Source organism: Jiangella ureilytica, assembly GCF_004348545.1.
GTDB classification, from domain to species: domain Bacteria; phylum Actinomycetota; class Actinomycetes; order Jiangellales; family Jiangellaceae; genus Jiangella; species Jiangella ureilytica.
This window is the reverse complement of record NZ_SMKL01000033.1, coordinates 1-57,671: the sequence shown is the minus strand read 5'-3', so window position 1 is coordinate 57,671 and position 57,671 is coordinate 1. Positions and strand designations below refer to the sequence as shown.

At 73.1% G+C, this 57,671-nt stretch carries 54 protein-coding genes and 1 pseudogene (1 of these 55 running past the window's edge); 47 read left to right on the top strand and 8 right to left on the bottom strand.

What is annotated here, in order from left to right; all coding sequences use genetic code 11:
• The 12 genes from pdxS to E1212_RS15845 all read left to right on the top strand — a co-directional run.
• Positions 1–438, top strand: the end of a protein-coding gene (gene pdxS, locus E1212_RS15900) for a pyridoxal 5'-phosphate synthase lyase subunit PdxS (protein WP_131984141.1). It extends 462 nt beyond the left edge of the window; the window shows 438 of its 900 coding nt (coding positions 463–900); the start codon falls outside the window, past its left edge; it ends in the stop codon at positions 436–438.
• A gap of 10 nt (positions 439–448) precedes the next feature.
• Positions 449–994, top strand: coding sequence for an NUDIX hydrolase (locus tag E1212_RS15895; protein ID WP_131984139.1), 546 nt, complete (start codon positions 449–451; stop codon positions 992–994).
• Between the two features lie 116 nt (positions 995–1,110).
• Positions 1,111–1,683 carry a pyridoxal 5'-phosphate synthase glutaminase subunit PdxT gene (pdxT, locus tag E1212_RS15890; RefSeq protein WP_238992362.1) on the top strand — a complete coding sequence of 191 codons (573 nt, stop codon included), beginning with the start codon at positions 1,111–1,113 and terminating at the stop codon, positions 1,681–1,683.
• Positions 1,684–1,689: 6 nt separating this feature from the next.
• A complete protein-coding gene (locus E1212_RS15885) occupies positions 1,690–2,454 on the top strand; it encodes a YebC/PmpR family DNA-binding transcriptional regulator (protein WP_131984135.1) in 765 nt (254 codons plus the stop codon).
• Between the two features lie 94 nt (positions 2,455–2,548).
• Entirely contained in the window at positions 2,549–3,073 is a 525-nt protein-coding gene (ruvC, locus tag E1212_RS15880) for a crossover junction endodeoxyribonuclease RuvC (protein ID WP_131984133.1), read from the top strand.
• Positions 3,070–3,690: a Holliday junction branch migration protein RuvA gene (gene ruvA / locus E1212_RS15875; RefSeq protein WP_131984131.1), complete on the top strand. Its 621-nt coding sequence runs from the start codon at positions 3,070–3,072 to the stop codon at positions 3,688–3,690. Before ruvC ends, ruvA begins: the two co-directional genes overlap by 4 nt.
• Complete coding sequence (gene ruvB / locus E1212_RS15870; RefSeq protein WP_131984129.1) at positions 3,687–4,763, top strand: Holliday junction branch migration DNA helicase RuvB; 1,077 nt, start codon at positions 3,687–3,689, stop codon at positions 4,761–4,763. Before ruvA ends, ruvB begins: the two co-directional genes overlap by 4 nt.
• A 111-nt stretch (positions 4,764–4,874) precedes the next feature.
• Positions 4,875–5,231, top strand: a complete 357-nt coding sequence (gene yajC, locus E1212_RS15865) for a preprotein translocase subunit YajC (RefSeq protein WP_131984127.1) — start codon at positions 4,875–4,877, stop codon at positions 5,229–5,231.
• Between the two features lie 27 nt (positions 5,232–5,258).
• On the top strand, positions 5,259–5,804 hold the full coding sequence (locus E1212_RS15860) for an adenine phosphoribosyltransferase (RefSeq protein ID WP_203416899.1): 546 nt from the start codon (positions 5,259–5,261) through the stop codon (positions 5,802–5,804).
• A gap of 43 nt (positions 5,805–5,847) precedes the next feature.
• Positions 5,848–6,264, top strand: a complete 417-nt coding sequence (locus E1212_RS15855; protein ID WP_131984125.1) for an SRPBCC family protein — start codon at positions 5,848–5,850, stop codon at positions 6,262–6,264.
• A gap of 50 nt (positions 6,265–6,314) precedes the next feature.
• A complete protein-coding gene (locus tag E1212_RS15850; RefSeq protein WP_131984123.1) occupies positions 6,315–6,728 on the top strand; it encodes a MarR family winged helix-turn-helix transcriptional regulator in 414 nt (137 codons plus the stop codon).
• A gap of 22 nt (positions 6,729–6,750) precedes the next feature.
• Positions 6,751–9,165, top strand: coding sequence for a RelA/SpoT family protein (locus E1212_RS15845; RefSeq protein WP_131984121.1), 2,415 nt, complete (start codon positions 6,751–6,753; stop codon positions 9,163–9,165).
• Between the two features lie 63 nt (positions 9,166–9,228).
• Here the strand turns inward: E1212_RS15845 and E1212_RS30015 are convergent, their stop codons facing one another.
• Together E1212_RS30015 and E1212_RS15835 are read right to left on the bottom strand one after the other, a co-directional pair.
• On the bottom strand, positions 9,229–11,211 hold the full coding sequence (locus E1212_RS30015) for a DUF349 domain-containing protein (protein WP_203416898.1): 1,983 nt from the start codon (positions 11,209–11,211) through the stop codon (positions 9,229–9,231).
• Between the two features lie 16 nt (positions 11,212–11,227).
• Positions 11,228–12,040, bottom strand: a complete 813-nt coding sequence (locus tag E1212_RS15835; protein ID WP_131984119.1) for a peptidylprolyl isomerase — start codon at positions 12,038–12,040, stop codon at positions 11,228–11,230.
• 148 nt (positions 12,041–12,188) lie between these two features.
• On the opposite strand from E1212_RS15835, the gene E1212_RS15830 reads away from it, so the two are divergent.
• The 17 genes and pseudogenes from E1212_RS15830 to E1212_RS15755 all read left to right on the top strand — a co-directional run bounded on the left by E1212_RS15830 (position 12,189) and on the right by E1212_RS15755 (position 30,426).
• Positions 12,189–12,854 (top strand): MBL fold metallo-hydrolase, encoded by a 666-nt coding sequence (locus E1212_RS15830; RefSeq protein ID WP_131984117.1) that lies wholly within the window; start codon positions 12,189–12,191, stop codon positions 12,852–12,854.
• A gap of 67 nt (positions 12,855–12,921) precedes the next feature.
• Positions 12,922–14,120: pseudogene (gene hisS / locus E1212_RS15825) on the top strand (histidine--tRNA ligase); the annotation flags it as partial.
• A gap of 178 nt (positions 14,121–14,298) precedes the next feature.
• Entirely contained in the window at positions 14,299–15,075 is a 777-nt protein-coding gene (locus E1212_RS15820; protein WP_162605499.1) for a maleylpyruvate isomerase family mycothiol-dependent enzyme, read from the top strand.
• A 96-nt stretch (positions 15,076–15,171) separates the two neighbouring features.
• Entirely contained in the window at positions 15,172–16,695 is a 1,524-nt protein-coding gene (locus tag E1212_RS30010) for an Rv2578c family radical SAM protein (RefSeq protein ID WP_203416897.1), read from the top strand.
• Positions 16,696–16,899: 204 nt separating this feature from the next.
• A complete protein-coding gene (aspS, locus tag E1212_RS15810) occupies positions 16,900–18,663 on the top strand; it encodes an aspartate--tRNA ligase (protein WP_131984111.1) in 1,764 nt (587 codons plus the stop codon).
• A 138-nt stretch (positions 18,664–18,801) separates the two neighbouring features.
• The gene (locus E1212_RS15805; protein WP_131984109.1) at positions 18,802–20,442 is read left to right on the top strand and encodes an ABC-F family ATP-binding cassette domain-containing protein; all 1,641 of its coding nucleotides are present in this window, start codon (positions 18,802–18,804) and stop codon (positions 20,440–20,442) included.
• Between the two features lie 130 nt (positions 20,443–20,572).
• Positions 20,573–21,082 (top strand): Uma2 family endonuclease, encoded by a 510-nt coding sequence (locus E1212_RS15800; RefSeq protein ID WP_203416896.1) that lies wholly within the window; start codon positions 20,573–20,575, stop codon positions 21,080–21,082.
• A 241-nt stretch (positions 21,083–21,323) separates the two neighbouring features.
• Positions 21,324–22,175, top strand: coding sequence for a ribosomal RNA small subunit methyltransferase A (locus E1212_RS15795; RefSeq protein ID WP_131984105.1), 852 nt, complete (start codon positions 21,324–21,326; stop codon positions 22,173–22,175).
• A 71-nt stretch (positions 22,176–22,246) separates the two neighbouring features.
• Positions 22,247–23,497, top strand: a complete 1,251-nt coding sequence (locus E1212_RS15790; RefSeq protein WP_203416895.1) for an ABC transporter substrate-binding protein — start codon at positions 22,247–22,249, stop codon at positions 23,495–23,497.
• Between the two features lie 42 nt (positions 23,498–23,539).
• The gene (locus E1212_RS15785) at positions 23,540–24,445 is read left to right on the top strand and encodes a carbohydrate ABC transporter permease (protein WP_131984103.1); all 906 of its coding nucleotides are present in this window, start codon (positions 23,540–23,542) and stop codon (positions 24,443–24,445) included.
• Positions 24,442–25,320, top strand: coding sequence for a carbohydrate ABC transporter permease (locus E1212_RS15780; protein ID WP_203416894.1), 879 nt, complete (start codon positions 24,442–24,444; stop codon positions 25,318–25,320). Before E1212_RS15785 ends, E1212_RS15780 begins: the two co-directional genes overlap by 4 nt.
• Before the next feature lie 7 nt (positions 25,321–25,327).
• Positions 25,328–26,050: an amidohydrolase family protein gene (locus E1212_RS15775; RefSeq protein ID WP_131984101.1), complete on the top strand. Its 723-nt coding sequence runs from the start codon at positions 25,328–25,330 to the stop codon at positions 26,048–26,050.
• Positions 26,047–26,826, top strand: a complete 780-nt coding sequence (locus E1212_RS15770; RefSeq protein WP_131984099.1) for an amidohydrolase family protein — start codon at positions 26,047–26,049, stop codon at positions 26,824–26,826. The genes E1212_RS15775 and E1212_RS15770 overlap by 4 nt, the downstream gene beginning before the upstream one ends.
• Complete coding sequence (locus tag E1212_RS15765; RefSeq protein ID WP_131984097.1) at positions 26,823–28,001, top strand: DegT/DnrJ/EryC1/StrS family aminotransferase; 1,179 nt, start codon at positions 26,823–26,825, stop codon at positions 27,999–28,001. Before E1212_RS15770 ends, E1212_RS15765 begins: the two co-directional genes overlap by 4 nt.
• Before the next feature lie 127 nt (positions 28,002–28,128).
• On the top strand, positions 28,129–28,266 hold the full coding sequence (locus E1212_RS29480) for a hypothetical protein (protein WP_162605498.1): 138 nt from the start codon (positions 28,129–28,131) through the stop codon (positions 28,264–28,266).
• Positions 28,267–28,357: 91 nt separating this feature from the next.
• Positions 28,358–29,374, top strand: coding sequence for an NAD-dependent epimerase/dehydratase family protein (locus E1212_RS15760; protein WP_131984095.1), 1,017 nt, complete (start codon positions 28,358–28,360; stop codon positions 29,372–29,374).
• On the top strand, positions 29,374–30,426 hold the full coding sequence (locus E1212_RS15755) for a dihydrodipicolinate synthase family protein (protein ID WP_131984093.1): 1,053 nt from the start codon (positions 29,374–29,376) through the stop codon (positions 30,424–30,426). Before E1212_RS15760 ends, E1212_RS15755 begins: the two co-directional genes overlap by 1 nt.
• 2 nt (positions 30,427–30,428) lie before the next feature.
• Here E1212_RS15755 and E1212_RS15750 read toward each other — a convergent pair whose 3' ends face one another.
• The gene (locus E1212_RS15750; RefSeq protein WP_131984091.1) at positions 30,429–31,658 is read right to left on the bottom strand and encodes a hypothetical protein; all 1,230 of its coding nucleotides are present in this window, start codon (positions 31,656–31,658) and stop codon (positions 30,429–30,431) included.
• 80 nt (positions 31,659–31,738) lie between these two features.
• On the opposite strand from E1212_RS15750, the gene E1212_RS15745 reads away from it, so the two are divergent.
• Genes E1212_RS15745 through E1212_RS15735 form a run of 3 tightly spaced genes read left to right on the top strand, consistent with a single transcriptional unit; the run spans position 31,739 to position 34,400 of the window.
• Complete coding sequence (locus E1212_RS15745; RefSeq protein ID WP_203416893.1) at positions 31,739–32,968, top strand: DegT/DnrJ/EryC1/StrS family aminotransferase; 1,230 nt, start codon at positions 31,739–31,741, stop codon at positions 32,966–32,968.
• Positions 32,965–33,678, top strand: coding sequence for an amidohydrolase family protein (locus tag E1212_RS15740; protein WP_131984089.1), 714 nt, complete (start codon positions 32,965–32,967; stop codon positions 33,676–33,678). The genes E1212_RS15745 and E1212_RS15740 overlap by 4 nt, the downstream gene beginning before the upstream one ends.
• Positions 33,675–34,400: an amidohydrolase family protein gene (locus E1212_RS15735; RefSeq protein WP_131984087.1), complete on the top strand. Its 726-nt coding sequence runs from the start codon at positions 33,675–33,677 to the stop codon at positions 34,398–34,400. Before E1212_RS15740 ends, E1212_RS15735 begins: the two co-directional genes overlap by 4 nt.
• 106 nt (positions 34,401–34,506) lie before the next feature.
• On the opposite strand, the gene thyX is transcribed toward E1212_RS15735, so the two are convergent.
• Genes thyX through E1212_RS29475 form a run of 3 tightly spaced genes read right to left on the bottom strand, consistent with a single transcriptional unit; the run spans position 34,507 to position 38,457 of the window.
• A complete protein-coding gene (thyX, locus tag E1212_RS15730) occupies positions 34,507–35,292 on the bottom strand; it encodes an FAD-dependent thymidylate synthase (RefSeq protein ID WP_131984085.1) in 786 nt (261 codons plus the stop codon).
• A gap of 4 nt (positions 35,293–35,296) precedes the next feature.
• On the bottom strand, positions 35,297–36,049 hold the full coding sequence (locus E1212_RS15725; protein WP_131984083.1) for an NAD-dependent epimerase/dehydratase family protein: 753 nt from the start codon (positions 36,047–36,049) through the stop codon (positions 35,297–35,299).
• 29 nt (positions 36,050–36,078) lie between these two features.
• Positions 36,079–38,457: a ligand-binding sensor domain-containing protein gene (locus E1212_RS29475; RefSeq protein WP_162605497.1), complete on the bottom strand. Its 2,379-nt coding sequence runs from the start codon at positions 38,455–38,457 to the stop codon at positions 36,079–36,081.
• A gap of 171 nt (positions 38,458–38,628) precedes the next feature.
• Here E1212_RS29475 and E1212_RS15710 point away from each other — a divergent pair, with 171 nt between their 5' ends.
• From E1212_RS15710 to E1212_RS15700, 4 genes are read left to right on the top strand one after another with little or no spacing between them, the layout of a single operon-like run.
• A complete protein-coding gene (locus tag E1212_RS15710) occupies positions 38,629–41,031 on the top strand; it encodes a ligand-binding sensor domain-containing protein (RefSeq protein ID WP_131984081.1) in 2,403 nt (800 codons plus the stop codon).
• Entirely contained in the window at positions 41,028–43,730 is a 2,703-nt protein-coding gene (locus E1212_RS29470) for a PQQ-binding-like beta-propeller repeat protein (protein ID WP_162605496.1), read from the top strand. The genes E1212_RS15710 and E1212_RS29470 overlap by 4 nt, the downstream gene beginning before the upstream one ends.
• 20 nt (positions 43,731–43,750) lie before the next feature.
• Positions 43,751–44,701, top strand: coding sequence for a dihydrodipicolinate synthase family protein (locus E1212_RS15705; protein ID WP_162605495.1), 951 nt, complete (start codon positions 43,751–43,753; stop codon positions 44,699–44,701).
• 36 nt (positions 44,702–44,737) lie between these two features.
• Complete coding sequence (locus E1212_RS15700; RefSeq protein WP_131984077.1) at positions 44,738–46,093, top strand: replication-associated recombination protein A; 1,356 nt, start codon at positions 44,738–44,740, stop codon at positions 46,091–46,093.
• A 10-nt stretch (positions 46,094–46,103) separates the two neighbouring features.
• On the opposite strand, the gene E1212_RS15695 is transcribed toward E1212_RS15700, so the two are convergent.
• The gene (locus E1212_RS15695) at positions 46,104–46,955 is read right to left on the bottom strand and encodes a Gfo/Idh/MocA family protein (protein WP_162605494.1); all 852 of its coding nucleotides are present in this window, start codon (positions 46,953–46,955) and stop codon (positions 46,104–46,106) included.
• Positions 46,956–47,028: 73 nt separating this feature from the next.
• Between E1212_RS15695 and E1212_RS15690 the strand changes: the two genes are divergently transcribed.
• From E1212_RS15690 to E1212_RS15680, 3 genes are read left to right on the top strand one after another with little or no spacing between them, the layout of a single operon-like run.
• Entirely contained in the window at positions 47,029–48,648 is a 1,620-nt protein-coding gene (locus E1212_RS15690; protein ID WP_162605493.1) for a serine hydrolase domain-containing protein, read from the top strand.
• A gap of 2 nt (positions 48,649–48,650) precedes the next feature.
• Positions 48,651–49,322 carry a winged helix-turn-helix domain-containing protein gene (locus tag E1212_RS15685; protein WP_131984071.1) on the top strand — a complete coding sequence of 224 codons (672 nt, stop codon included), beginning with the start codon at positions 48,651–48,653 and terminating at the stop codon, positions 49,320–49,322.
• Positions 49,319–50,263, top strand: coding sequence for a sensor histidine kinase (locus tag E1212_RS15680; protein ID WP_131984069.1), 945 nt, complete (start codon positions 49,319–49,321; stop codon positions 50,261–50,263). The genes E1212_RS15685 and E1212_RS15680 overlap by 4 nt, the downstream gene beginning before the upstream one ends.
• A gap of 84 nt (positions 50,264–50,347) precedes the next feature.
• Here the strand turns inward: E1212_RS15680 and E1212_RS15675 are convergent, their stop codons facing one another.
• Positions 50,348–51,319 (bottom strand): helix-turn-helix transcriptional regulator, encoded by a 972-nt coding sequence (locus E1212_RS15675; RefSeq protein ID WP_131984067.1) that lies wholly within the window; start codon positions 51,317–51,319, stop codon positions 50,348–50,350.
• 88 nt (positions 51,320–51,407) lie between these two features.
• On the opposite strand from E1212_RS15675, the gene E1212_RS15670 reads away from it, so the two are divergent.
• The 8 genes from E1212_RS15670 to E1212_RS15635 all read left to right on the top strand — a co-directional run.
• Positions 51,408–51,845: a VOC family protein gene (locus tag E1212_RS15670; protein ID WP_131984065.1), complete on the top strand. Its 438-nt coding sequence runs from the start codon at positions 51,408–51,410 to the stop codon at positions 51,843–51,845.
• Entirely contained in the window at positions 51,842–52,219 is a 378-nt protein-coding gene (locus E1212_RS15665; RefSeq protein WP_131984063.1) for a YdeI/OmpD-associated family protein, read from the top strand. Before E1212_RS15670 ends, E1212_RS15665 begins: the two co-directional genes overlap by 4 nt.
• Before the next feature lie 31 nt (positions 52,220–52,250).
• The gene (locus E1212_RS15660; RefSeq protein ID WP_131984061.1) at positions 52,251–52,658 is read left to right on the top strand and encodes a DUF948 domain-containing protein; all 408 of its coding nucleotides are present in this window, start codon (positions 52,251–52,253) and stop codon (positions 52,656–52,658) included.
• A complete protein-coding gene (locus E1212_RS15655; protein ID WP_203416892.1) occupies positions 52,655–52,966 on the top strand; it encodes a DUF6167 family protein in 312 nt (103 codons plus the stop codon). The genes E1212_RS15660 and E1212_RS15655 overlap by 4 nt, the downstream gene beginning before the upstream one ends.
• A 2-nt stretch (positions 52,967–52,968) precedes the next feature.
• Positions 52,969–55,647, top strand: coding sequence for an alanine--tRNA ligase (gene alaS, locus E1212_RS15650; protein WP_131984059.1), 2,679 nt, complete (start codon positions 52,969–52,971; stop codon positions 55,645–55,647).
• A 58-nt stretch (positions 55,648–55,705) separates the two neighbouring features.
• A complete protein-coding gene (ruvX, locus tag E1212_RS15645; protein ID WP_238992360.1) occupies positions 55,706–56,167 on the top strand; it encodes a Holliday junction resolvase RuvX in 462 nt (153 codons plus the stop codon).
• Positions 56,160–57,317 (top strand): endolytic transglycosylase MltG, encoded by a 1,158-nt coding sequence (gene mltG, locus E1212_RS15640; RefSeq protein ID WP_131984055.1) that lies wholly within the window; start codon positions 56,160–56,162, stop codon positions 57,315–57,317. The genes ruvX and mltG overlap by 8 nt, the downstream gene beginning before the upstream one ends.
• Positions 57,314–57,671: shikimate dehydrogenase family protein (locus E1212_RS15635; protein WP_420814385.1), on the top strand; the 358-nt coding region annotated here is incomplete at its 3' end. The genes mltG and E1212_RS15635, both read left to right, overlap by 4 nt.

The following is a 57,671-nucleotide window of genomic DNA, read 5'->3' as shown; positions in this document are numbered from 1 at the left end:
GGCGAGGCCGGCACCGGCGACGTCTCCAACGCCACCACGCACATGCGCAAGCTGCGCGACCAGATCACCCGGCTCGCCTCGCTGCCCGAGGACGAGCTGTACGTGGCGGCCAAGGAGCTGCAGGCGCCGTACGACCTCGTCAAAGAGGTCGCGCAGGCCGGCAAGCTCCCCGTGGTCCTGTTCACCGCCGGCGGCATCGCCACCCCGGCCGACGCTGCCATGATGATGCAGCTGGGCGCCGAGGGCGTCTTCGTCGGCTCTGGCATCTTCAAGTCCGGCGACCCCGCCCGCCGCGCCGAGGCCATCGTCAAGGCCACCACGTTCTACAACGACCCCGACACGCTGGCCAAGGTGTCCCGCGGCCTCGGCGAGGCCATGGTGGGCATCAACGTGGCCGACCTGCCCGAGCCGCACCGCCTGGCCGAGCGCGGCTGGTGAGCCGGCGGCCGTGACGGCGGACGCCTCCGATCTGGGGGAGTGGCGCGACGACGACGGCGTCTGGTTCCGTCGCGCCGCCCGGGTCATCGCGGTCGACGCCGCCGGGCGCGTGCTGATGATGCGCGGGGTCGACCCCGCCGAGCCGGACCACGTCTGGTGGATCACGCCCGGCGGGGGCCTCGACCCCGGCGAGGGCGAGCGGGCCGGCGCCGTGCGCGAGCTGTTCGAGGAGAGCGGCATCCGGCTCGACCCCGCCGACCTCACCGGGCCGGTCGCCTCGCGCAGCGCGTTGTTCAGCTTCGACGGCCGCCCGTACCGCCAGGACGAGGTGTTGTTCTTCGCCCGGCTGAACGGCTCGGCCGAGAGCTCGGCCGAGATCGACCGGTCCGGCTGGACGGCCATCGAGCGGGCCTCGGTGACGGAGCTGCGCTGGTGCACCGCCGCCGAGCTCGACGCCGTCGCCGCCGAGGAGCCGGTGTACCCGCCGGCGTTGCCGGCCATCGTCCGCGGCCTCATCGAGTCCGGCTGGGACGGCGTCGCCCATGCGGTCGACTGACCGCCGGAACGGTAAAATCGAAGGTCGAGACCGAGACAGAGACGAAGAGGTTCACCGTGTCCCAGCCCACCGTCGGGGTGCTCGCCCTGCAGGGCGACGTCCGCGAGCACCAGCGCATGCTGGCCGCCGTCGGCGCGCAGAGCACGCCCGTGCGCACGCCGGCGGAGCTCGACGCCGTCGACGCCCTCGTGCTGCCCGGCGGCGAGTCCACCACCATGTGGCGGCTGGCGCGCACGTTCGGGCTGCTCGAGCCGCTGCGCCGGCGGGTCGCCGCGGGCATGCCGGCCTACGGGTCGTGCGCCGGCATGATCATGCTGGCCGACCGCATCGAGGGCGGCGTGACGGGGCAAGAGACCGTGGGCGGCATGGACATCACGGTGCGCCGCAACGCGTTCGGCCGCCAGGTCGACTCCTTCGAGGCCGACGTCGACTTCCCGGCCCTGCGCGAGCCCGAGCGGCCGCTGCACGCCGTCTTCATCCGGGCGCCCTGGGTCGAGAAGGTCGGCGACGGCGTCGAGGTCCTGGCCCGTGCCACGGGCAGTGATGTCGACGCCTCGGCGGAGAAGCGTGCCTCGGCTAGGATCGTCGCGGTCCGGCAGGGACGCCTCCTGGCCACGTCCTTCCACCCGGAACTGACAGCGGACGCGCGTGTGCACGCGCTCTTCCTCGACATCGTGAAGGAGGCTTGACCCTCTATGTCCGGCCACTCCAAGTGGGCGACCACCAAGCACAAGAAGGCCCTGGTCGACGCGAAGCGGGGCAAGCTCTTCGCCAAGCTGATCAAGAACGTCGAGGTGGCGGCCCGCACCGGCGGCGGCGACCCGGCGGGCAACCCGACGCTGTACGACGCCATCCAGAAGGCGAAGAAGTCGTCGGTCCCCAACGACAACATCGACCGCGCCGTCAAGCGCGGCTCCGGCGCCGAGGGCGGCGGGGCCGAGTACCAGACCATCATGTACGAGGGCTACGGCCCCAACGGCGTCGCCGTCCTCATCGAGTGCCTCACCGACAACCGCAACCGCGCGGCGTCCGAGGTCCGGGTCGCCATGACCCGCAACGGCGGCTCCATGGCCGACCCCGGCTCGGTGTCGTACATGTTCGACCGCAAGGGCGTCGTCGTCGTGCCCGCGGCCCAGGACGGCGGCCGCAAGGTCACCGAGGACGACCTGCTCGAGGTGGTGCTCGACGCCGGCGCCGAAGAGGTCGAGGACCTCGGCGAGGCGTTCGAGATCCGCAGCGAGGCGAGCGACCTCGTCGCCGTCCGCACCGCCATCCAGCAGGCCGGCATCGACTACGACTCCGCGGAGTCGTCGTTCATCCCGTCGGTCAGCGTCCCGCTCGACGAGGACGGCGCCCGGAAGATCTTCCGGCTCATCGACGCCCTCGAGGACAGCGACGACGTCCAGAACGTGTGGGCCAACTTCGACGTGTCCGACGACGTCATGGCGGCGGTCGGCTGACGCTGGGCGGCGAGTCTGCCCGCCTCGGCGGCGCCCCGCCGGTAGGGTCGGCACCGAACTGGTGTTCGGCCCGAGTCGTGTCGGAGGGTGCTGCATGCGGGTGTTGGGGGTCGACCCGGGCCTGACGCGCTGCGGGCTCGGCATCGTCGAGGGGTCGCCCGGGCGGGCGCTCCGCCTCGTCGCCGTCGACGTCGTCCGCACGCCCGCCGACGCCGAGCTGGGGCACCGGCTGCTGGCCATCGAGACGGCCATCGACCAGTGGCTGGCCACGTACCGGCCCGACACCGTCGCCGTCGAGCGCGTGTTCAGCCAGCACAACGTCCGCACGGTCATGGGCACCGCGCAGGCCAGCGGTGTCGCGACGCTCGCGGCAGCGCGCCGGGGCATCCCCGTCGTCACCCACACGCCCAGCGAGGTCAAGGCGGCCGTCAGTGGCAGCGGCCAGGCCGACAAGGCGCAGGTCGCGTTCATGGTGACCCGGCTGCTCCGGCTCGACGCCGCGCCCAAGCCCGCCGACGCCAGCGACGCGCTCGCACTCGCGATCTGCCAGATCTGGCGGGGCGCGGCACAGAACCGGCTGCAGGCCGCGGTCGCCGCGGCAGGGAGGGGTCGACGGTGATCGCTTACGTCCGTGGCCAGGTGACTGCGGTCCGCCCCACCGAGGCGGTGGTCGACGTCGGCGGCGTCGGGCTGGCGCTGCACTGCACGCCGTCGACGACGTCCTCGCTGCGGCTCGGCGAGGTGGCCCAGCTGGCCGCCAGCCTGGTCGTCCGCGAGGACTCCCTGACGCTCTACGGCTTCGCCGACGAGGACGAGAAGACGGTGTTCGAGCTGCTGCAGACGGCCAGCGGCGTCGGCCCGCGGCTGGCGCAGGCCATGCTGTCGGTCCACTCGCCCGACGACCTGCGCCGCGCCGTCGCCACCGAGGACCTCGTCGCGCTCACCAAGGTGCCGGGCGTCGGCAAGAAGGGCGCTCAGCGCATCGTCATCGAGCTCAAGGACAAGCTCGGCCTGCCCGGCGGCGGCCCGTCGCTCGCGGCGGTGCCGTCGGCTCCGGCGCCGGGGGCGGCCGGCTGGCAGGTGCAGGTGCACGAGGCGCTGCTGGGCCTGGGCTGGTCCGCCCGCGAGGCCGACCGCGCGGTCGAGAGCGTGGCGGCCGACGTCAACGGCGACGCCGGCGACCACGACGTCTCCGTGCTGCTGCGCAAGGCGTTGCGTAACCTGGCCAGGACATGAGCTTCCCCGACGACCACGTGCACCGGCTGGTGGGCGGCGACGCCGACCAGGAGGAGCGCACCGTCGAGGCGGCGCTGCGCCCCCGCACCCTGGCCGAGTTCGTCGGGCAGGAGCGGCTGCGCGAGCAGCTGTCGCTCGTGCTCGACGCCGCCCGGGCCCGGGGGAGGAGCGCCGACCACATCCTGCTCTCCGGCCCGCCCGGCCTCGGCAAGACGACGCTGGCCATGATCGTCGCGGCCGAGATGGGCGTGCCGCTGCGCATCACCAGCGGCCCGGCCATCCAGCACGCCGGCGACCTCGCGGCCATCCTGTCCTCGGTCAACGAGGGCGACGTGCTGTTCTTCGACGAGATCCACCGCATGGCCCGCCCGGCGGAAGAGATGCTCTACACGGCCATGGAGGACTTCCGGGTCGACGTCGTGGTCGGCAAGGGCCCGGGCGCGACGGCGATCCCGCTCGACCTGCCGCACTTCACCATGGTCGGGGCCACGACGCGCACCGGCCTGCTGCCGGGGCCGCTGCGCGACCGGTTCGGGTTCACCGGGCACCTCGAGCTGTACGAGCCGGGCGAGCTCGAACTGGTGCTGCGCCGGTCGGCGGGGCTGCTCGGCGTCGAGCTGAAGGGCGACGGCACGGGCGAGATCGCCGGCCGGTCCCGCGGCACGCCCCGCATCGCGAACCGGCTGCTGCGCCGGGTCCGCGACTTCGCCGAGGTCCGCGGCGACGGCATCATCAGCGGCGATGTCGCCCGGGCGGCGCTGAAGGTGTTCGCCGTCGACGAGCTCGGGCTCGACCGCCTCGACCGCGCGGTGCTGACGGCGCTGTGCAAGAGCTTCGGCGGGGGACCGGTGGGGCTCGGCACGCTCGCCGTCGCCGTCGGCGAGGAGCGCGAGACGGTCGAAGAGGTGGCCGAGCCGTTCCTCGTCCGCGCCGGGCTGCTGGCGCGGACGCCCCGCGGCCGGGTCGCGACCCCGGCCGCGTGGAGGCACCTCGGACTCGCCGTCCCCGCGCAGACGGCGTTCGGACGCGGGTTCGACGAGCCCGATCTGTTCTCGGCCGCCGACGGTGCGTAAGAGCCGCCGCCGGTGTGGGTAGACTCGTCCTTTCGGTGGCCGCCAGGGTCGCCGTCCGGTACACACGGCCCCGCCGTCGCGGGTGCTCTGGGAAGGATCTCGTAGATCACCATGGATGCTGCGTCGTTGCTGCTCCCGATCCTGCTGATCGCTGTCTTCTACTTCTTGCTCATCCGGCCGCAGCAGAAGCAGCGGAGGCAGATGATGGAGCTCCAGCAGTCGGTCCAGCCCGGGTCGAAGGTCATGACGAGCGCCGGCATGCTCGCCACCGTCGTCGAGATCGACACCGACAAGGACGAGATCGTCCTCGAGGTCGCGCCCGGCGTGCACAGCCGCTACGTCCGCCGGGCCATCGTCAACGTCCTCCCGTCCGGTGAGCCCACGTCGCCCGGCGCCGCCGACGACGCGCCGACGCACGAGCCCGTGGCGCAGGGCGAGGACCGCACGAACGGCGACGACATCCGCTGATCCGGGCCCGCGATAGCCTCTGACGTCGTGACGCACATTCCGGCCATCGCCGACTCCGACCGCGACCTCCTGCTGTCCCGCATCCGCGACGTGCCGGACTGGCCGGAGCCGGGCGTCGTGTTCAAGGACATCACGCCGTTGCTGCGCGACCCCGCCGCGTTCGACACCCTGGTCGAACTGCTCAGCGGGGTCGGCGGCGACGGCGTCGACGTCGTCGTGGGCATCGAGGCGCGCGGGTTCATCCTCGGTGCGCCGGTGGCGCACCGCCTCGGAGCCGGCTTCGTCCCCGTGCGCAAACAGGGCAAGCTGCCCTGGACCACCACGGCCGCCAGCTACGCCCTCGAGTACGGCGAGGCGACCATCGAGGTCCACACCGACGCCTTCAAGCCGGGCGAGCGCGTCCTCGTCGTCGACGACGTGCTCGCCACGGGCGGGACGGTGCGGGCCACCGTCGACCTCGTGCGCGGCGCCGGCGCCGACGTGGTGGGCGTCGGCATCCTCATGGAGCTCGGCTTCCTCAACGGCCGCGACAAGTTGGCCGACGTCAACGTCCGGTCGCTGCTCGTCATCTAGCCATGGTGTTGCGCGAGAAATAATATGCGCGCATACTAAATGCGTGATCGAGCTCGCTTGCGCGTCCCGCGCGTCCACCGCCGCGCCCTCGCTCTTCTTCGACAGGTGGGTCGACCACTCCAGCTGGTCCGAGTGGTCCCCCGACACGCAATGGGTGCGGGTCGAGGGGCCGGTGGCGGCCGGGGCACGCGGCGTGCTCAAGCCGAAGGGCGGCCCGAGGACGAGGTTCCTCGTGGCCGAGCACGAGCGCGACCGCGTCTACACCGACGTGAGCCGCGTCCCGGGGGCCACGCTCACCTTCCGGCACGCCGTGGCTCCCTCGCCGGCGGGGTCGGAGCTGACGGTGCGCGTGTGGCTGGACGGGCCGATGTCGTGGCTGTGGGCGCGCACGGCCTTCCGCGGCTTCCGCCACTCCGTCCCGAGCGACCTCGACCGCCTCATCGCGCTCGTGGAATCGTGACCGGCTCTCTTCCCAGCCGGTACGGGTCCGAACGGGCCAGCCCCGGATTCATGCTCTGGCGCATCACCAACCGCTGGCAGGCCGCCATTCGCGCCGCCCTGGCACCGTTCGAGCTCACGCATGTGCAGTTCGTGCTGCTCGCCGCCCTGACTCGGGCCGGCGACACGGACGGCACGACGCAGGTCGAGCTGGCCCAGCAGGTCCGCACCGACCCCATGATGGTGTCGCAGGTCCTCCGCGCGCTCGAGCGGAAGGGACACGTCGAACGTCTGCCGCACCCGGACGATCGCCGGGCCGTCCTGGTGCGGGTGAGCGCGGGCGGAGCCGACCTCGCCCGCCGGGCCAACGCCGCCGTCGAGGCCGCCGACGAGGAGTTCTTCGGACCCGGCACGGACCGCGAGCGGACCTTCCTCGACCACCTCGCCGACCTGGACGAGCGCAACCGCATCGCCCGCCCGTCGTGAGTCATCGTCCTTTTGTGCCGTTATGGCAGCGCACACGGTTGATGATCATGGGTCGCGGGCCGGTGCGTTACCCGTGGGGAACACGGCCCGTCTAAGCTGTGTTATCTCCTTCACACGGGACGAGAGGGGGCCTGTGGCCGAGCAGAGTGTTCCCAGCGGCGCGCTGACCCCGGTCAGGGTGCGGGCGAGGCTCGCCCGCCTGACCGCGCAACGCCAGCAGTCCGATCCAGCCCTGGAACCGCTGTTCCGGATCATCCGGGCCAACCACCCGAAGGCCGACCTCGAGATCATCGAGCGGGCCTACCGCACCGCCGCGCGCGCCCACAGCGGGCAGAAGCGCAAGAGCGGCGACCCGTACATCACGCACCCGCTCGCCGTCACCACCATCCTCGCCGAGCTGGGCATGACGCCGCCCACACTGGCGGCGGCGCTGCTGCACGACACCGTCGAGGACACCGACTACGCCCTCGAGCAGCTGCGCACCGACTTCGGCGAAGAGATCGCCATGCTGGTCGACGGCGTCACCAAGCTCGACAAGGTCAAGTACGGGCAGGCGGCCCAGGCCGAGACGGTCCGCAAGATGGTCATCGCCATGGCCAAGGACATCCGGGTGCTGGTGATCAAGCTCGCCGACCGGCTGCACAATGCGCGTACGTGGCGTTATGTTCCAAAAGAATCCGCCCGACGCAAGGCGCACGAGACGCTCGAGATCTACGCCCCGCTGGCGCACCGGCTGGGCATGAACACCATCAAGTGGGAGCTCGAGGACCTCTCGTTCGCCACCCTTCACCCCAAGGTCTACGACGAGATCGTGCGGCTGGTGGCCGAGCGGGCGCCGTCGCGCGACGACTACCTGGCCTCGGTCATCGACCAGGTGCAGGGCGACCTGCGGGTGTCGAAGATCAAGGCGAACGTTTACGGGCGGCCCAAGCACTACTACTCGATCTACCAGAAGATGATCGTCCGCGGCCGCGACTTCGCCGACATCTACGACCTCGTCGGCATCCGTGTGCTGGTCGAGTCGGTCCGCGACTGCTACGCCGTCCTGGGCATCGTGCACGCGCGCTGGAACCCGGTTCCCGGCCGGTTCAAGGACTTCATCGCCATGCCGAAGTTCAACATGTACCAGTCGCTGCACACGACGGTCATCGGGCCGGGCGGCAAGCCGGTCGAGCTGCAGATCCGCACCCACGCCATGCACCGCCGCGCCGAGTACGGCATCGCGGCGCACTGGAAGTACAAGGAAGACTCCAACGCCGGCCGCGAGACCGACAAGCACATCGGCAACGGCGACAACGCCGGCAACGACATGGCCTGGCTGCGCCAGTTGCTGGACTGGCAGAAGGAGACCGAGGACCCGGGAGAGTTCCTCGAGTCGCTGCGCTTCGAGATGGAGTCCAACGAGGTCTTCGTCTTCACGCCCAAGGGCGACGTCGTCGCGCTGCCGGCCGCGGCCACCCCGGTCGACTTCGCCTACGCCGTCCACACCGACATCGGCCACCGCACCATCGGCGCGCGGGTCAACGGCCGGCTGGTGCCGCTGGAGTCCAGCCTCGACAACGGCGACGTCGTCGAGGTGTTCACCTCCAAGGCGGCCGGCGCCGGGCCCAGCCGCGACTGGCTGACGTTCGTCACCAGCGCCCGCGCCCGCAACAAGATCAAGCAGTGGTTCTCCAAGGAGCGCCGCGAAGAGGCCATCGAGCACGGCAAGGACGCCATTGCGCGGGCCATGCGCAAGCAGGACCTCCCACTGCAGCGCATGATGAGCCAGGAGTCGCTCAAGGCCGTCGCCGACGAGCTGCGCTACCCCGACATCTCCGCGCTGTACGCGGCGGTCGGCGAGGGCAACGTCTCGGCACAGAGCATCGTGCAGAAGCTGGTGCAGATCCTCGGCGGCGAAGAGGGCACCACCGAGGACGTCGCCGAGGCGGCCACGCCGGACCGCCCGCGCCGGCGCACGGGCGGCGACCCCGGCGTCGTCGTCAAGGGCGTCTCCGACGTGTGGGTCAAGCTGGCCCGCTGCTGCACGCCGGTGCCGGGCGACACCATCGTCGGCTTCGTCACCCGCGGCTCCGGTGTGTCGGTGCACCGCGAGGACTGCGTCAACGTCGACTCCCTGCGCCGCCAGCACGGCCGCATGGTCGAGGTCGAGTGGGCGCCCACGGCCAACAGCATGTTCCTCGTGGCCATCCAGGTCGAGGCGCTCGACCGCGCCCGGCTGCTCTCCGACGTCACCCGGGTGCTGTCGGACCAGCACGTGAACATCCTGTCGGCGACGGTGTCGACCAACACCGACCGCATCGCCACCAGCCGGTTCACCTTCGAGATGGCCGACCCCAAGCACCTCGGCCACGTGCTGAAGGCGGTCCGCGGCGTCGAGGGCGTCTTCGACGCCTACCGGCTCACCAGCGGCATCCCGGCGCCGACCCTGCACTGACCAGCATCGGCGACGGCATCAGTCCTGCGGAACCCGCGGGCCGGCGCCGTCGTCGACTGTGGGTCAGCCGGTGAACTCCTCCAGCGCCTGCTGCGCCTGCTCGAGCCAGGACCGGCGGGCCGCTATGGCCTCTTCGGCCTCGCGGAGCTTGCGGTCGTTGCCGGCCTCGCGGGCCTTCGCCGCCTTCGACTCCAGGTCGGCGATGGATGCCTCGAGCTGGGTCACCGTCGCCTGGGCGCGGGCCCGGGCCTCGGGGTTGGACCGCTGCCACTCGTTCTGCTCGGCCTCGCGGATGGCGTCCTCGACCCGGCGCATGCGGCCCTCGATCGAACGCATGGAGTCGCGGGGGACGTGGCCGGCCTCTTCCCAGCGATCCTGCAGCACCCGCAGTTGCTGGCGGGCGGTCTTCCAGTCGGTGACCGGCAGCAGCGCCTCGGCGTCGGCGAGGATGGCCTCCTTGACCGTCAGGTTGGCCTGCTGCTCGTCGTCGCGCTGCGACTGGTGCGCGGTGCGGGCGCCGAAGAAGGTGTCCTGCGCGGCGCGGAACCTCTTCCACAGGCTGTCCTCGACGCCGCGCGGCGCCGGGCCTGCGGCCTTCCACTGCGCCATCAGCTCGCGGTAGCGCCGCGACGTCGGGCCCCAGTCGGTCGAGCCGCTGATCTCTTCGGCCTCGGCGAGGATGCGCTCCTTGATGACGCGCGCCTCGTCGCGGCGCTCGGCCAGCTCGGAGAAGTGCGCCTTGCGCCGGCGGGTGTAGTGCGTGCGGGCCGACGAGAAGCGGCGCCACAGCTCGTCGTCGGTGGAGCGGTCGAGCCGCGGCAGCGACTTCCACTCCTCGAGCAGTGCCCGCAGCGTGTCGGCGCCGTTGCGCCAGTCGTTGCCCTCGGCGATGCTCTCGGCCTGCTGCGCGATCTGCTCCTTGCGCCCGCGCGCCTCCTCTTGCGCCTTGGCGCGGGCGGCGCGGCGCTCGGCCCGCCGCTCGGCGATGCGGGCGTCGAGCGCGTCGAGCCGGCCGGACAGCAACGCGAGGTCGCCGATCGCGTGCGCATCGGTCAGCTGCGCCCGCACCTTGCCGACGCCCTGGGCGGTCTCGTCGGGCGCGGCGGCGCCGGACTCGAGCCGCGTCTCGAGCAGGTCGACCTGCACGGCGAGGTCGTCGTACTTGCGGACGAAGAAGGCCAGCGCCTCTTCGGGCTTGCCGACCTGCCACGAGCCGATGTGCCGCTCGCCTTCGGCGGTGCGCACGAACACCTCACCGCGCTCGTCGACCCGGCCCCACTCGTTGGACGCGACGGTGGGCGTGTCGGTGGCGGGCGGGATGTCCCCGGGCGGAGTCGGGCCGGGAGCCGGTGCGGCCGGCGTCGCCGGTGCCCGCTCGGCAGGCGTCGCCGCCGCGGGCGCGAGCGCGAGGTCGGCCGGGGTCGGCACGGCCACCGGCGAAGGCGTGGGCGTGGGCTCGGGCGTGACGGCCTCGGGTTCCGGCTCGGGCTCGGAGGCGACCGGCTCGGGTTCGGCGGCGTCCGGCTCGGCTTCGGCGGCCGCGGGCTCCGGCTCGGGCGTAGCCGGCTCGGGCTCGGAGGAGGCCGGCTCGGGTTCGGCGGCCTCGGCCTCGGGTTCCGGCTCGGGCTCGGAGGCGTCCGACTCGGGTTCGGCGGCCGCGGGCTCCGGCTCGGGCGTAGCCGGCTCGGGCTCGGAGGCGTCCGACTCGGGTTCGGCGGCCGCGGGCTCCGGCTCGGGCGTAGCCGGCTCGGGCTCGGAGGCGTCCGACTCGGGTTTGGCGGCCTCGGCCTCGGGTTCCAGCTCGGGCGTAGCTGGCTCGGACTCCGGCGTCACGGCCTCAGGCGTGGTGGCCGCGGGCTCCGGTTCGACCTCCGGCGCCGGATCGGGCTCCGGGGTGGCGGCCGCGGGCTCGGGCGCCTCGGCGGCTTCGGGCGTCGGCGCCGCCTCGGCGGCGGCGTCGGGGGACTCGGGGGCCTCGGTGGGCTCGACCTCGGCGGCGGGCAGGGCCGCTTCGGTGGGCTCGGGGCTACCAGTCGTGTTGGTCACGGTGTCCTCATCCGGGTCAGGCGGTGGTGACGGAGTCGAGGGTGACCGGCTGGATGGGCGCGCCATCCTCCGATCCATTGTCGGTGCCGCCGTCCGCGATACCAGTGATCACGTCCAGACCAGTGGTGATCTGTCCGAAGACGGTGTAGTCGGGTGGTAGCTGGGAGTCGCCGTACACCAGGAAGAACTGGCTGCCGTTGGTGTTCGCGCCGGCGTTGGCCATGGCGACGGTTCCGGCCGGGTACGTGGCGCCGTCGGTGTTCTCGTTGTCGTACTCGTAGCCGGGGCCGCCGGAGCCGCTGCCGGTCGGGTCACCGCACTGCAGGACCTTGAGGCTGTCGGACGTGGTGAGGCGGTGGCAGGCGGTGCCGTCGTAGTACCCGGCGGCGGCGAGGAAGGCCAGCGAGTTGACGGTGCACGGCGCGCCGGGGTCGAGCGTGACGGTGACCGGCGCACCGTTGATGGTCAGGGTGGCCGTGGTGGGCAGCGGCGTGGTGAGCGCGGCCGGGTCGATGGCCGGCGGCGTGCCGAGGTTCGGGACGGCGGACTCGCCGGCGGCGCGGTAGTCGCAGGTGCCCGCGGCCGCGTCGGCCGAGGCCGAGGGCGAGGGCGACTCGTCCGACCCGGACGCGACCGGTGCCTCGTCGTCGCCGCCGAGTGCGCCTGAGACGAGTAACGTGCCCATGACCAAGGCGACCACGGCGATGACGGCACCGACGACGATGCCGATCTTCCGCCGCTTCTGGCCTTCCTCGGCCCGCCGGGCCTGCTGACGCTCGTAGCGCTGGCGCGCGAGCTCACGCCGACGTTGCTTGGCGCTCTGGGCCACCGGCCATCCTCCCGCTCGTTCGAGATCGCTCGGGAGGCCTCCGGGACCCCCCTTCCACGTGTGGTACGCGGGGACAGTCTAGGCAGTACACGGCGGGAATCAGATAACGAGTTCGCGGCGATGAGTGGGCCGCCGGTAACCTTCGTGGGTGCTCGTGCTCACCCTCGTCGCCCCCGTGCTGGGCACCAACTGCTACGTCGTGGCGCCCGACGGCGGCCGCGAGTGCGTCGTGATCGATCCGGGCATCGGAGTCGAGGAGCAGCTCGAGAAGACGTTCGCCGAGCACTCGCTCGAGCCGGCCGCCGTCCTCGTCACCCATGGGCACCTCGACCACACCTACGCGCTGAGCGAGCTCTGCCGTCGTCGTGAGCTGCCCGTCCACCTGCACCAGGACGACGCGTACCGGCTGTCCGACCCGCTCGGCTCGCTCGGTCCGCAGCTGGCGCAGCAGTTCGCGCAGTTCGTCGAGGGCTGGACGCCGCCGCCCGACGTCCGCCCGTTCGAGGGCGCCGAGACCGAGCTGGACCTCACCGGTGTCGTGCTGCGCGCCCTCCACGCCCCGGGCCATACCGAGGGGTCGACGCTGTACCACCTGCCCGCCGACGGCGTCGTCTTCACCGGCGACGTCCTGTTCGCGGGCACCGTCGGCCGCACCGACCTGCCCGGCGGCGACGACGCGCTCATGCGCGCCACGCTGACCCGCCTGGCATCGGGGGACGGACTGCCCGGACCCACCGCCGTCCGGCCCGGCCACGGTCCGGCGTCGACCCTCGACCGGGAACGCGCATCCAACCCGTACCTGCGAGGACTGTAGACACGTGAACGCTGAATTCCGGGCCCCGAAGGGCACCTTCGACCTCGTGCCGCCGCGCGGCGAGGCCATGCTCGCCGTCCGCGAGGCCATGGCCGCGCCGCTGCGCTCGGCCGGCTACGGCTACATCGAGACGCCCAGCTTCGAGGAGACGGCGCTGTTCGCGCGCGGCGTCGGCGAGTCGACCGACATCGTCACCAAGGAGATGTACTCCTTCACCACCCGCGGCGGCGACGACGTCACGCTGCGGCCCGAAGGCACGGCGCCGGTGCTGCGCGCCGTCCTCGAGAACAACCTGCACCGCGGCGCGCTGCCGGTGAAGCTCTGGTACTCCGGCTCGTACTACCGCTACGAGCGCCCGCAGAAGGGCCGCTACCGGCACTTCTCGCAGGTCGGCGCCGAGATCCTGGGCACCGAGGACCCCGCGAGCGACGCCGAGCTCGTCGTGCTGGCCGTCGACGCCTACCGCTTGCTCGGACTGACGGGCGTGCGGGTGCTGCTGAACTCGCTGGGCTCGCACGAGTCGCGCCCGGCGTACCGCGCGGCGCTACAGGACTACCTGCGCGGCCTCGACCTCGACGAGGAGACGAAGCGGCGGGTCGAGCTCAACCCGCTGCGGGTGCTCGACGACAAGCGGCCCGAGATCCAGAAGGCACTGGCCGAGGCGCCGCTCATCACCGACTTCCTGTCGCCGTCCGACCGCGCCCACCACGAGACCGTCCGGTCGCTGCTGACGGCGGCGGGCGTGGCGTTCGAGGACGACCCCCGGCTGGTCCGCGGGCTCGACTACTACACGCGCACGCTGTTCGAGTTCGTGCACGACGGCCTCGGCTCGCAGTCCGCGGTGGGTGGCGGCGGCCGCTACGACGGCCTGTCGGAGCTGATCGGCGGGCCCGCTCTGCCCGGCGTCGGCTGGGCGCTCGGCGCCGACCGCACACTGCTCGCCCTGGAGGCCGAAGGGCTGGCGCTACCGGGCACCACGGGCGTGCAGGTGTTCGCCGTCCCCCTCGGCGACGAGGCGGCGGCCTGGGCGTTCGGCCTGGTGACGACGTTGCGGCGCGAGGGCGTGGCGGCCGACGTCGCCACCGGCGGCCGCGGGCTCAAGGGCGCCATGAAGGCTGCCGACCGCAGCGGCGCCAAGTACGCCGTCGTCGTCGGCGAGCGCGACCTCGCCGAGGGCGTGGCCCAGGTGAAGGACCTGGCGACGGGAGAGCAGCAGGCCGTCTCGGTGAACGAGCTGGTCACGCACCTCAAGCGGCTCGTCTAGGACCCTCGCTCCGCGCGCGTCCTCCACGGCTGCGCCGGCCGGCCGACCCAGGCTGCACCCGCCGTTGGATCGGTGCGGAGCGGCATGAAGCGGATCTGAAGCAGCTTCGTGATTCGCTCGGCTCATCCGCAGTCGGTCACGCCTGGGGAATCCGATGGTGAAGCACTTCGGAGGTGCAGCGTGGACACGTCCACCTATCTGAACGTCGTCGTCGCACAGACGAGCACGTTGGCCGACTGGGTGCATGGCAGGGACGCGTCGGCCCCGGTGCCGACGTGCCCGAAGTGGACGCTGGCCGACCTCGTCGACCATGTCGGCGCGGTACAACGCATGGTGACGATGCTCGTGGGCGAGCGGATGGCCGAGCCGAGCAGTGCCTTCGCCCGCTACGTCCCGGGTCCGGCCGATTCGACCGTGTGGCGGGCTTGGCTGAACGACGGGGCGGCAGAGGCCAAGCAGGCGTTCGAGTCCGTCGCCGAAGACACGCCGGTGTGGGACCCGTCCGGCGGCGCTGCGGGCGTGCCGTTCTGGTCCCGCCGGCTGTTCGGCGAGGCGTGTGTGCATCGTGCGGACGCGGCGGCGGCGCTCGGCATGCGGTACGAGCTGGCGCCGGAGCATGCCGTCGGCGCCGTCGACGACTGGCTGCGCAACATGACCTCCCTCGGCTACTGGGAGAACCGGCCGAACTTCGCCGACGGGATGCGCGGCGACGGCCAGACCCTGCACTTCCACGCGACCGACGCCCCCGGAGAGTGGCTGGCACGCCGGGAACCTGACCGGGTCGCCCTGGAACACGTGCACGGGGATGCGGACGTCACGGTCCGCGGCCCGGCCGCCGACCTGCTGCTCGTGACCAGCAGGCGCCGCCCGCTCGACGAGACTCCTGGCGTGGAGGTGCAGGGCGATCGGGCCCTGTTCGACCTCTGGATCGACCACATGGACTGGGTCAGCGACTGACTGCGCCCGCGCTCGGCAGCCTGGTGCCGAACGAGGCCGGGCACCCATGTTCGGTCCCGACTTGCCTCGGGACCGAACGTGTGTTCGAATGGATGCGTGCGCTGGGAAGGTCAGGAACTCGCCGTCACCGACGGGGCAGCGCTGCCGGGGTTGCAGCGCATCGCCGGGCTGGTCCGCAGCGTGCGCACACCCGAGTTCGAGGGCATCACCTTCCACGAGGTGACGTCCAAGTCGGCGCTGAACAAGGTGCCCGAAGCCTCCCACGTGCCGTTCCGATGGACGGTGAACCCGTACCGCGGCTGCAGCCACGCCTGCACGTACTGCCTGTCCGGCTACGCGCCCATCACCATGGCCGACGGCTCCACCATCCCGCTGGCGCGGGTCCGGCCGGGCGACCAGGTGCTCGGCACCCGTCAGCAGGGCCTCAGCCGGCGGCTGGTGCGCACCCAGGTGCTCGACCACTGGCGCACCACGAAGCCGGCCTTCCGGGTCGAGCTCGACGGCGGCGAGTCCATCGTCGCCAGCGGCGACCACCGGTTCCTCACGCCCGATGGCTGGAAACACGTCACCGCGGCGGCCGAGGACGAACCGCCGCGGCCGCACCTCACCACCCGCGACCGGCTGGTCGGGCTGCGCCGTGGGGTGGTCGGCGCGGCGGTGCGGCCCGACGACACACTGACCGTCAGCTACGTGCGGCCCATGGGCGTCGACCTGCCGATGTTGGACCTCACCACCGGCACCGGCGACTTCATCGCCCACGGCGTCGTCAGCCACAACTGCTTCGCCCGCAACACCCACACCTATCTCGACCTCGACGCCGGCGACGACTTCGACCGCCAGGTCATCGTCAAGGTCAACGTCGCCGAGGTGCTGCAGCGCGAGGTCGGCCGGCGCACCTGGGCCCGCGAGCACGTCGCCATGGGCACCAACACCGATCCCTACCAGCGCGCCGAGGGCCGCTACCGGCTCATGCCCGGCATCATCGAGGCGCTGGCCGGGTCCGGCACGCCGTTCAGCATCCTCACCAAGGGCACGCTGCTGCGCCGCGACCTGCCGCTGCTGCAGCGCGCCGCCCAGCACGTCCAGGTCGGCATCGGAGTGTCGCTCGCCCTGCTCGACGAAGGGCTGCACAAGTCCGTCGAGCCCGGCACGCCGACGCCCAAGGCCAGGCTCGATCTCATCCGCGCGGTGCGGGCGGCCGGGCTGCCGTGCACCGTCCTGCTGGCGCCCATCCTGCCCGGGCTCACCGACTCCGAGGAGCACCTGTCCGCGCTCGTCGCGGCCGTCGCCGACGCCGGCGCCACCGGCATCAGCCACATCCCGCTGCACCTGCGCCCCGGCGCCCGCGAGTGGTACCTCGGCTGGCTCGAGTCCACCCGGCCTGACCTGCTACCCATGTACCGGCGGCTCTACCACCGCGGCTCCTACTCCGACCAGCGCTACCGCGACTGGCTGCGCGCCCGGGTCGAGCCACACCTGCGGCAGTTCCGGCTCCGCGACGACGACGAGCCGCTGGTCGACGACCGGCGGCGGCCGCTGCACGGCACACGCTGGGGCACCCGGCTCACCCCCGCGCCGGCTCCGGCCCCGCACGAGCCCGCCCAGGACGCCCTCTTCTGACCGGCGGCCCCGTGGCCGCGAACGCGTCCCCCCGCGGCCTGACGTCGATCTTGGAGTAACCGCAGAGTTCCCGGGTGGAATGCCCGATCGATTCCGCAGTTGCTCCAAGATCAACGGGGTTGGGGGAATCGCCTCGCCGGGGCGTGGCGCGGTTCCGTAGGATCGGCGGGTCAGCACACCACACCGCTTCCCGGAGGAACACCCGTGCTCCGCACCCACGAGGCCGGCACCCTGCGTGCCGGCCACGCCGGCCAGACCGTCACCCTCACCGGCTGGGTGGCCCGCCGCCGCGATCACGGGGGAGTGGCGTTCCTGGATCTGCGCGACGCGTCCGGGGTGGCGCAGGTGGTGGTGCGCGACGAGGCCGTGGCGCACGGGCTGCGCAACGAGTTTTGCATCAAGGTCAGCGGCCAGGTCGGCCGCCGCCCCGAGGGCAACGAGAACCCGAACCTGCCCACCGGCGAGATCGAGGTCGTCGCCGACACCGTCGAGGTGCTCAGCGAGGCCGAGCCGCTGCCGTTCCAGATCGACGACCACGTCGACGTCGGCGAGGAGGTGCGGCTGAAGTACCGTTACCTCGACCTGCGCCGCTCCGGGCCGGCCGCCGCCATCCGCCTGCGCAGCGCCGTCAACAAGGCCGCCCGCGACGTCCTGCTGGCCGAGGACTTCGTCGAGGTCGAGACGCCGACGCTCACCCGCTCGACGCCCGAGGGGGCGCGCGACTTCCTGGTGCCGGCCCGCCTGCGCCCGGGGTCCTGGTACGCGCTGCCGCAGTCGCCGCAGCTGTTCAAGCAGCTGCTCATGGTCGCCGGGCTCGAGCGGTACTTCCAGATCGCCCGCTGCTACCGCGACGAGGACTTCCGCGCCGACCGCCAGCCCGAGTTCACCCAGCTCGACATCGAGATGAGCTTCGTCGAGCAGGACGACGTCATCGCGGTGGCCGAGCGCGTCCTCCGAGCGCTGTGGGCGCTGGTCGGCCACGAGATCAGCACGCCGATCCCGCGCATGACCTACCACGACGCCATGGACCGGTTCGGCTCGGACAAGCCCGACCTGCGGTTCGGGCAGGAGCTCACCGAGGTCACCGAGCACTTCGCGAACACCGGGTTCCGGGTGTTCCAGGCGCCGTACGTCGGCGCGGTCGTCTTCCCGGGCGGCGCGTCGCAGAGCCGCAAGGAGCTCGACGGCTGGCAGGACTGGGCCAAGGCGCGCGGCGCCCGCGGCCTGGCGTACGTGCTGGTCGGGGCCGACGGCGAGCTGTCCGGCCCGGTCGCGAAAAACCTGTCCGAGGACGAGAGGGCCGGCCTGCCGAAGCTGGTCGGCGCCGTCCCCGGCGACGCGATCTTCTTCGGAGCCGGCCCGCGGCGGTTCTCGCAGAACCTGCTCGGCGCGGCCCGGCTCGAGATCGGCCGCCGGGCCGGGCTCATCGACGAGTCCGCCTGGGCGTTCACCTGGGTGGTCGACTCCCCGCTGTTCGAGCCGGTCGACGAGACCGACGACGTCGCCGTCGGTGCCGGTGCCTGGACCGCCGTGCACCACGCGTTCACGTCGCCGAAGCCGGAGTCGCTCGACACCTTCGACACCGACCCGGGCGGCGCGCTCGCCTACGCCTACGACATCGTCTGCAACGGCAACGAGATCGGCGGCGGCTCGATCCGTATCCACCGTCGTGACGTGCAGGAGCGGGTCTTCCGCGTCATGGGCCTGGGTGCTGAGGAGGCGCAGGAGAAGTTCGGCTTCCTGCTCGACGCGTTCAAGTTCGGCGCCCCGCCGCACGGCGGCATCGCGTTCGGCTGGGACCGCATCACCGCGCTGCTGGCCGGGTCCGACTCGATCCGCGAGGTCATCGCGTTCCCGAAGACCGGCGGCGGCTACGACCCGCTGACGGCGGCGCCGGCGCGCATCACGGCGCAGCAGCGCAAGGAGGCCGGCATCGACGCCGTCCCGGAGAAGAAGGCCGACGCCTGACCTTCCGGAATTCCATTTGCCCGGGCGCGAGCGGGAGTGGCATCATCGTTCGCGATGTGATCTGACCAGCGACTCCCGCCCGCGCCCGAGGTGTGTCCACCCGGCGGGCTCCCGTCGAACCTCGCCGAGGTCGGTCACGTGTCTCTCCTTTCCGTTCGTTCGCTCTCCATCGCCTACTCCGGCCGTCCGGTCCTCGACGGCGTCGGCTACGACGCCGGCCCGGGGGAGCGCCTCGGCATCGTCGGCGAGAACGGGGCCGGCAAGTCCACGCTGCTGCGACTCTCCGCCGGGGTCGAGGCGCCCGACTCCGGCACCGTCGAGCGGCACGGCACCCTCGGCTACCTCACCCAGGAGCCCGACCTGCCCGACGGCGGCACGGTCGACGGCGCCGTCGACGCCGCCCTCGCGGAGTTCCGCGTGCTCGAGGAGCGCATGCGCGCGGCCGAGGCGCGGCTGGCCGGCGGCGACCAGTCCGTCCTCGACGAGTACGGCGACCTGCTCGCCGAGTTCGAGCACCGCGACGGCTGGGCCGCCGACGCACGGGCGGCGCGCGCGCTCGCCGGGCTGGGCCTGGCCGGCATCGCGGGCGACCGGGCGCTCGGCACGCTGTCCGGGGGCCAGCGCTCGCGGCTGGCGCTGGCGCTCGCGCTGGTCACGGCACCCGACGTGCTGCTGCTGGACGAGCCGACGAACCATCTCGACGACGACGCCATCGCCTTCCTCGAGGACGCGCTGCGCGAGTACCGGGGCGCCGTCGTCATCGTCTCGCACGACCGCGCCTTCCTCGACGGCGTCGCGACGTCGATCCTCGACCTCGACCCCGTCCTGACGGTCGGGCGCGACGGAACGCCGCACATCGGCCCGGCCCGCTACACCGGCACGTACACCGACTACCTGGCCGGCAAGGAGGCCGCGCGGGCCCGCTGGGAGCAGGCGTACGCCACCTGGACCGACGAGGTCGACGAGGCCCGCGCCGTCGTCAAGCAGGACGCCCGCCGGGTCGGCCACGAGGGCCGCGGCCGCCGCGACAACGACAAGTTCGTCGCGCACTTCCTCGGCCAGAAGGTCGACGCCGCGGTGTCGCGACGGGTCCGCGACGCCGAGATGCGGCTGCGCCGGCTCGAGGAGTTGCGCATCCCGAAGCCGCCGCGGCTGCTGACGTTCGACGCCGCCCTGAGCGCCGACGTGCCCGACGGCGTGCTGGTCGCCGTGCGCGACGTGAAGGTGCCGGGCCGCATCACCGCCCGCGCGCTCGACGTCACCGCCGACACCCGGCTGATGGTCACCGGCCGCAACGGCTCGGGCAAGTCGTCACTGCTCGCGGTGCTGGCCGGGGTGCTGGAGCCCGAGACCGGCGAGGTGCTGCGCTCGCGCCGGCTGCGGATCGGGTGGCTGCCCCAGACCGGCAGCTTCCCCGACCCGTCGCTGACGGCGGTGCAGGCCTTCGCCGCCGGCCGCCCGGGTCCGGCCGGCGAGTACCAGGCCGAGCTGGCCGGGCTCGGGCTGCTGCCCGGTCCCGCGCTGGCGACTCCGGTGGGGGCGCTGTCGGTGGGGCAGCAGCGGCGGCTCGCGCTGGCCAGGCTGCTCGTCACCCGCCCCCAGGTGCTGCTGCTCGACGAGCCGACGAACCACCTGTCGCTCGGCCTGGTCGAGGAGCTGGAGGAGGCCGTCGACGGCGCCGGTCTCGCAGTCGTCGTCGTCACCCACGACCGCTGGGCGCGGCGCCGCTGGCAGGGCGAACGCGCCGAGGTCGTCCACAACGAATTGCTGCTCGGCTAGTTATCCACAATTCGCGTTTAGTCGTTTGCGGGGTCCGGTGGCTCCGGACAGGCTGAGTGGCGACAGAGCCCGGAAAGGGGGCACCATGACAACCATGATGGAGCGGCCACGGGCGGTTGACGGATGGACCGTGGCGGACCTCGAGGACTTCCCCGACGACGGTCTGCGCTACGAACTGGTCGACGGGACATTGCTCGTGAGCCCGTCGCCCCGGCCCATTCACCAGGAGGCGCTGCTCGAGCTCGCTGTCCTGTTGCGGGCGGCAGCGACCCCATCGATGAAGGTCTACATCGCACCGTTGGACTGGCAGCCCAACGACACAACATCGCTCGAACCGGACGTCCTAGTCCTACGGCGCGACCACGTGGGCGAGCGCAGAATCACCGCGCCGCTCACGCTGGCGGTCGAGGTGCTGTCGCCGAGTACCCGGCGCTATGACGCGGTGCTCAAGACATCTGTCTATGCCGAGCACGGGGTGGAGTCGTACTGGCTCGTCGACCCGGTCGAGCCATCGATCTTGGCATACGAGCTGAAGGACGGGGCGTACGTCGAGGTGGGACGGGCCACCGGCGGCCAGAGCCTCACGCTGGAGAAGCCGTTCGAGGTCACCGTCACGCCTAAATCGTTGGTGTCCGGCTGAGCGCACCCGTTAAGCTGGAATCGTGGGAGTGACAAAGAACGGCGCTGTGGCGTACTGGCGTCCCCGCCTGTCCGTCACGGCGTAGCTCTGCGTTCGACCGGCCGACCTGATCTGACGGGTCCACGCCGGTAGCGGGAGCACGCCGCGGTCGCGTCCGTCCCTCGGTGATCACACCCGAGGCACACGGCGCGGCTTTTCGACGTCCTCGTCCTCCCGCGTTCCCGATTGGTCGTGATGGCCCATGTCGCGCCACGCCCGCACCCATTCCCGCCAGAACCAGCAGAACCGTCAGAGCCGGCAGAACCGCGCCGCCCGGACCAGCCCGCCCAACCACGCCGGCATCCACCTGCTCCGCGACCCCGCCGTCAGCGCCCGCATGGTCCGGTCGTCGAAGGCCGGTCCCGGCGATCTGGTCGTCGAGCTCGGCGCCGGGCTCGGTGCGCTGACCGCGCCGCTGGCCGCCACCGGCGCGCGCGTCATCGCCGTCGAGCGCGACCCGAGGTTCGTCGCCCGGCTGCAGCGCCGGTTCGCCGGCCACGCCGGCGTGCGCGTCGTCGAGGGCGACGCGCGCACCGTCATGCTGCCGCACCGGCCGTACGCCGTCGTCGCGAACATCCCGTACGCGATCTCGACGGCGCTGCTACGCCGGGTGCTGGACTCGGAGGCAACGGCGATCGCGAGGGCCGACCTGCTGGTCGAGTGGGGGTTCGCCAAGCGCATGACGGCGACGCACCCGCGCGACCTCGAGGTCGCCTGGTGGCAGGCGCGGTTCGAGCTGCGCATCGCCGGCCGCGTCACGCCGGGCAGCTTCACGCCGGCGCCGTCGGTCGACTCCGCGCACCTGGTGATCCGGCGCCGCACGGACGTCTCCCCGCCGCAGGCCCGGCTGGCCCGGCGGCTGCTGCAGGACGCCTACCGGCAGCCGGGCCGGGCGGCCCGCGAGGTCCTGGGCGCCCACGTGCCGAAGAAGCGCGCCCACCGGTTGCTCACGTCCACGGGCATCGATCCGCCGGCCGCCGCCGGCACGATTCCCGCCTCGACCTGGCTGGACCTGGCCCGAGAGGTCGTCGGCACAAGAACGGATCGCCCTTGACCGTGTTCGACGGTCAGCTATAGTTTCGGCCCAGGCCGGTATTTGCCGGTCTTTGGGCGAGGAGGTTTCCGGTGCGAGTTCGAGGTATGGCGGTCGGTCTGGCGGCGCTGGTGACCGTTGCCGCATGCGGGGGTTCGGGTGACGACACGGCCGGCGGGTCGGCCGAGGTCACGGTGTGGATGTACCCGGTCATCGCGGACCAGGACGCCAGCATCGACTTCTGGGAGCAGGTGGAGTCGGGCTTCGAGGCGGAGCACGACGACATCGATCTCACCATCGAGCTGCAGCCCTGGGAGGGCCGCGACGAGAAGATCGCCACCGCGATCGCATCCGGCCAGGGTCCGGACCTCGTGCTGCTGACACCGGACCAGACACTGCAGTACCAGGTGACCGGCGGACTGAAGCCGGTGGACGACGCCGTCGAGGACGAGCGCGACGCGTACCTGGAGAGTGCTCTGGACGTCGTGACCTTCGAGGACGAGCTGTACGGGGTGCCGATCTACCACACCAGCACCACCACGGCGTACAACATGGCCGCGTTCGAGGCCGCCGGCATCACGGAGCCGCCGACCACGTGGGACGACGTGCTGGCCGCGGCGCCGGCGCTGGCGGCGAACGGTGTCGCGGTCATGGACTACTCCGGCTCGCCGGAGATGACGCTGAACCTCAGCTTCTACCCGCTGCTCTGGCAGGCCGGCGGCTCGGTGTTCACCGAGGACGGCTCCGACGTCGCCTTCGACGGCCCCGAGGGCCTCGCGGCGCTGCAGTTCCTGCTCGACCTGCAGGAGGCCGGCGGGCTCCCCGCGGACGCGGCGACGAAGGCGAACGCCGTCGACGGCGGCCCGCTGGGGACCGGGACCGCGGCCATGGGCTACGCCCTCACCGCGACCGACATCGAGCACATGAAGACCGGGGTCGGCGCCGAGAACGTCGTGGTCGGCGCTCCGCTGACCGACGAGGAGCAGGCGAGCTTCGGCATCCCGGGTGTCCTGGCCCTCACCAGCATCAGCGACGACGACGAGGCCGCGAACACGGTGGCCGGCTACATCGCCTCGCCGGAGGTCTCCGCCCGCCTGAACGACGCTGCCGGCACCTTCCCGGCCCGCACCGACGTCGACGCGCCCACTGGCGACGACGCCCTGACCGCGCTCAACGACGCGCTCCAGTTCGCCATCCCGGGCGAGGTGACGCCGAGCGCCCGGCAGGTCATGGCGGTGCTGTCGGCGCAGCTGCAGGCCGCGCTGCAGGGATCGAAGTCGGCCGAGGACGCGCTGGCCGACGCCGCCACGGAGGCCCGCGACCTGATCGCCCGTGGCGGCTGACGCCACGACCGCCGACGCCCCACGGCGGGCGAGGAGACCCGTATGACGTACCAACGCACCGCGGTGACTCGCCCGACGTGGCGGCAGCGCGCCCGCGACCCGGGCTGGGGCCTGATCTTCGTCCTGCCGATGCTCGTGCTGTTCGTGATCTTCCGGTTCGTTCCGAGCCTGGGCGCGGTCGGGATGAGCTTCACCGACTACCGGCTGAGCGGGGACTTCTCGTTCATCGGCGTGGAGAACTACAGCCGCCTGATCAACGACGACCTGTTCTTCGACAGCCTGCGCGTCACGCTGCTCTACGCGGTCATGTACGTGCCGCTGACGCTGGTGGTGTCGCTCGGAACGGCGACCATGCTGCATCACGTGGTGCGCGGCCGCGGGCTGTTCCGGGGCCTGCTGTTCCTGCCGTACGTGACCTCGTTCGTCATGGCCGGCATCATCTGGATCTGGATGTACCAGTCCGACGGGCTGATCAACGGGCTGCTGGACGGCGTCGGGCTCGGCCCCGTGCCGTTCCTCACCGGCAGCCAGACGATGGTGCTCGGCTCGCTGGCCGTGGTGTCGGTGTGGAAGAGCTTCGGGTACTCGATGCTCATCCTGCTGGCCGGGCTGAAGAACATCCCCGAGGACGTCATGGAGGCGGCGACGCTCGACGGCGCCGGCCCGTGGGCGAAGTTCCGCCGGATCACGCTGCCGCTGCTGCGCCCGGTGATCTTCTTCGTCCTGGTCATCGAGACGATCGCGGCGTTCCAGGTGTTCGACACGATCTACGTCATGACCGGCGGCGGCCCGGCCCGCGCGTCGTACGGATTGGTGTACATGCTCTACGACCAGGGCTTCCGGTTCTTCGACTTCGGCTACGCCGCCACCATCGGCGTCACGCTGTTCGTCGTCGTCTTCGTGATCTCCCTGGTGCAGCGGTACGTCCTGGACCGGGAGAACACGTGACCACCCTCACCGCACCGCCCGCGCCGGCGGCGACGCGACCGCCCGGCCCGGGCCGCCGTCGCCGCCGGTGGTCCGGCGCGAACATCTGGCTGACCGTCCTGCTCATCCTGGCGTCGGTCTTCACCGTGCTGCCGTTCGTCGCGGTGTTCGTGCTGGCGCTCAGCCCCGAGGGCGCCCAGACGATCCCGGACCAGCTGCCCGACGAGGTGACACTGGACAACCTGTCGGCGGTGCTGTCGGCGTCGTCGTTCCTGCGCTGGACGCTGAACTCGTTCGTGTACTCGATCGTCTCCGTCGCCGTCATCCTGCTGACGGCGGCGATGGCCGGCTACGCGTTCGCGCGCAAGCGGTTCCCCGGCAGCAACGCGCTCATGTGGTCGTTCCTCGCGACGCTGATGGTGCCGTTCCAGGCCACCCTGATCCCCATGTTCGTCCTGGTGTCGAAGATGGAGGGCGTGAACACGTTCTGGGGCCTGATCGTCCCGACGCTGGCGAACTCGCAGGCGGTGTTCCTGATGCGCCAGTTCATCAAGGGGCTGCCGGACGATCTGTTCGACGCGGCGAAGATCGACGGCGCGGGGGAGTGGACGGTGTTCTGGCGGCTCGTGCTGCCGCTCACCAAGCCGGTCCTGGCGACGCTGGGCATCTTCGTGTTCCTGTGGCACTGGAACGACTTCCTGTGGCCCCTGGTCATCGCGCAGACCGACGAGATGCGCACGCTGACGGTCGGGCTGTCGACGCTGAACGCCGAGACGGTCGCGCGGGCGCGCGTCATGGCGTCGGCGGCCATCAGTGTCATCCCGTGCCTGGTGATCTTCGGAGTCCTCCAGCGGTACCTCGTGAACAGCATCGCGACCACCGGGTTGAAGGGCTGACCGGACGGTGCGGATCTTCGACGCCCACCGGCTGCTCGGGTCGGTGCCCGGCGACCACGTCCCATCCGTGGACGTCGCGGGGATGCTCGCGGAGCTGGACCGGCTCGGCATCGACGGCGCCGCCGTGACGCCGAGCCACGGGCTGTACGGCGACCCCGCACACGAACACGCCGCCGGGGCCGGCCACGAGCGGCTGACCACGGTCCCGGTGATCCTCCCCGCCGTGCCGGGTGCGGGTTGGCCCGACGAGCCGGGCGTGGTCGTCGAGTCCGCGCCGGCGATGGTGCGGGCCTGTCCGGTGCGGCACCGGTTCGCGTTGACCGGGCCGGTGGCGCTGCGCTGGTGGCACGAGCTGGCCGCGGCCGGGATCCCGCTGGCACTCGACGCCCACGAGACCGGTCTCGACCGCGTCGGTTCCGTGGTCGCGGCGGTGCCGCGGCTGCGGGTGCTGGTGCTCTCGCCGGGCTACCGGTGCCTGCGCGAACTGGCCGAGCTGCTGGACGTCCACCCCGGGGTCTACGCCGAGACCGGGACACTCGCCGCGGCCGGCGCCGTCGAGTGGCTGGCCCGGCGCTGCGGAGCGCACCGGCTCGTGTTCGGCACCGGCGCTCCGGTGTGGGACGACGCCGGGCCTAGGTTCCAGCTGGAGCACCTGCGGCTGCCGGACGCCGACGTCGAGCTGATCGCGGCCGGTTCGTTCGCGGCGCTGAGCAGGGGAGAGTCCTCGTGAGCCCCGTCGTCGACGCGCACGGCCACGTCGGTGGCTGGGCCGACTTCTTCGTCCCGGAGCCGGACTCGGCCTGGCTGGTCGACGTCAACGCCGAGATCGGCATCGACGTGGTCGGGATCTCGCATCTGGTCGCCGTGGGCCGCGACACCGTCGCGGGCAACGAGCTGGCGCTGGCCGAGGCCGGCCGGCACCCGGGCCGCGTCGGCGTCTGGCTGGTCGCCGACCCGCACCTCCCGGACGCCGTCGCGCTGCTGCGCGACCAGCTCGACCACCCGGGCGTCTGGGGTCTCAAGCTGCACCCGGACACCCACCTGTGCGCCGCGACCGACCCTCGGTACCGGCCGCTGCTCGAGCTGGCCGCCGCGGCGGGCGTCCCGGTGCTGTCGCACGGGCAGACGGGGTCGCCGTACTCCGACCCCGCCGACCTCGCCGAGCTGGCCCGGCGGCACCCCACGCTGCCGATCCTCGTCGGCCACGCCGGGCTGTGGCAGGAGGGCTTCGACCGCGCCGCCCGGCTGGCCGCCGCGCAACCCAACCTGTACCTGGAGATCTGCGGCTCCCGGCTCACCACGCGCTGGCTGGAGCGGCTGGTCGCGGTCGCCGGCGCCGACCGCGTGCTGTTCGGCACCGACGCCTGCTTCCTCGACCCCCGGCTGGGTCTGGGGAAGGTCCGGCTCGCCCAGCTGTCCGACGCCGACCGCGCGCTCGTGCTGGGCGGCAACGCCGCCCGGCTGCTGGGCCGGCGCCTCATCATCGCCTCGCAGGAGACGCCATGACGACACTCGCGATCGACGGCGGCGAGCCCGTCCGCCGTGCCCCCTGGCCGTCCTGGCCGCCGCCCACCAGCGACGCCCAGCGCACGCTGCTGGCCGAGGTGGTCGACAGCGGCCGCTGGGGCGCGACGTCCGGCCCGCTGTGCGAGCGGCTGGCCGCCGAGTTCGCCGAGCGGCACGGGGCGCGGCACGGCATCGTGCTGACGAACGGGACGCTGGCACTGTTCGTGGCGCTCCGGGCGGCAGGCGTCCGGCCCGGCGACGAGGTGGTCGTCCCGGCGTACACCTTCGTCGCGTGCGCGACGGCGGTGCTGCTGCTCGGCGCGGTGCCGGTCGTGGCCGACGTCGACGCCGTCCACCTGCACCTCACGGCGGACACCGTCCGGCCGGCGCTGACCGCTCGCACCCGGGCCGTGATGCCCGTCCACCTCGCCGGCAGCCCGGCGCCGCTCACCGACCTGCTGGCGCTGGCGGCCGAGCACGGCCTGGCCGTCGTCGAGGACAGCGCACAGGCCCACGGCGCGTCCTACCGCGGCCGGCCGGTCGGCGCACACGGGACGGCCGGCACGTTCAGCTTCCAGTCCAGCAAGGCGATGACGGCCGGCGAGGGCGGCCTGATCGTCACCGACGACGACGACCTGGCGGCGTGCGCCTGGTCGGCTTGCAACGTCGGCCGGGTCCGCGACGGCGCCTGGTACCACCATGCCGACGTCGGCTGGAACCTGCGCATGACCGAGCTGCAGGCGGCGCTGCTGCTGCCGTGGCTGGACCGCCTGGACGACGAGGTCGCCGCCCGCGACGCCTTCGCACGCCGGGTGGCCGACGGCCTGGCCGCGACGGACCGGCCGGTCGAGGTGGTGCCGCAGCCGCCCGGGACGACGGCGGACTCGCGGCATCTGCTGATGCTGCGGGCGACGACGCCGGTGGACCGCGACTGGGTGAGCCGCGCGCTGGCCGCCGAGGGCGTGCCCGTCGACGACGGCTACCCGCCGCTGGGCGGCCTGGAGCCGCTGCGGGCACGGGCTCGCGCGCTGCCCGCGCCGGGTGCGGAGGCGGCGGCAGCGTCGGTGTTCTGGCTGCGCCAGCCGCAGCTGATGGCCGGGCCCGACGGCGCGGACGACGTCGTGGCGGCAGCGCGCCGCGTGTTCGGCGACGATCGTGCCGTCCCGGGGCGGTGACGTACCCCGACACACACGGACGAACCACCGCGGCCCGTCCCTCAATGTGAGACTTTCGCTTGCGCGGCTCCGGGCGGCCTGGCCGATCATGGAACCAGCGTTGTCCCCACCACTGCAGGGAGTGGCGATGGGTCAGAAGCTGGTCAAGAGGTTCATGGTCGCGTTCGGGCTGGGCCTGGTCCTGGCCCTGGTCTTCGACCATTCCGCCGCGGGGTTCGCGGTGGGTTTCGCCATCGTCTTCGGCGCAGGTCTGGCCGCCGAATAGCACCCGTATCACCCCGAGAGCACACCTTGACAGCATCCTGCTCGGCGAAATACGGTCTGGCCCGTAAGTACCATAACGGAGGGGTGTGCGGGTGCGGAGCATCGACGAGCTCGAGGAGCGACTTTCGCGGCCACGGCCGGACCTGGTGGAGGACCTGCGCCGCCTCGACGGTGACATCGTCATCCTGGGCGCCAGCGGCAAACTGGGCGTCAGCTTGGCCCGGCTGGCCGTGCGGGGCATCGAGGCGGCCGGCACCGGCGCCCGCGTCATCGCCGTGTCGCGCTACAGCGCGCCCGGCGCCGTCGAGGCCATGCGGGCCACGGGCGCGGAGGTGATCGCGGCCGACGTCGGCGACGACGACGCCCTGGCCGCTCTGCCCGACGTGCCCAACGTCGTCTATCTGGTCGGCGCGAAGTTCGGCACCGAGGGCAACCAGTCCGGCACCTGGGAGACCAACGTCTACCTGCCCGGCCGGGTCGCGCGGCGGTACGCGGGCAGCCGCATCAGCGCGCTGTCGACCGGCAACGTCTACCCGATGGTCGGCGTCGGCAGCGGCGGCGCCACCGAGGACACCCTGCCGGGACCCGTCGGCGAGTACGCGATGTCCTGCCTCGGCCGCGAGCGGGTCCTCGAGGCCGCCTCGCGCCGCGACGGCACCCCCATGGCGTTCATCCGGCTCAACTACGCGGTCGAGATGCGCTACGGCGTGCTGGTCGACATCGCGCAGACCATCGAGGCCGGTGAGCCGGTCGACGTGACGATGGGCAGCTTCAACCTGGTCTGGCAGGGCTACGCGAACGAGGCGACGCTGCGGGCGCTGCTGCACGTGTCGACCCCGCCGCTGCTGCTCAACGTCACCGGCCCCGAGACGCTGAGCGTCCGGCGCCTGGCCACCGACCTGTCCGCGGTGCTGGAGAAGCCGGTGACCTTCACCGGCACCGAGGAGCCGACGGCCCTGCTCGGCAACGCCCAGCGCTGCCACGCGCTGTTCGGCTACCCGGACGTGACGGTGCCGGAGCTGGTCGGGGCCACGGCGCGCTGGGTCCGCGCCGGTCTGCCCACGCTGGGCAAGCCGACCAAGTTCAACCGCCGCGACGGGAAGTTCTGATGGCCCGCGCGCTGCAGCGGTTCCGCGCCGGCGGCGTCATCCCGGCGCACCCGCTGGCGCTGGACGAGGACCGCAAGCTCGACGAACGGCGGCAGCGGGCGCTCTCGCGCTACTACGTCGAGGCCGGCGCCGCCGGGCTCGCCGTCGCCGTCCACACCACCCAGTTCGCCGTGCACGAGCCGGGCCGCGGCCTGCTCGCCCCGGTGCTGGAGCTGGCCGCCGAGACCGCGGCCGAGTACGACGGCGACGGCGTCGCCGGCGCCACCCGCCCGGTGCTCGTCACCGGCATCGTCGGCCCCACCGAGCAGGCGGTGGCCGAGGCGGAGCTCGCCCGCGGCCTGGGCTACGACCTCGCCCTGCTGACGCCGTACGGCACCGGCGATGCCACCGAGGACGAGTTGCTCGACCGCGCCCGCGCCGTCGGCGAGGTCATCCCGGTCATCGGGTTCTACCTGCAGCCCGCGGTCGGAGGCCGCGTGCTCGGGCGCCACTTCTGGCGCCGGCTGGCCGAGCAGCGGTCCGTCGCAGGCTTCAAGATCGCGCCGTTCGACCGGTACGCCACCCTCGAGGTGATCCACGGCGTCGCCGCGTCCGGCCGGGCCGGCGACCTCACCCTCTACACCGGCAACGACGACCACATCGTCATGGACCTGCTCACCACCTACGACGTGGGCGGGCAGCGGCTGGAGATCGTCGGCGGCCTGCTCGGCCAGTGGTCGGTCTGGGTCCGCGGCGCCGTCGAGACCGTCGAGCTCGCACGCAAGGCCAAGCAGGGCGACGACGGCGCGCTGCGGCGGCTGCTCGCGCTGAACCCCGTCCTCACCGACGCCAACGCCGTCCTGTTCGACGCCGCCAACGCCTTCCACGGCAGCATCCCCGGCCTGCACGAGGTGCTGCGCCGCCAAGGACTGCTGGCGGGCCTGTGGTGCCTGGACGAGGACGAGACGCTGTCGCCGGGCCAGCTGGCCGAGATCGACCGCATCTGGGCCGGCTACCCGCAATTGCGCGACGACGACTTCATCGCCGAGCGACTCGACCGCTGGCTGCGGTGACGTCAGAGCGTGACGCGGTAGAGCGTCAGCGGCCGCCCTATGGCGCCGGAGTCGAGGCTGCCGGACCGCTCGGCGTGCCCGGCCAGCTCGAGCCGCTGCAGCAGCCGGCGGGCGGTGCGCAGTTGCACGCCCAGACCGTCGGCGACGTCGCGGGTGGTCAGCGGCCGGTCGCCGGACGTCGTCGCGAGTTCGCGCAGCCGGTCGAGCGTGGCCACGGACAACCCGACCCGGCTGGCGACGACCGCGCGGCTCTGATCGGCGGAGACGCCGTCGGATGCCGCCGGCGGCACCGCCTCGAGCACGATGTCGAGCTCGTAGCGCGCGGACACGACGGCGGCGACGTCGCCGTGGCTGCGTGCCCGGGCGAGTGCGCGCCGTGCCAGCCGCTCCGCCTCGGCGCCGCTGTGTCCGAGGCCGAAGCCGATGCGCACGACGTCGTGCCGGTCGCCCAGCCGGTGCAGCAGCGGCAGCGCCGTGAACCCGTGGGTGGCGCCGTGCAGCGGCCCGCGCGTCGTGACGATGAGCGCGACGCCGTCGGCCGACGACGCCACCGCGCCGCCCAGCAGCGCGGCCTCGCGGGCGAGGTCGTCGAGGCCGTCGGGGTGGATCTCGACCAGGCCGAGCGCGAGCTGTGCGTCCTCCTGGATCTGGCCCGCGGCCGCGAGCAGCAGCTGGCGCAGCGCGATGCGGACCGACTGCGGCGACGGCGCCAGCCGCAGCACCGGCACCTCGCCGGCCAGCTCGTCGTGCACCGACGCGAGGCAGGTGACCGCGACGGCACCGGCCACCCGTCCGGCGTGCTTGCGGTGGAACGCGGCGAAGTCGGTGGCCGTGGTGCCGGCGCGGTAGGGGAGTGTGCGGACCTCGGCGGTGGGCACACCGGCCTCGGCGAGGGTGTCGCGGACCTGCGCGGCGTCGAGGGTGTCGACGGAGATGCGGGTGACGTCGCGGCCCTCGCGCAGCAGCCAGACCAGTGCCTGCAGCAGGGTGGAACCGCTGTAGTCGACGAACGCCGCCGGCCGGGTCAGCGCTCCATGCGCCAGGGTGTAGGGAACGACGCCGGTGAACAGCCAGCCGTCGACTTCGGGCGCGTGCTCGGCGACCAGGCTCGGCGCCGACGTCTCGTGGTCGTAGGGGAACGGGACCACCCGCACGCCGGGCTGCTCCGCGCACACCGCGGCGACGTCGCCGACCAGGTCGTGCGGCCCGACCACGCCGATCGAGGTGTCCATGCGACAACTCTAGCCACCCGGTCCAGATTTCGGGCCGGGCCGATACGATCGACACCTCTGGACAGGAAGGGTGAGAGACAGTGACGCTGGCCATCGACGGCGGTGCGCCCGTACGGGCCGGGCGGCCGTTGCCGTCTCCGCTCGACGCGAGCGGGCGCACCATCGGCCCGGAGGAGGAGGCCGCCGTCCTGCGGGTGCTGCGCAGCGGCATGCTGTCGAGCGTGTGGGGCACCGAGGTGGCCGCGCTGACGGAGGAGTTCGCCGCTCTGATCGGCTCGCGGTACGCGGTGGCCTGCAGCAGCGGCACGGCCGCGGTGCATCTGGCGGTGGCCGCCGTCGACCCGGAGCCCGGCGACGAGATCATCGTCCCGCCGATCTCCGACATGGGCTCGGTCACGCCGATCATCGCGCAGAACGCGGTCCCCGTCTTCGCCGACGTCGACCCGCTCACCGGCACCATCGACCCCGACGCCGTCGCCGATCTCATCGGGCCGCGCACCCGGGCGGTCGTTGCCGTCCACCTGTTCGGCAAGCCGGCCCCGGTGGCGCGGCTGCGTGAGCTGACCGACCGTGCCGGCATCGCGCTGATCGAGGACTGCGCCCAGGCCTACCTCGCGCCCGTGCGCCCCGGCGGGCCGCTGGCCGGCACCGTCGGGCGGCTGGGCTGCTTCAGCCTGCAGCAGTACAAGCACATCACCACCGGCGACGGCGGCCTGGTCACCACCGACGACCCCGACCTGGCGCTGCGGCTGCGCCGGTTCGCCGACAAGGGCTGGCCGCGCGAGACCGGCGAGCGCGCGTACCTCTCGTTCGCGCTGAACTACCGCATGACCGAGCTGGTCGGAGCGGTCGCCCGCGCGCAGCTGCGCAAGCTGCCCGCCGTCGTCGAGCGGCGGCGGGCCGGCGCCGCCGCGGTCGCCGGCCGGCTGAGCGGCCTGCCCGGGCTGGGGTTGCCGCCCGACGACGGCGACCACGTGTACTGGTACTTCCCCCTGCTGGTCGACGGGCTCGACGAGGCCGGGCTCGAGCGCTACGCCGCGGCACTGACCGCCGAGGGCGTCCCCGCGCTGGCCGGTTACCTGGCGCGGCCGCTCTATGCCGAGCCGGTGCTGCGCAAGCCGCTGACCTACGGGTCGTCCGGGTACCCCCTGGCCGGCCGCGAGTACCCCGACGGTCTCTGCCCGGTCGCCGAGGACCTCGTGTACCGCCGGCTCGTGGTCGTGCCGTGGAACGAGAACTTCACCGGCGCCGACGTCGACGACATCGCGACCGCCGTCGCGAAGGTGCACACCGCACTGGTGCCGTCGTGATCCTCGACTGCGACCTCCTGATCGGCCGCGACATCGCCGTCGGGACGCGGGTCGACGGCGCCGCGCTGGCCGGCGGGCTCGCCGGGCTGGGGATCGGCGGCGGGCTGGTCACGTCGCTGCGGGCGCTGCTGTTCGACGCGCCGAGCGGCAACGACGAGGCCCGTCTCGTCGCCGCCGAGCACGGCTGGCAGCCGGTCGCGGGGGTCGACCTGCGCGATCCGCTGACGGCGCTCGCGGAGGTCGCACGGGCCGCCGAACTGGGGGTGCGAGCCGTGCGGCTGGCGCCGGGCCGGCAGGGCGTCCCGGCGACGGCGCCAGGGTTGCGTGCCGTGGCGCGCGCGGCGGCGTCGGCCGGCCTGCTCCTGCTCGCCGAGGGCGACGTCCGGGTCGTCGGTCCCGTGCTGGCCGGGCTCGGCGCCACCGTCGTCTTCCTCGACGCGCACTTCTACCACCTGGGCGACTTCGTGCTGCTGGCCGGCGACGAGCCCGGCTTCCACGCGTCGACCCGGCTGCTCGGCGACGTCGACGGCTGGGAGCTCGTCTGTGCGTGGGCCGGCGCCGAGCGGCTGGTGTTCGGCAGCCGCCCGGGCTGGTTCGAGGCGGCCGCCGTGGTCGACCGGCTGGCGGCGGCGGACCTGACGGCGCCGCAGCGAGACCTCGTCACCGGCGGCAACCTGCGGCGGCTGCTGGGACCGGAGGTGACGACGTGATCATCGACGTGCACGGCCACTGGGGCCCGTGGTTCTTCAGCACCCACGTCGCCGACGCCGCGGCGAACCTGCGGGTCATGGACCGGTGCGGCATCGACGTCCAGCTGGTGTCCGCGGTCGAGGCGGTGGTCTACGACCCGCTGACCGGCAACCCGGCGCTGGTTCCGGTGCTACGGGCGGCCGGCCCGCGGCTGCGCGGCCTGCTGGTCGTCGACCCGCGCGACCTGTCGCTCGCCGCGCGGCAGCTGGACGAGCTGCTGCCGACGGGCCTGTTCGTGGGCGCCAAGATCCACACCCACTACGCCGGCTCGCCCGGCGGGTCGGCGGCGATGGCCGACGCGCTGGCGCTGCTGGCGTCGCGCGACCTGCCCGTCCTCGTGCACACCTGGGGCGACGAGCTCGTCGGCCTCGCCGACGTCGTCGCCCGGGTCGACGGTGTCCGGGTGGTCGCCGCCCACCTCGGCGGGCCGGCCTGGCAGCTGACACCGTCGGCCGCCGAGCGCACCGACCGGCTCTGGTTCGAGCCCTGCTGGTCGACGCCCGCGGCCGGCCGGATCCGCTGGGTGCTGGACCGCGTGGGCCCGCAGCGGCTGATGTTCGGCAGCGACTCGACCCTCATCCACCCGGCCGTGACGCTCGGCGCCGTCCGCGCGGCCGGGCTGAGCGCCGCGGAGGAGGAGCTGGTGATGTGGCGCAACGCCACCGAGGTCTTCCGGCTCTGAATGAGCCCGAAATGATCACGTTCACTACGAGATCCCGTGTCGCACTACGCCTGCAACCGTGGTGACGCTCGGGTAGCCGTAGTGAACGTGATCATTTCCAAGGCAGTCAGACCTTGCGCCAGCCGGGGATCCAGGCGCCGTCCTCGACGGTGTAGTCGCCGAACAGGGCGGGCGCCTCCTTGACCATGAGGTCGCCGACCTTGCCGAGGATGAGGCGGATCTCCTCCTCGGCGCCCGGAGCGGTGCGGTTCTCGATGACGTGGCGCAGGGTGCGCACGTTCGCCGTCCACACCATGCCGGTGCCGACGCCCTCGGGGGCGAAGCGGCGCATGAACGACGTCTTGTGCTTCTTCTCGCCGAACTTCACGCCTTCGTCGTCGAGGCCGAAGTGGCCGGCCATCCAGTGCTGGAACTCCTCCATCTGGGTGAGCAGCGCGGTCGCCCGCTCCATGAGCTCGGGATCCTCGCGGGCCCAGCCGGGGAACCAGAAGGGGAGGTCGTCGAGGCGGACGAAGCGCAGCGACTCCTGCGAGACGGCGACGCCGGCGCGGTGCCGGACCAGCTCGTGGGTGGCGACCCTGCTGACGTTGTGCAGCACGAAGGAGAAGTTGACGTGCTCGAGCACCGAGCCGTGCGCGCTGGCCAGGATGTTGCGCAGGTACTCGGTCTGGTCGGTGCGGATGCGGCTGACGTTCGGGTTCAGCCCCGGCTCCCACGAGCGATAGCACATGCGCCCGGCGAACTCGGCGAGGTTCTGCGCGTCGTCGAGGTCGCCGCGGTCGACCCGTTCCAGCCAGTTCTCGCCGCCGACGTCCTTCAGGTAGGTCGCGACCTCGTCGTAGTCGAAGTCGGGACGGGCGATGAGGTGGACTTCCGGCTCTACTGTGCGCACGTGTTCAGTGTGCCAGCACTCGAGCCGGCGCCCACCCCAGGACGGCCTGCGTGTCGTCGGGGACGACGGAGACACCGGTCACGTCGGCTGTGACGGTGAACGGCCGGTACGGCCCCGACCACTCGAGCGCGCGGTCGATCGCGGCCGCCAGGTCGGCGGCGGCCAGCGGCGGGATCCGGGCGCCGCTGCCGTCGCGCATGTGCATGGCCCGCGGCGCGAAGCCCTCGGGCGAGCGCCAGAGTGGCCAGTCGTCGTCGGGCGTCGGGAAGATCAGCCGCAGCGAGCAGGCCGGCAGCCCGAGCGACGGGGACAGCGCCGCCACGACCTGCTCGCCGAGCCGCTTCGTCAGCCCATAGACGGCGACGGCGTCGGGCGCCGCCGTGGCGTCGACGGGGCGCTGCGCATACTCCTCGAAGACCGACATCGTGCTGATGTGCACGAACGACCGCACGTCGGCCGCCGCCGCCAGCGACATCGCGAGGTGCAGTGAGCCGACGTTCACCTCGAACGCCAGCCCGTTCGCGACCGGGTCGTAGCCGTGGGCCCGCGGGACGGCGGCGGCCATGTGCACGACGCCGTCGATGCCCTCGAGGGCGGCGGCGACGTCGTCGGGGGAGCGGGCGTCGCCGGCCACCGACTCGACGCCCTCGTCCTCGACCGGGCGCGGGTCGAGCACCCGGACGGTGTGCCGTTGGGCCAGGTGGGGAACCACGTTGCTGCCGACCATGCCGGCTCCGCCGATGACCAGGACGTGCATGCCGCCGCTCCTCCCGCCTCTGCCTCCGGTCACAGCGTCGCACACTGCCCCGTCCGCGCACCGCGGATCCGGTTCTCGACGCCGTCGTCGGTCGGCGGCTCGGCGTTGCCCGAGCAGTCCAGCGACCCGAGGATGGTCGACCCGGAGATGACGGCGGCCGGCGCCGGCCCGTTGGTCAGCGTCACCGCGCCGCGCACCGTCACACCGTCGATGACCACCGGCGAGGCGCCGTCGGCCGTCACCGACCCGAAGACGGAGCCGCCGTCGATGCGCAGGCCCGCGCCGCCGGTGACGGTGATCGAGCCGAGCACGGTGGCGTCGTCGAGGCAGAGCGTGCCCGTCGACGCGGTCAGCGCGCCGCGATGGGTCCCGGTGACGGCGGTCGTGCAGGCCGGGCGGTAGCGCAGCAGCTCGTCGCCGGACCCGATGTACACGTCGCCGCTGCTGTGCGCGGCCAGGTGCGACGCCGTCCCGGTCCACAGCTCCTCGACGGTCAGCGCCGACGGATCGACGCTGACCAGGCGGGATCCGGCCGGCGACGCGTACAGCAGCCCGTCGGCCGGGTTGAGCACGAGGTCGCCGGAGCTGCTGGCGCTCGAGCCCAGGCCCACCCGCTCCACGACCGAAGCGGAGGCGACGTCGACGGCGAACAGATCGGTGCCGGAGAGCCCCCACAGCCGGCCGGTGTCGTCGAAGGCCAGCGCCGGGATCGACGGCTTGCCCGGTGACGGGTGCAGCTCCCACAGCAGCCGCCGCTCGGCCACCGACCAGGCGAAGACGGTGGCCTCCGGCTGGGTCGGCGGCGTGGCGCTCTGCCCGCCGTAGATGCTGGTGGCGCCGTAGACGACGCCGTCGCGGTAGGCCAGCGCCACGATGCTCTCGTCGTCGATGAGGTCGCGCTCGGCGTGCACCAGCTCGCCGCCGGCCGCGTCGTACAGCGCGAAGACGCCGCCCAGCTCGCCGAGGTCGGGCATGGTGCCGACCGCCAGGTGGTCGCCGGCCGAGACCAGTGCCCGCGGCCGGATCTGCCGGTCGGCCTTGAAGTCGAACAGCCGCGCGGGGTTGTCGACGGCCCCGGGCTCGGGCGAGGGCGAGTACTCCGGGCTGTGCCACGGCAGCGCCGGGTCGTAGGAGTACACCCGCGCGTCGGGGTAGGCGCCGATGTAGAGCCGCCCGTCGTGCGTGGTCATCGCCTCGCTCTGCGAGAACGTGTGGAACTCCTCGCGGACGCCGGTGTCCGGGTCGACGGCCGCGAAGCCGCCGTTGAGGAAGCCGCCGGCGTAGACCCGCCCGTCCGGGCCCTCGCTGAGCGCGGTGATGTCGATCGGCTCGCCCTCGATGGTGGTCTGGACGAACGACTGCGCTCCGGTGGTCGGGTTGTAGCGGAACATCAGCCCGCGCCAGAGCAGTCCGACGATGCTGCTGCCGGGGTAGTCGGGCAGCCCCAGTTCGGCCCAGCCGATGCCGCGGGTGTTGGCCACCCGGCCGATGAACGGCATGTCGGTGCCCACCATGCTGCCGTCGCGGGGGTCGTAGCGGACCAACTCGCCGGCCACGATCAGGTAGACGCGGCCCTCCTCGTCCGGGGGCGACGGCTCCAGCCCGTGCGCCGTCGCGATGCTGTCCACCCACTGGCCGGCCGCGATGTCCCAGACGTAGAGAGGGCTCGGCGACGCCGACCCGAACCGGACGTACAGGTGGTCGCCGGCGACGTCGACGTCGTACGCCCAGGCGGTCGAGACGTCGAGGCCGTCGGGCAGCGGCAGTGCCGTGCGGCCGCCGGTGACGCGGTCGACGGCGAACAGCGCGGCCGGGTTCTCGGTGCCGGCGAAGATCGTGTCGCCGTGCACGGCGACGCTGCGCACGTAGGCGTGCGTGGGGGAGAGCCGGCCGTAGTCGCGGAACGCGCCGGTGCCGGGGTCGTAGCCGAACAGCTTCCCGCCGGGCGAGGTGCCGCCGTAGACCTGGCCGTCGTCGGCGACGGTGACGTCCCAGACGAAGGTCTCTCCCGGAACCGGGTTGCCGAGCGCCTCGACGCCGCCCGCCGCCGTCCAGCGGTAGAGGCCGGCGGCGCCGTAGGTCCCGACGTACACCGAGCCGTCCGCACCGGCGTCGACGGCCCACGAGCCGCCCGCCCCCGTCAGGTCGAACCGCGCCACCGCCTCGCCCGTGGCGGGGTCGACGGCGTTCAGGTGGGCGGGCGCGCCGGACGACGCGCTCCACAGGACCGGCGAGCCGTCCGGCCCGGCGCCGAGCGTGCCGCCGATCAGCAGCACGTCCTGCAGCGGCGTGCCGAGAGAGGTGACCTCACCCGGCGGTGACGCGTCCACGACCTCCTCGGCGGGCGCGGCCGCGGCGGTGCCGAGGGCGAGCACGAGGACGGCCGATCCGGACAGGAGCGCTCTCATCGGGGGACCTCCGAGATGGCGGACGGGGGGGGTTGCCACCGGAGGCTAGCGGCACCGGCGGATATCGGGCAAGACCGAAATTCCGTGATCTCTTGCCCTGGCGAGCGAACGGCTGCCAGGATGACCGCCTAACGGGCCAGGCCGAAATGAACCCCTCTCGAGGAGGATGTCGTGACGAGGCTGCACCGATCACCGCTGGCTGCCGTCGCCGCCGCACTCGTGCTGTCGCTGACGGTGCCGGTGGCGCAGGCGCGGACCGATCCGGCTCCGACGTCCAGTGCGCCGGCGTCCAGCGCGCCGGCGCCGGTCGTCGGGGCCGAGGAGTCCCTCGGGTACCCGATCGAGGGCCGGGTGCTGTCGCAGGAACAGTCCCAGGGGGTAGACGCCGAGGGCCGGCCGCAGGCGTACTGGGTGACCGCGGGCAACGAGGAGACCCCGGGCATGTTCCAGGTGACCGACGTGCGCAGCGGCGAGGTGGTGTTCGCCGAGCGGCTGCCGGCCGGCGTCAACAGCTGGGCCAGCACGTTCAGCGTCGCTGACGGCACCGTCTACTTCGGCATGACCGAGGGCCAGCTGTACTCCTGGAAACCCGGCGACGACGCGGTGACGGCGCTGGGCGTGCCGTATCCCGGTGAGGGGATCTGGCGGCTCGACGCCGCGCCGGACGGCATCGTCTACGGCGGCACCTACCCAGGCGGCAGGCTGTTCTCGTTCGACCCGGCCACCGGCGCGTTCGTCGACCACGGCCAGGCGGTGCCGGGGGAGACCTACGCCCGCACGCTCGAGGCGGACGCCGACGGTGTCTGGGTCGGCACCCAGCCCCGCGCCCGGCTGACCCGCTTCGACCGCGCGACGGGGGAGTTCACCCAGGTCGCGCTGCCGGATCAGTACGCCACCCACGAGGTGGTCTACGACATGACGCTGGCCCGCGAGTACCTGCTGCTGCGCGTGCAGCCGTCGAACGACCTGCTGGTCTACGACACCGGCAGTGGCGACTTCGTGAACATCGTGCCGGGCATCTCCGGCCGCGCCATGTCGGCGCCGGACCCGTCCGGGAGGTACGTCTACTTCCGCATCGCCTCGCAGGGCATCGTCGCCTACGACCTCGACACCCACACCTACGCGCCGATCGGCTGGGCGCCCAACGCGTTCCCCGGAAGCTGGGCCTGGGCCGACCTCGACCACTCCGACTTCCCGGGCCTGACGCTCGTCATGACCTACTACTACGGGCGCATCTACGCCTGGAATCCGCAGACGAGGAAGACCCGCTACATCGGCGAGGCCGACCTGCAGGGCGCCCCGAACACCATCACCACGCTGGGGTCCGGGCCGGACGGCGCCGTGTACGTGGGCGCGTTCCTGTCGCCGCCCGGCATGGCCCGGTTCGACCCCGCCACCGGCACGACGACGCTGCTGGCCGGCGCCGGGCAGATCGAGGGGTTCGGCACCTACGGCGACCACCTCGTGTTCGGGCGGTACCCGAGTGCGGGCCTGCTGGACTTCGACACGACGAAGCCGTGGAGCGTGGGCACCAACCCGGGACCGGCCGCCGTCATCGCGGACGAACAGGACCGTCCGCAGGCGTTCGCGCAGGTCGGTGACCTGCTCGCGGTCGGCAGCGTGCCGAAGTCCGGCCGGCTCGGCGGCGCGCTGAGCCTGTGGGACCCGGCGACGGGCGAGGTCGTGACGCACCGCCACGTCGTGCCGGACCAGAGCGTGGTGTCGCTGGCCGAGCGCGACGGGCTGCTGTACGGCGGCACGTCGGTCAACGGCGGCTACGGCATCGACCCGGTGGCCACCGAGGCGGAGTTGTTCGTCGCCGACCCCGCCACCGGCGACGTCCTGCACCGCCAGGTGCCGGTGCCGGGCGGCCGCGCGGTCAACGGGCTGACCTTCGACGACGACGGCACGCTGTGGGGTGTCTCGGACGGGACGCTGTTCACCTACGACCCGCACACGCGCGCCGTCACCCGGGCCGAGCGGCTGTTCCCGCGCAGCACCAGCATGTACGGCCACGACCGGCACCTGTACTTCCGCGACGACGGCTATCTCTACGTCACCAGCTCCGGCAGCCTGTGGCGGGTCGACCCGTCCACCTGGGCGACGACCGAGCTCGCGTCGTCCGGCGTGGGCTCGCTGGCCGCCGACGAGGCCGGCAACCTCTACTACGCCCGCGGCGCCGCACTGTACCGGTGGAACTTCTCGCTGCGGCCGCAACCGGTCTGCGACGTCACGGTGACCGGCCCGCACGCAGGCCCGCTCACCGTCCCGTCCGGGACCACCTGCCTCGACGGCGCCAGCGTCATCGGCCCGGTGCAGGTCAGCCCGGGTGCGGTGCTCGTCGCCGAGGACTCCTCGGTCCGCGGCCCGGTGCGCGCGGTCGGCGCCGGCGGCGTCGTCCTCGACGGTGTGACGGTGACCGGCCCGGTGTCGGTGGTCGGCAGCGTCGGCGGGGTGTGGATCGTCGACACGACCGTCATCGGCCCGCTGGCCTGCTCCGGCAACGACCCCGAGCCGGTGCTCGAGAACGTCGACGTCACCGGCCCGGTGTCGGGCCAGTGCGGGGAGGCATGATGCGACGCCTGGTCTCCTGGCTGACTGCGGCGCTGGTCGCCGCGAGCACCCTGACCGCCGTCGGTGCGGCCGCGGCCGACTACCCGGTGTTCGAGGACATCGGCGGGATGCCGCTGGACGCCGTCACCGCACCCGGGTCCGCCGTCGGCACCGGACCGGACGGCGAGCCGTGGCTATACCTGGTGTCGTCGGGCAGCCCGGCGGTGCTCAGCGTCGTCGATGCCCGCGACGGGAGCCGGGTGCACGAGTTCCCGCTGCCGGGGTCCTCCGGCTCGTGGGCGGTCGACGTCACTGCGAACGGTGACGTCTACGTCGGCACCTACGGCGAGGGCCGGCTCTACCGGTACCGGCCGGGCGCCGCGGCCGTCGAGGACCTGGGCGTCGCCGTGCCGGGCGAGACGTTCGTCTGGTCCGTCACCCACGACGAGAACGGCGTCGTCTACGGCGGCACCGGCCAGTCGCGAGCGAACGTCTTCCGATACGACCCGGCCAGCGGCACGACGACCGATCTCGGCTCGCTCGCGCCCACGGCCGACCCGCTGATCGTGCGCGGCATCGCCGCGGCGGGCGGCAAGGTGTACGCCGGCACGCACGCCACCACGAGCGTCGTCGAGATCGACGCGGCGACGGGGGAGCGGCGCGACCTGGGGCTGCCGGCGGGCGCCGACCCGGCGGCAGGGGTGTACGACCTCGACGTCCGCGGCCGGCTGCTGTTCGCCCGGTTCAGCCTGTCCGGCTCGCCCGCGCCGCTGCACGTCTACGACCTCGACGCCGGCGCATGGGTCCAGGAGATCCCGGGCGCCCATGGCCTGTCCGTGTCGCCGGTGGCGGCCGACGGGCGCACCGTCTACTTCGTCCGCGACGAGACCCTGCACACCTACGACCTGGTCGACCGGACCTACGCGGCGACGCCCCTGACCGGGGTGAGCGACGTGCGCGGCTTCGACTTTCTGGACCTCGGCGACCCGGACTGGCCCGGGGACACCCTCGTCGGCCTGAACCACGTGGGCGGGTACTTCGTGTACTCGCCCGGCACCGGCGCGTCAGAGTTCCGCACCGCCGACGCCGTGGCGGCGCCGGGCCCGGTCCGCCAGATCGCCGAGGGACCGGACGGCCTGCTCTACGCCGGCACCTTCCTCGCCGGCGGGCTCGCGAGCTACGACCCGCGGACCGGTGTGAAGGCATCCGTCGCCGACGAGGTCGGCCAGGCCGAGGGCATGGTCACCCACGATGGAGCGCTGTACATCGGCACCTACCCGTGGGGCGAGATCCTCCGTTACGACCCGGGCCGGCCGGCCGAACCGGGCGTCAACCCGAAACCGGTGCTGCGGCTGTACGAGGACCACGGCCAGTCCCGGCCGTTCGCGCTGGCCTCCGCGGGCGACCACCTGGCGATCGGCACGGTGGCCAAGAACGGCTCGCCAGGTGGCGGCCTGACGCTGCTGAACACGCGGACCGGCGAGTCCTGGTTCGACGACGTCGTTCCCGGCCACAGCGTCGTCGCGCTGACCTACCGCGACGGCGTCCTGTACGGTGCGACGTCGGTCTACGGCGGCGTCGGCGGACCGCGGCCCACCGAGACCGACGCGGTCGTGTTCGCCTACGACATCGAGGAGCGGCGCAAGCTCTGGGAGGTCGCGCCGATCCCCGGCGAGGGCGCCATCGGCGAGATCGCGTTCGACGAGAACGGCAAGCTGTGGAGCCACACGCCGGTGTCGGTGTTCCGCATGGACGTCGAGACGCGCGTGGTCGAGGCGCGCCGGACCTACGAGGCCTACCCCTGGGACACCATCGCGTACGCGCACGTGGGGTCGCGGCTCTGGTACGACCCGTACGTCGACGAGCTCTACGTGGTGTCGCAGGCGAAGATGTTCACGATCGACCCGGTGACGCTGGACCGCGCCCGGGTGTTCCAGCCGGCCTCGTACGGATTCCTGCACAACAACGGCAACGTGTTCATCGCCCGCGACCTGCGGTACTGGGAGTACACCCCGAGCGCCCGGCCGGCGGCGGCCGCGAGCGTGGCGGCGGACGCGGTTCCGGCCGGCCGGTCGCAGACGGTCACGTTCACGGGCCTGGGTCCCGGCGAGGAGCTGGAGGTGTGGCTGCGCCCGGACGCCCGCCGGCTCGGCACCGTCCGCGCCGACGCCACCGGCACGGCGAGCCTGACCTTCACCGTGGCGCTGGACCGGGCCGGCGAGCTGACCCTCGAGGGCCGGCGACTCTCGACGCGGGGCGTGCTATGGACGTCGTTCGAGGCCACGGCGCCGCGGTGCGACGTCACCGTCGACGGGCCGCACACCGGGCCGCTGCGGGTGACGGCTGGCACCACGTGCCTGGACGGCGCGACGGTGGCCGGCCCCATCCAGGTGGGCGCCGGCGCCATGCTGGCCGGCGACGGCTCGACCGTGGCCGGTCCGATCGTGGCCGACGGCGCCGGCGGCGTGGTGCTCTCGGGCACGACGGTGTCCGGCGCCGTCACGCTGCGCCACGGCACCGGCGCGGTGGCGATCACGAACTCCGTGATGGCCGGCGCCGTCACGCTCACGGGGAACACCGGCGGCGTCCGGTTCGCCGGCAACCGGGTCTCCGGAGCGCTGTCCTGCACCGGCAACGACCCTGCGCCGGTGCAGGACGAGGCGAACTCGGTGACCGGAGCGGCGAGCGGCCAGTGCGCGCCAGCGGCGGCAGGCGGGTGAACGATGACTACTCTGCAGGTGTGGGGATTCCTCGAGCGACGACGGAGCTGAACGGACGACTGCGCTGGTCGCTGGTCGCAGCGGCGGCCACGCCGATGCGCGCCGACGGCAGTACCGATCCGGACGTCTGCTCGGCGTACTTCGGACAGCTGGTCCGGGCCGGCGCCGGCGGGCTCGCCATCGCGGCGCACACCGGCCGTGGCGACCGGCTGCCCATCGCGACCAAGGCCGACCTCGTGCGTCGCGCGGCCGCGCTCAACGTCCCCATCGTCACCGGCGTCGGGGGTCACGCCGACGGTCCCGGCCACGATCTCGAGTGGGCCGCCACGGCGGCCGCGGCCGGAGCCGACGCGCTGCTGGTCTTCCCGCCCGCCGACACCAACCCCGATGCCGTCGTCGAGCACCACGAGGCCGTCGCCCGTGCGTCCGGCCTCCCGCTCGTCGTCTTCGACCTCTACACCCGGCCGTACGCGCCGTCCACGCTGGAGCGGCTGCTCGAGCTGCCGCGGGTCGCGGCGTTCAAGCCGGCCCGGCTGCACGACGCCATCGCCTGCCAAGAGGGCATCGCCGCGGCCCGGGCGCGCGGAAAGCTGGTGCTCACCGGCGAGGACCGCATGCTGGGCGCGTCGCTCATGTGGGGCGCTGAGGGCGCGCTCATCGGGCTCGCGGCGGCCGCCGTGCAGATCTCCGTCGCGGCGGTCGACACGTTCGCGGCGGCCGTGCACACGTCGTCGCGCGACGCCGCGGCCCGGTTCCTCGAGGTGTCGGCCATCGTCGACGAGCTGTCGCGGGTGACGTTCCGCCCGCCCTACGACGGCTATGTGCAGCGGATGCTGTGGATCGCCGCCGACGAGGGCATTCTGCCGGCCGAGTTCGCCGTCGACCCCTTCCGGCCCGCCGACCTCGACGACGCCGAGCGCGACGAGGTCGTCCGCGTCGTGCGCCAGTGCCGCGACCAGGTCCGTCGGTGACACCCGCTGTCAGCGTCGGCGCGTAAGGTCACCACCATGGAGCAGGAAGGTCTGTTCGGCGGCGCCGCGCCGTCGGTGCCCGCGGGGTCGCTGTCCGGCGCCGACGACGACGTCGCCGGCAAGCCGCTGGCGGTGCGCATGCGCCCGCGCACGCTCGACGAGATCGTCGGCCAGCAGCACCTGCTCGGGCCGGGCACGCCGCTGCGCCGCCTGGTCGAGGAGGACCAGCCCATGGCGCTCGTGCTGTGGGGGCCGCCCGGCACCGGCAAGACCACGCTCGCCTACGTCGTCAGCCGGGCCACGCAGCGGCGCTTCGTCGAGCTGTCGGCTGTGACGGCGGGCGTCAAGGACGTGCGCGCCGTCATCGACACCGCCCGCAAGGATCTCGTCCGCTCCGGCACGGGCACCGTCCTGTTCGTCGACGAGGTGCACCGCTTCTCCAAGACGCAGCAGGACGCGCTGCTCCCGGGGGTCGAGAACCGCTGGGTCTCGCTGGTGGCGGCCACCACCGAGAACCCGTACTTCGCGCTGATCAGCCCGCTGCTGTCGCGGTCGCTGCTGCTCACGCTCGAGCCGCTCGACGACGACGCCATCCGCGAGGTCATGCGCCGGGCGCTGGCCGAGGAGCGCGGCCTGGGCGGCGCCGTCACCATCGACGACGCCGCGCACGACCACCTGCTCCGGCTGGCCGGCGGCGACGCCCGGCGGGCGCTGACCTACCTCGAGGCGGCGGCCGGGGGAGCGGCGGGCGCCGACGGCGTCATCACGCTCGAGGTGGCCGAGAAGGCGGTCGACCGCGCCGCCGTCCGCTACGACCGCGACGGCGACCAGCACTACGACGTCACCAGCGCCATGATCAAGTCCATCCGCGGAAGCGACGTCGACGCCGGCCTGCACTACCTCGCCCGCATGGCCGAGGCCGGCGAGGATCCCAAGTTCCTGGCCCGCCGGCTGGTCATCCTCGCCAGCGAGGACATCGGCATGGCCGACCCCACGGCGCTGCAGACGGCGGTCGCCGGCGCCCAGGCGGTGCAGCTGATCGGCTGGCCCGAGGCGCAGATCACGCTGGCCCAGGTGGTCATCGCGCTCGCGCTGGCACCCAAGTCCAACAGTGTCGTCAGGGCCATCGGGGCCGCCGTCGGCGACGTGCGCGCCGGTCTGGCCGGTGCCGTCCCGCCGCACCTGCGCGACTCGCACTACGCCGCGTCCAAGAAGCTCGGCCACGGCACGGCCTACGCCTACGCCCACGACGACCCGCGCGGCGTCGTCCAGCAGCAGTACGCGCCCGACGCCGTCCAGGACAAGCAGTACTACGACCCCGGTACCCGCGGCGCGGAGCGCGACTACGCCGAGCGGTACGCCCGGCTGCGCAAGATCGTCCGCGGCGGGTGAGCCCGGCCCGCTATGGGAGCCGCGCGACGATCGCGTCGAGCAGCGCGATCGGCGCCAGCAGCGCGGCGGCCTCGGCGTCGGTGGGCGCCCGGCCGGTCGCCACGGCGGCGAGGAAGCGGGCCAGCACGGGGGCGATGTAGTCGGGCGGCAGGGCGAGCTCGCGCTCCTCGGCCGGTCCGCCGGGCCGCGCGAGGATGGCCCGGAACGGGGTCGCGTCGGCGACGAAGTCGATCCGGACCTCGGTGGCCCCGAGCGTCGTCGTGGCCGTGACGACGCTCGGCTGGTCGTCGACGCTGACGGCCACCTCACCGTGGCCCCCGGGGTCGCCGGACAGCCGTCGTGCCGCCTCGACCAGGTGGATGCCGTAGAAGTAGAGCCCGCCGTACTGCCCTGCGGCGTTGGCCGGCCCGGACACGGTGATCAGCTGCGGCAACGGCCCGCCCGGCGCCGTCAGCTCCTCGATCGCCGGGACGAACCGCAGCGCCGACCCCGAGTACAGCGGCACGCCGTGCTGCTGGGCGGCCCGGACGATCGCGGCCGCGTCCTCGGCCGACCCGGCCAGCGGCTTGTCGACGAACACCGGCAGCCCGGCCTCGATGAAGGGAACCGCCTCGGCCCGGTGCCCTCGGCCGTCGCGCGTGCTGACGAGCACTGCGTCGACGGCGCCGACCAGCTCGGCCGGGTCGCCGAGCAGCCGCGGCGCCTCCGCACCGGCAGCGGCGGCCAGCTCGCGGTTGCGCTCGGTGTCGCCGCCGGTCAGCGCCACGACGCGCGCGGCGCCGAACCGGTGCTCGACGTTGAGGAGGCGGACGAACTGGTCGACATGGCTGCTGTCGGTTCCGACCACCCCGATGCGCGTCACGGTCAGCCAGCCTACGCGCCGCGGCACCCGCCGTTCACATGGCGTTCGCGCACCGGCTCCTACCGTCGCCTCCATGACCAGACTGCTGCCCGTCCTGGCCACGGCCGCCGTCCTGCTCGCCGCCTGCACGTCCGACGCCGAGACCCCGGCGAGCTCCGGCTGCGATCCCGCACTGGCGGCTTGGGCGGACGCGGGCTTCAGCGGGGCGATCGCGATCACCGCCGGCGGCGAGACGGTGTGCGAGGAGGGCTACGGCGACGCGAACACCGCGCTGACCGTCTTCGCCATCGGCTCGGTCACCAAGGCGTTCACCGCGGCGGCGATCTACGACCTGGTCGACTCCGGGGCGCTGGTGACCAGCGACCGGGTCGGCGATCTGCTGCCGGAGCTGCGCGGGCCGGTGCGCGACGCCACCCTGATGCAGCTGATGACGCACACCAGCGGGCTGAACGGCTCGGCCGGCGCCGACCATCAGCCTCTGTGGCGGGCGGACGCGATCGCGGCGATCGGCGCCATGCCGCTCGCGTTCGCGCCCGGCACGGACCACGTGTACAGCAACGCCGCGTACACGCTGCTCGCACTGGTCGTCGAGGAGGTGTCCGATTCGACCTACCGTGAGCACGCGATGACGCGGATCCTGGACGGGTTCGCGTCGGCCGGGTTCTGGGACGGCGCACCGGCCGCTGTGGGGCCGCGCGCCGTCGGCCACCTCGACGACGGCTCCACCGGCGAGGCCGGCGACTTCGCCGGGCCGCACTGGGCGCTGGACGGCAACGGCGGCCTGGCGATGAGCATGCCCGACCTCGCCGCCTGGACGCACGCGCTGTTCACCGGCGGCGTCGTGTCGGTGGAGTCGGCCGCGGCGATCGCGGACCCGGTGGTGGACCTCGGTGACGGAGCCGCGGAGACACCCGGCTGGGTGGCCCGGGACGCGTCCGCGTACGGCGAGCCGTTCCTCGCCGCGGCCGGCGGGGGCGGCGACGTCGGCCACGACACGATGGTGGTGTGGATCCCGTCGGAGGAGCGGGTCGTCGCGGTCGCGTCCAACGGCGGGGACGTCTCCGCGGAGGAGCTGATGGCGGCGGTCGGCCCGGCGCTGGCGGCGGGCGACCCGATCCCGGCGCCGGACGCCCCGGGCGGCACCGTCGATCCGGACGTCGCCGCGGCCATCGTCGGCGACTACCGGCTGGACACGGGAGGTGCGTACCGGGTGAGCGACGACGACGGGCTGCGGATCGCGGCACTCGGCGCCGACGCCGTCGAGGTGCTGTTCCCGCCCCGCGACGCCGCCGCCGCTGACGCCGTCCGTACGCACGAGCGTGCGGTCGCGGACCTGCTGGCGGGCGAGACCCCCGCGGGCCGGGAGGAGCTGGCCGCCCTCGAGGACGAGTTCGGGCCGGTCGGCGGCGCCGAGCCGGCCGGCACGATCGTCGCCGACGGCGAGCTGCGCACGTACGCCACGCTCGCGACCGGCGACGGGCCGCTGCTGGTCTGGTACGCGCTGGACGACGAGGGCGCCGTGAGCGCGGTGGAGGCGGGCGCCCAGCCGCCCGCACTGGACCTGGTGACCGACGGCGACGCCTTCCGGCCGGCCGACCCGGCCGGGACCGGGCCCGACGTGACGGTGTCGTTCGCCGCCGGCGTGCTGACCGTGACCGGCCCGGACGGCGCCGTGACGGCACAGCGGGACTGACCATGCGGATCCTGCTGGTCGAGGACGACGCCGACCTCGCTGAGGTGGTCGCGCTCGGCTTGCGCCACGAGTCCTACGCGGTCGACCGCGCCGGCACCAGGGCCGAGGCGGAGGAACTGCTGCTCACCACCGCCTACGACGTCGCCTGCTTCGACCTCGGGCTGCCCGACGGCGACGGGCTGGACCTGCTGCGCCGGCTCGGCACCGATCCCGTGCTGCGGCGGCCGCGGCGCACGCTGGTGCTGACCGCCCGCGACGCCGTCACCGACCGCGTGGCCGGCCTCGACGCGGGCGCCGACGACTACCTCGTGAAGCCGTTCCACTTCGCCGAGCTGGTGGCGCGGCTCCGGGCGCTGGGCCGCCGCGCCGACGAGACCGGGGCGACCCTGCGGGTCGGCGACCTCGCGATGGACCTCGCCACGCACCGGGCGGTGCGTGGCGACACCGACCTGGCCCTGACCGCCCGGGAGTTCTCGCTGCTGCGCTACTTCATGCACCGTCCCGGCGAGGTGTTGTCCGCCGAGGAGCTGCTCGAGCACGTGTGGGACGCCAACGCAGACCCGTTCACCACCTCGGTGCAGGTGATCCTCAGCCGGCTGCGCCGCAAGCTCGGCGACCCGCCGCTGATCGACACCGTCACCGGCGCCGGCTACCGGCTGCGGGAGGTGCCGTGAGCCGGGGGTGGCGGTCGCTGCGGATGCGGCTGGCGGTGCTCGGCTTCCTGGCCATCTACCTGCCCGTGCTGCTGCTGTTCGGCGTGACCGTCGTGACCGAGCAGGACACGAGCACCGAGGTGGTGCACGGCGCCGAGGTCACCACCGACACGACGGGGGAGCGCTCGCCGTGGGTGGCCGGTACCGTCCTCGCGCTCGCCCCCGCGGCCGGCGTGCTGGCGTGGTGGTGGGCCGGGCGGGCGGTGCGGCCGTTCGAGCAGATGTACGACCGGCTGCGGCACGCGGCCGACGCCCAGCGGCGGTTGATCGAGGAGACCAGCCACGAGCTGCGGATCCCGCTGTCGGTGCTGGCGACGAACGCCGAGGTGCTGCTGGCACATCCGGCGCCGACGCTCGAGGTGTACCGCGAAGGGCTGGAGCGATCGGGCCGGGCGGCGGGACGGCTGCGCGCCGTCATCGACGAGCTGCTGGTCGACGCCCGCGGCCGCGCGCGCACCGTCGACCGGCAGCCGGCCGACCTGGCCGCGCTGGTCCGTGCCGTCGTCGAGGACGCCCGGGTGGTGGCGGCGCCGCAGGGGGTGTCGGTGTCCGTGACTGCGCCCGCGCGGGTCGTCTGCGCGGTGGACGAGGCGACGGTGCGGCGCGCGGTCGCCAACCTCGTCGACAACGCCGTCCGCTTCGCCCCCGCGGGCTCCGACGTCGCGGTCACGGTGGAGCGGCGCGGCGCCGCGCTCGCCGTCGTCGTCACCGACCACGGCCCTGGCATCCCGCAGGCCGAGCTCGCCCACGTCTTCGAGCCGTTCTGGCACGGCCGCCGCCACGGCGAGGGCACCGGACTGGGGCTGCCGATCGCCCGCCAGATCGCGCTCGCCCACGGCGGCGACGTCACGCTCGCCTCGCCCGGCGACGGCTGCGTCGCCACGCTGACGCTGCGCTGCTGATCCGGGATGTGGTTGAGAGACTGGTGTCGCCAGAGCGACACCTATCCCTCAACCATCGGGGCGGCGCGCACGCCCCCACCATGATCAACGCGGGGGCGGGGGACCGGCGGAAGCGGCGAGGTAGCGCTCGGCCAGCGACCGGAGGTGGTCGCGCAACTCCGGCGGGTCGAGCACCTCGAACGCGACGCCGAGGCTGCCGAGGTAGCCGGCGAGGTCGTGCCAGGAGTCGCCGCCGGTCTGCAGCAGGCAGCTGCCGTCCTCGAGCTCGGTGACCAGCCCGCCCATGGCGGTGATCTTGTCCGTCACCACCTCGATCGGCGCGTCGAGGCGGACCCGCGCCTGCTCGCGGTAGGCCTGCGAGCCGACACCGCGCAGGACGTGGGCCACGGCGTCGCCGCCGGGTGGCTCGCGCGGGGCGAACCGGGGACCCGGAGGCACCCGCGGCCGGATGCGGTCGGCGCGGAAGGTCCGCCAGTCGTCGCGGTCGAGGTCCCAGGCCAGCAGGTACCAGCGCCGCCCGGTGTAGACCAGCTGGTGCGGCTCGACCCGCCGCACCGAGGCGCCGCCGTCGTGGCCGGCGTAGTCGAACCGCAGCTGCTCCCGCCCGTGCACGGCCGCAGCCACCGCCGTCAGCACGTCCGCGTCGACCCGTGCGCCCACACCGGCGGCTGAGGCCGTCGCCGATCGAAGGGCGTCGATGCGGTACCGCAGTCGCGACGGCAGCGTCCGCTCCAGCTTGGCCAGCGCCCGCAGCGACGTCTCCTCGATGCCGGTGACGGAGCCGGAGGCGGCGGCGCGCAACCCCAGCGCCACGGCGACCGCCTCGTCGTCGTCCAACACCAGCGGCGGCAGTGCCGAACCCGCGCCGAGGCGGTAGCCGCCGGCCGGGCCCGTCGCCGACTCGACCTCGTAGCCCATGATCCGCAGCCGCTCGATGTCATTGCGGACCGTGCGCGTGGTCACCTCGAGCCGCGTCGCGAGCTCCGCACCCGACCACTCCCGCCTGACCTGCAGCAACGACAACAACCGCAGCAACCGCACCGACGTCTCCAGCATGAATCCGAGTCTCGCACGAATTGCGGAACCGTACGTTCCACAACTGCCCGTAGCGTCGTTCTCACCACCACAGAGAACGGAGAGATCGATGAGCGTCGAACTGCGCGGCTTCTGCACCCTCAACTTCTACGCCGACGACATGCGCGCGGCTCGGGCCTGGTACACCGAGGTCCTCGGCAGCGAGCCGTACTTCGAGGCCACCGACCCGCAGTCGGGCCAGGTCGGCTATTACGAGTGGCGCATCGGCGACCACCAGGACGAGTTCGGCATCATCAACGGCGCCTGGCGCCCGCCGGCCGACCCCACCACGAAGGCCCCTGGCGGCGCCGTCATGAACTGGCACGTCGACGACCTCGACGGCACCATCGAGCGCCTGGTCGAGCACGGCGCCACCGTCCACCAGCCGCGGGTCGACCGCACCCACGGGTTCGCCAACGCCTCCGTCGTCGACCCGTTCGGCAACGTCATCGGGCTCATGTACAACCCGCACTGGAAGGCGATGGCGGACGGGGAGGCACCGGCATGAGCGACGTCCTGGTCTTCGACGACGCCGCCGGCTGGGACGCCTGGCTGGCCCGGCACCACGACAGCGCCGACGGCGTCGTCCTGCGGATCGCGCGCAAGGGCTCGCCCGGCCTCACCATCGAGGACGCGCTCGAGGTGGCGCTGTGCCACGGCTGGATCGACAGCGTCCGCCGCGCCGGCGACGAGCAGCACTTCCTGCAGCGATACTCGCCGCGGCGCCGCAGGAGCCCGTGGTCGGCCCGCAACGTCGCCCTGGTCGAGGCGCTGACGGCGGCCGGGCGCATGGGCCCCGGCGGGCTGGCTCAGGTCGCCGCTGCGCAGCAGGACGGACGATGGGACGCCGCCCGATCCGGCGCGGTAGGGTCAGACGCTTGAGACGACCATCCGAAGAGAGGCAGCTCCACCCATGTCCGTAGGCGAGATCGCCGGGTTGATGGCAGCGGCCGCCCTGGTGGCGCTGGTCGGCTTCCTCGCGGTGCCGATCCTGAAGCTGGGCCGCACCGTCGACGAGTTCACCCTCGTCGTGCGCGACCTGCGCAAGGAGCACGTCGCGAAGACGGCCACCACGGTCGACGAGACCAACGAGCTGCTCGCCTCCACGAACGCGCAGCTGCGGCGCATCGATGCCATCACGTCGAACGCGCAGACGGTCACCACCAACGTCGCCGCCATGTCGTCGCTGTTCGCGGCCACGCTCGGCGGCCCGCTGGTCCGCACCGCCGCGTTCACCTACGGCGTGCGCCGGGCCATCACCGCGCGCCGCGACGGCGCTGCCGGCACCGGCCGGCGACGCCGGTTCGGGAGCCGCGGATGAGCAAGCTGTTCTGGGTCGCCCTCGGCGCCACCGCCGGGGTGCTGGTGGTCCGCCGGCTCACCCGCGCCGCCGAGAGCCTGACCCCCGAGGGCGCGGCCGACCGCGTCGCCGGCGGCCTGCGCAACCTCGGCGACGCCGTCCGCGAGTTCACCGACGAGGTCCGCGCCGGCATGGCCGAGCGCGACGCCGAGCTGCGCTACGCCCTGGGCATCGCGCCCGACGGGACCGGCAAGGTCGGCGAGCCCGGCACCGCCGACCCTGACGCCGTCGACGACCTGTTCCGCACGCACCCGAGAGGCACGTTCTGACCATGGAGACCGCCGAGATCCGGCGCCGGTTCCTCGACCACTTCGAGAAGAACGGTCACGCCGTCGTCCCCAGCGCCTCGCTGATCTCGCCCGACCCGTCGCTGCTGTTCACGGTGGCGGGCATGGTGCCGTTCATCCCCTACCTCACGGGGCAGCAGGCCGCGCCCTGGCGGCGGGCCACCAGCGTGCAGAAGTGCATCCGCACCGGCGACATCGAAGAGGTCGGCAAGACCACCCGGCACGGCACGTTCTTCCAGATGAACGGCAACTTCTCCTTCGGCGACTACTTCAAGGAAGGCGCCATCACGCACGCCTGGGACCTCATCACGAAGTCCCAGGCCGACGGCGGCTACGGCTTCGGCGAGGACAAGATCTGGGTCACCGTCTACCACGACGACGACGAGGCCGCGGAGCTCTGGAAGAAGGTCGCCGGACTGCCCGACGAGCGCATCCAGAGGCGCGGCCTGCTCGACAACTACTGGCACACCGGCCAGCCCGGCCCGGGCGGCCCGTGCAGCGAGATCTACGTCGACCGCGGCCCCGAGCACGGACCCGACGGTGGCCCCGTCGTCGACGAGGACCGGTTCCTCGAGATCTGGAACCTGGTCTTCATGCAGGAGCAGATCACCGAGGTCAAGGCGAAGGACGACTTCGTCGTCGTCGGCGACCTCCCGTCGAAGAACATCGACACCGGCATGGGCCTCGAGCGCGTCGCGTACCTCATGCAGGGCGTCGAGAACATGTACGAGATCGACCAGGTCCGCCCCACGCTGCAGCGCGCGGCCGACCTCTCGGGCCGGCGTTACGGCGCCGACCACGTCGACGACGTCCGCATGCGCGTCGTCGCCGACCACGTGCGCAGCTCGCTCATGCTCATCGGCGACGGCGTCACGCCCTCCAACGAGGGCCGCGGCTACGTGCTGCGCCGGCTGCTGCGCCGGTCGGTGCGGGCCATGCGGCTGCTCGGCGTCGAGGACCACGCCATTCCCGAGCTGCTGCCCGTCGCCAAGGACTGCATGAAGGCGGCCTACCCGGAGCTCGACACCGATTTCGCCCGCATCTCCTCCGTCGCCTACGCCGAGGAGGAGGCGTTCCGGCGCACGCTGCAGACCGGCACCCAGATCTTCGACCTCGCGGCCGACGAGGCCAAGCGGGCCGGCGAGTTCGCGCTGCCCGGCGACACCGCGTTCAAGCTGCACGACACCTACGGCTTCCCCATCGACCTCACGCTCGAGATGGCGGCCGAGCAGGGGCTGAAGGTCGACGAGGGGCACTTCCGCCGGCTCATGACCGAGCAGCGCGAGCGGGCCAAGGCCGACGCCAAGGCGAAGAAGATCGGCCATGCCGACCTCAGCGCGTACCGGCAGCTGCGCGAGGCCGGCCCCACCCCGTTCACCGGGTACGACGAGCTCGAGACCGACAGCCGCGTCCGCGGCCTGCTGCTCGACGGCGTCGCCATCCCGGGCGCCAGCGAGGGCGAGACCGTCGAGATCGTGCTCGACCGCACCCCGTTCTACGCGGAGTCCGGTGGTCAGGACAGCGACGCCGGCGTCATCACCGGCGACGGCTTCGAGCTCGAGGTCGTCGACGTCCAGCGCCCCGTCAAGGGCCTCATCGTGCACAAGGCGCGGGTGCTCAAGGGCGAGGTCATCAGCGGCCAGGACGTCGTGGCGAAGGTCGACCACGAGTGGCGGGTCGGCGCCTGCCAGGCACACTCCGGCACCCACATCGTGCACGCGGCGCTGCGCCAGGTGCTCGGGCCGCAGGCGCTGCAGAGCGGCTCCTACAACAAGCCCGGCTACCTGCGTCTGGACTTCGCGTGGGGTCAGGCGCTCGGCGCGCAGACCCGCAGCGAGGTCGAAGAGGTCGCCAACCTCGCGATCCGCCGCGACCACTCGGTGTCGGCCACGTACATGCCGCTCGAGCGGGCCCGCGAGCTCGGCGCGCTGGCGCTGTTCGGCGAGACGTACGACGAAGAGGTGCGCGTCGTCGAGATGGGCGGCGCGTGGTCGCGCGAGCTCTGCGGTGGTACGCACGTGGCGCACTCGTCGCAGGTCGGGCTCGTGACGCTCACGGGCGAGGGTTCCGTCGGCGCCGGCACCCGCCGGGTCGAGGCCTTCGTCGGCATCGAGGGCTTCCGCTACCTCGCCCGCGAGCGCACGCTGGTCAACCAGCTGGTCGACCTGCTCAAGGTGCAGCAGCCCGACCAGCTGCCCGAGCGCATCGAGCGGCTGGTCGCGCAGGTCCGCGACGCGGAGAAGGAGCGGGCCAAGGCCCGGTCGTCGCAGCTCGGCGCCCAGGCGGCGGAGCTGGCGGCCGGGGCGCGCGACGTCTACGGCGTCGCGTTCGTCGGCCACACCGCGCCCGACGGCACGGCCGCCGACGAGCTCCGCTCGCTGGCGCTCGACATCCGGGGCCGGCTCGGCAACGACAAGCCCGCGGTGGTCACCGTGGCCGGCGTGGGCGAGAACGGGCGGCCCAGTGTCGTCATCGCCGTCAACGAGGCCGGTCGCCAGTGGCGCGTCAAGGCCGGCGCGCTGGTCCGCGTCGCCGCGCAGACCCTGGGCGGTGGCGGCGGCGGCAAGGACGACGTCGCGCAGGGCGGCGGCACCGACGCGAGCAAGATCGGCGAGGCGCTGACGCAGGTCGAGCATGCAATCGGTCAGACCGTGACCGGCTGATGCACTGCCGGCCGCAAGGTCGCGGGCACCGGCGAGTCCCGCACGGGAGAGGCAACTAGTGCGGAGGGGCGTCCGGCTGGGGGTCGATGTCGGGGCGGTCCGTATCGGGGTCGCGTCATGTGACCGCGACGGGCTCATCGCCACTCCCGTCGAGACGATCCGTCGCGGAAAGGGTGACCTACGGCGCATCGGGGTACTGGTGGCCGAGTACGACGCGATCGAGATCGTGCTCGGATTACCGCGTAGTCTCGATGGGAAGGAGCACGCGGCGGCAGCGCACGCAAGGGCCTTTGGTGCCGATTTGGCACGATTTGTGGCACCATGCCCGGTGCGGCTCGTCGACGAAAGGCTGAGCACGACCGTCGCAGCGCGTGGGATGCGAGCCAGCGGTGTCTCATCGCGTGCGGCGCGCCCGGCCATCGACCAGGCCGCGGCGATGGTGATTCTGCAAGACACGCTGGACGCCGAGCGCACGGCCGGCGAGCCGCCTGGAGAGGTGCTGACGGTAACGGATGAGTGACCTGTACACGTCGGAGGAGGACGAAGAGATCGTCCGCCCCCGGCGTCAACGGCGCCGCCGGCGCAAGCGCAGCCGGTTCGGCTCCTTCGTGGCGGTCGTCGCCTCGCTCGCCGTCATCGGCGGCGTCCTGGGCGGCATCTACTACGGTGGCAGCGCGCTGCTGAACAGCGTCGACGGCCTCTTCGGCGAGCCCGAGGACTTCCCCGGGCCGGGCACTGGCGAGGTCAGCGTCACCATCGAGGACGGCGCCACCATCCGGGCCATGGGCGCCACGCTGGTCGAGGCCGGCGTCGTCGCCAGCCAGGACGCGTTCGTCGCGGCCGCCGACCGGAACCCCCAGGCCACCGGCATCCAGCCGGGCAACTACGTGCTGCGCAGCGAGATGCGCGCCTCCGACGCCGTCGCCGCCCTGGTCGACGGCGCGGGCGGCCAGCGGGTGTCGCTGCCCGAGGGCTACCGCGTCCGCCAGACGGTCGAGCGGCTGGCCGAGGTCTCCGGGTTCTCCGTCGAGGAGCTGCAGGCCGCCGTCGACGCCGCCACGCTGCCCGACTACGCCGAGGGCGATGCCGAGGGGTTCCTGTTCCCGGCGTCCTACGGCCTGGGCGGCGACGTCACGCCGGACTCCCTGGTCGCCTCGATGATCGCCGGCTTCGAACAGACGGCCACCGAGGTCGGCCTGGTCGAGGGCTCCGCCGCCCGCGAGCTCACCCCGCGCCAGGTGGTGACGGTCGCGAGCATCGTCCAGCGCGAGGTCAGCCGCGAGGAGGACATGCCGCGGGTCGCCGAGGTCATCTACAACCGCCTGTCCGGCGCCTGCACGGCCAAGGGCGTTCCCGAGGGCCGGCTGCAGATGGACTCCACCGTCCACTACGCCGTCGACGACTACTCCAGCGTGTACACGACGCCCGAGCAGCGCCAGGTCGACTCGCCGTACAACACCTACCGGGTGTCCGGGCTGCCGCCGGGGCCCATCGCCTCGCCCGGCGCGGCCGCGCTGTCCGCGGCGCTGCGGCCGACGACCGACGACAACTGCTATTTCGTGGCGGTGAACCTCGAGACCGGCGAGACGGCGTTCGCCGTCACCGAGGCCGACCACCAGGCCAACGTCGCGCGGCTGGACGAGTACTGCACCACGAGCGAGCTGTGCTGACCCGTCGCTGCGCCGTGCTCGGGTCGCCGATCGCCCACTCGCTGTCGCCGGTGATCCACCGCGCGGCGTACCGGCGGCTCGGGCTGGACTGGGAGTACACGGCGCACGAGGTGGACGAGTCGTCGCTGGCCCGGTTCGTCTCCGGGCTGGGGCCGGAGTGGCGCGGACTCTCGTTGACGATGCCGCTCAAGCGGGTGGCGCTCGACGTCGCCGCGACGGCGTCCGACGTCGCCCGGACCGTGGGGGCGGCGAACACCCTGGTCCGCCGCGACGACGGCGGCTGGGACGCCGACAACACCGACGTGCCGGGGGTCGTGGCGACCTTGCGGGCGGCGGGGGCGCCCAGGGCCGGGG

Bases quoted from the DNA above. Each gene is read 5' to 3' on its own strand.
- E1212_RS15655 (WP_203416892.1), top strand. From the start codon at position 52,655: ATGAGCAAGCTGTTCTGGGTCGCCCTCGGCGCCACCGCCGGGGTGCTG.
- E1212_RS15665 (WP_131984063.1), top strand. From the start codon at position 51,842: ATGAGCGACGTCCTGGTCTTCGACGACGCCGCCGGCTGGGACGCCTGG.
- E1212_RS15670 (WP_131984065.1), top strand. From the start codon at position 51,408: ATGAGCGTCGAACTGCGCGGCTTCTGCACCCTCAACTTCTACGCCGAC.
- E1212_RS15755 (WP_131984093.1), top strand. From the start codon at position 29,374: ATGGCCCGCGCGCTGCAGCGGTTCCGCGCCGGCGGCGTCATCCCGGCG.
- E1212_RS15660 (WP_131984061.1), top strand. From the start codon at position 52,251: ATGTCCGTAGGCGAGATCGCCGGGTTGATGGCAGCGGCCGCCCTGGTG.
- alaS (WP_131984059.1), top strand. From the start codon at position 52,969: ATGGAGACCGCCGAGATCCGGCGCCGGTTCCTCGACCACTTCGAGAAG.
- E1212_RS15750 (WP_131984091.1), bottom strand. From the start codon at position 31,658: ATGGACACCTCGATCGGCGTGGTCGGGCCGCACGACCTGGTCGGCGAC.
- E1212_RS29480 (WP_162605498.1), top strand. From the start codon at position 28,129: ATGGGTCAGAAGCTGGTCAAGAGGTTCATGGTCGCGTTCGGGCTGGGC.
- E1212_RS15795 (WP_131984105.1), top strand. From the start codon at position 21,324: ATGTCGCGCCACGCCCGCACCCATTCCCGCCAGAACCAGCAGAACCGT.
- E1212_RS15725 (WP_131984083.1), bottom strand. From the start codon at position 36,049: ATGCACGTCCTGGTCATCGGCGGAGCCGGCATGGTCGGCAGCAACGTG.
- pdxT (WP_238992362.1), top strand. From the start codon at position 1,111: ATGCTGGCCGCCGTCGGCGCGCAGAGCACGCCCGTGCGCACGCCGGCG.
- ruvC (WP_131984133.1), top strand. From the start codon at position 2,549: ATGCGGGTGTTGGGGGTCGACCCGGGCCTGACGCGCTGCGGGCTCGGC.
- E1212_RS15675 (WP_131984067.1), bottom strand. From the start codon at position 51,319: ATGCTGGAGACGTCGGTGCGGTTGCTGCGGTTGTTGTCGTTGCTGCAG.
- E1212_RS15700 (WP_131984077.1), top strand. From the start codon at position 44,738: ATGGAGCAGGAAGGTCTGTTCGGCGGCGCCGCGCCGTCGGTGCCCGCG.
- E1212_RS15850 (WP_131984123.1), top strand. From the start codon at position 6,315: ATGCTCTGGCGCATCACCAACCGCTGGCAGGCCGCCATTCGCGCCGCC.
- E1212_RS15765 (WP_131984097.1), top strand. From the start codon at position 26,823: ATGACGACACTCGCGATCGACGGCGGCGAGCCCGTCCGCCGTGCCCCC.
- E1212_RS15785 (WP_131984103.1), top strand. From the start codon at position 23,540: ATGACGTACCAACGCACCGCGGTGACTCGCCCGACGTGGCGGCAGCGC.
- E1212_RS15845 (WP_131984121.1), top strand. From the start codon at position 6,751: ATGGCAGCGCACACGGTTGATGATCATGGGTCGCGGGCCGGTGCGTTA.
- ruvB (WP_131984129.1), top strand. From the start codon at position 3,687: ATGAGCTTCCCCGACGACCACGTGCACCGGCTGGTGGGCGGCGACGCC.
- E1212_RS15685 (WP_131984071.1), top strand. From the start codon at position 48,651: ATGCGGATCCTGCTGGTCGAGGACGACGCCGACCTCGCTGAGGTGGTC.
- E1212_RS29475 (WP_162605497.1), bottom strand. From the start codon at position 38,457: ATGAGAGCGCTCCTGTCCGGATCGGCCGTCCTCGTGCTCGCCCTCGGC.
- mltG (WP_131984055.1), top strand. From the start codon at position 56,160: ATGAGTGACCTGTACACGTCGGAGGAGGACGAAGAGATCGTCCGCCCC.
- E1212_RS15885 (WP_131984135.1), top strand. From the start codon at position 1,690: ATGTCCGGCCACTCCAAGTGGGCGACCACCAAGCACAAGAAGGCCCTG.
- E1212_RS15690 (WP_162605493.1), top strand. From the start codon at position 47,029: ATGACCAGACTGCTGCCCGTCCTGGCCACGGCCGCCGTCCTGCTCGCC.
- E1212_RS29470 (WP_162605496.1), top strand. From the start codon at position 41,028: ATGATGCGACGCCTGGTCTCCTGGCTGACTGCGGCGCTGGTCGCCGCG.
- yajC (WP_131984127.1), top strand. From the start codon at position 4,875: ATGGATGCTGCGTCGTTGCTGCTCCCGATCCTGCTGATCGCTGTCTTC.